We start from the raw sequence: 57,139 nt of genomic DNA, 5'->3' as shown, positions 1-57,139 counted from the left end.
AAGGCGACGGACCCAGCGAAGGCCGCGAAGATGCAGGAAGCCCAGGCCAAAATCAGCAAGGAAGCCGATCCGGAGGCGGCCAAGGCGCAGTTGATCGCGCTGGAGGAGTCGTTGCGTACCGGCAACCTGTTCGCTGACATGCAAGTCAAGATGGCCCTGCTGGCCTACTCGCAGAACCGGGAGCTGTACGAGCAGCAGAAAAAGAACTCGCTTAACGGCAAGGGCATCCTTGATCAGAACCTGACCGAACGGCGCGAGACGTCTGCTCAGCTTTGGACCGAAACCGTCCAGGCCATTAACGACGGCATGCGTGCGGTGGGTGATGCGCTGCGCCCGGCAACGGATGCGGTGGCCAAGGGTGTTCGAACGGTGGCCATGTCGTTGACCGGGCTCACGGAAAAGATGCCGGGTGTGGTCGCCGGGGTGGTGGGTGTAGGTGCGGCATTGGTCGCCCTGGGTTCAGCATTCAGCATGTTCAAGATGGGGAAGGGGCTGTTCAACGTTGCCCGGGGCTCACTGATGGGCAACCCGAATGTGATCCAACGGGTGTTCGTCACCAACGCCGGCGGACTGGGCGGTGATTACGACTTCGACGGCGGCCGGGACAAGAAGGGCGGTAAAGGCGCCAGGGGTGGCAAGGGCGCTGGCGGCGTACGCGGCCGGCTCGGCCGGGCCGGGCGTGCGTTGCGCTCTGCGATCCGGCCCGGCGTGCTGGGTCGCACGGCGCGGCTCGGTGGCGCGGCATTGAAGGGCGCCACCAGCCTGGGCGTTTCGGCATTGAAGAGCGTCGGCGGCCTGGTCAAGGGCATGTCGCCCTGGGTGAAAGGCGGCGGTGTGCTGTCGGCGCTGGGTGCCGGAATCAAGGTTGCGGACACCTACCAGAATGCCAAGACCCAGGACGAAAAAGCCGAAGGCTACGGCGGTGCTGCTGGTGGTCTGGCGGGCGCCATGCTCGGCACCAAGGCGGGGCTGGCGGCTGGGGCTGCCATTGGCTCGATTGTGCCAGGGCTCGGCACGGCCATCGGCGGGGCTGTAGGGGCCGCGGTGGGTGGCGCCCTCGGCTATTGGGGCGGTGATGCCTTGGGCGCAAAAGCCGGGAAAGCGCTGTTCGGTGGTGACGACTCGCTTAAGCGACTGCCGGACGCCGGCCCGCTGATGATGCGCGATGCCGGCAAGAACATCCCACCGGTCCTGGGCGATATCGCCAGGTCCTTCAAGACAGGCCCGGCGCCGCTGATGCTCAAGGCGCCGGAGTCCGCCAAGCCGCTGGGCCAGGTGGTGCGCTCGATGGCGGGGACAGAGTCGCCAGTCGCAACGGCGGCACTGCTCAAGGCGCCTGAGTTGGTGAAGCCGGCCCCACCGAAGGTCGATCAGCAGTTTTCCTTCGCACCCAGCCTGCAAGTTCAGGTGCAGGGGGGCGTCAAGGACCCGGCCCAGCTGGCGCGGGAGATGGAGCCGCACCTGCGGCGGATGTTCGACGAATACAGCCGCCAGGCTGCGGCTCGGCAACTGTCGGATGAACCACATGTTTAGGAGATCCCATGGCTTACATGGAACAGCTGCAATCGGGGCTCCAGTCCCTGGTTGCCGCCGGGGAGGTCGGGCGCACCAGCGCAGACGGCATGTTGACTCCGTTGAACGGGGCCATCGGCGATATCACCGGTGCGGCATCCGAGCTGGAGAATGTGCCGTTCGTGGGCCCGGAGATCGGCGCGAAGTTGCAACGGACCTTGCGCGGCATCACGGCTGCGCAATCGGTCGTGGGCCAGGTCGCCGCCGGCTACAGCCAGGCCGTGTCTGCTGCGGGGCAGATCCAGCAGCGCCTGGGCAGTTTGCAGGAGCAGACGGCCCGGGCGGGGGCTGCGATCAACCGGATCGGCGGCCAGGTCAGCCCGGCCCTGGGCAGCATCTTCCCTAGCGGTGCCCTGGGTGGTCTGGGCATGCCGGCGGCGGCCGCAGTGAAGCCGTTCCCGCACCTGCTGATCATTCACCCGCTACGCCCGGGGGCACAGCCCTACTACTTCAACCTGGACACGGCCGCCTTCGATGAACTGCGCCGGCAGACGGCGTTTCGCTGGGCGGGCCAGGAACGCCTGACCCGCAGCATTGCCCAGCAGGCGGTGGGGCAGGGGGACGACAAGATCACCCTCAAGGGCGCGGTGTTCCCTGGCTTCAAGGCCGGCCTCGGCCAGTTGCAGAAGCTGCGCAGCATTGGCCGGCGGCTCCAGCCGCTGAGCCTCACCACCGGTTACGGCGAGGTCCTGGGCACCTGGTGCTTGACCAGCCTTGAGGAAGAACAGAGCCACCTGCTGGCCGGCGGCGTGCCGCGCAAACAGGGCTTTTCATTGGAGTTCGTGAGCTATGGCGACGACATGCAGAACGTCTAGCGGGGATCTGCTCGACACGATTTGCTATCAGTTCTACGGTCACCTGAACGGGAGTGTGGAGGCGGTGCTGGATGCCAACCAAGGGCTGGGCGATGAACCCCAGCCGTTCCGGGCTGGGGTCCTGATCGTGCTGCCGGATCTGCCGGCGGCGGTCGATGCTCAGGTGCTGCTATGGGATTAGTCCGCTGCGTTAGCGCATTGCCGTGCGGCCACTTGGTAGGCGGCGTAGTTTTCGGAGTACCGTCGAGCATCCTTAAGAATCATGCCTTGCCAAGAGGATGCTGCGTCTATAGCAGCTGTGCGGCATTTTGCGTAGGGCGTAAAGAGAGCCCCGTAGCGGTCGCTTTCGTCTTGTAGCCTTTTCAGCGCAAGTGCCTGTTCGCTTGCTTGCTGGTTGTTCATGGCTCCTGTCAGCGCGAGAGTCTGGCCATGTTCTACCGTCTCATTGAGGCGCTTAAGGAATTCGCGAGCTTCCTCGGGCTTAATTTTCGCTACCTCATCTTGGGCGGCCACGTATTGCTTTCCGCGTTCAATGGACCCGGCGCTGGGTGGGGGATCGTCGCCAAGGTTCATGACTCGTAACTTGTGCTCGGCTTGTACGAAGTAGGCGGCCACCAGGCAAAGCGTTATCCCAACAATCCTTTTCATTGCTTTCTTTCTTCCTAACACGCTGGGGCTCCGAGGTCCCGGTGACTTCATTACATTGGAGGGACTATATTGCATGACGCCTGTTTTTCGAATTGTAGCGGATGGCCATGACATCACAGCGCTGATCAATGACCGCCTGGTGACCTTGCGCACGTCGGACAAGCCGGGCATGGAATCGGACGAGTTTGAATTGCGCATCGATGACCGGGCCCAGGCCGTGGCGCTGCCCAGCCGCGGCGCCACTATCGAGGTGTTCATGGGCTACAGCGGCCAGGCCCTGGCCCGGCTCGGGCGCTATACCGTGGATGAAGTGGTGGTCAGCGGTCCGCCGGACACCATTGAGATACGCGGCAAGGCCAGCGACATGCGCGGTAGCGGCAAGACCACTCGCAGCGGCAGCTGGGAGGATGTGCCGTTGCAACAGATCGTGCGTGACATTGCCGCCCGCAACGGCTGGACGCCCGTGTGCCCGGTCACAACCAAGGTGCCACGGGTCGACCAGCTCAACGAGTCCGACTTTAACTTCATCACCCGCCTGGCCAAGCAGTACGACTGCACGGCCAAGGTGGCCGACGGCAAGCTGCTGGTGCTACCGCGCCAGGAGGGCCTGAGCGCCACCGGCAAGGCCTTGGGCATTGTCACCATCACCCGCCGCGACGTGAGCCGCTACCAGTTCCGGCTTGGCGATCGCAGCACGCATAAAGCGGTGCAGACCAAGCACCAGGACAAGAAGAGCGGCAAGCTGCGGGTGGTCGACCTGGGCAACGACGACTCTCCGGACGGCCTGCCCCCGGTGCACACCGACCGCCATATCTACCCCAACAAATCCGCCGCAGAGCAGGCCGCGAAAGCCCGGCTCGCGGCATTCAACCGCAGCACCGCCGGCGTGCGCCTCGAGATGCCAGGGCGTACCGACCTGTTCGCCGAACGCATGATTTACGCCCAGGGCTTCAAGGTCGGGCTCGATGGTGAATACCTGGTCGACTCGGTCGAGCAGGTGTTTACCCAATCGGGCTGGAGTACCACCGTCGAATGCAACGGCGGCAAGAAGGGCAAGGCGAAAGCCAAGGGCAAGAAAAAGAAAGCCACCAAGCCGCTCAGGGTCGAGCAGCTTTAAACCCCCATCACCACTGGAGAAACCACGCATGACGATCACAGCGCAGCAGTTGCTGCAAATCCTCCCCAACGCCGGCGCCAAAGCCGGCGTTTTTGTTCCTGCCCTCAACGCGGCTATGAGTAAGTACGCGATCATTACCCGGCTGCGCATTGCCGCGTTCCTGGCGCAGATCGGCCACGAGTCCGGTCAGCTTCTGTACCTGCGCGAGCTGGGCAGTAATCAGTACTTGAGCAAGTACGATACCGGCAGTCTGGCCAAGCGTCTGGGCAACACACCCGAGGCGGACGGCGACGGCCAGAAGTACCGAGGCAGGGGGCTGATTCAGGTCACGGGCCGGGCGAACTATGAAGCCTGTAGCGAAGCGCTGTTCGGCGACTCGCGATTGCTCAATACCCCTGAGCTGCTGGAAAGCCCGGTCTATGCAGCGCTGTCGGCGGGCTGGTTCTGGCAGAAGGCCGGCCTGAACACTCTGGCCGACAAGGGCGACTTTCTCACCATCACCAAGCGCATCAACGGCGGCACCAACGGCATGGCGGATCGCCAAGCGCTGTATGAGCGTGCCCTTAAGGTGTTGGCGTGAAGGCCCCGGGCTGGTTGTTGCCAGCCCTAGCCCTGGTGCTGGGGCTCGCCCTGGGCGGTTGGCTGGCGTGGACGTGGCAGGCCAACGCCTACGGCAAGGCCCTGGCAGAACAGGCCGAGGCGTACAGCACCGACCGCGAGCAGGCCGCTACGGCGGTAATCAACTGGCAGGGTGAACAGCAAGACACCCGCCGTACGCTCGAGGATCGCCTGCAAGCGAATGACGAAACCCACTACAAGGAATTGCGCGATGCTCAATCGAACCAAGCTCGTTTGCGTGACCGGCTTGCTACTGCTGAGTTGCGGCTGTCAGTCCTACTCAACGCCACCGCCACGGGTGGTGGCTGTGGGGTGCCAACCACCGCCGGCGCCGGCGGCCTGGTTCATGGAGCGGCGCGAGCCGAACTTGACCCAGCGGCTGCTCAACGAATTGTCGCCATCACCGCAGACGGCGACCAAGGAATGATCGCGTTGGCCGCGTGTCAGGGCTACGTGAGGAAAATTACAACCTCCAAAGAGCGTGATGAAAATCATGGCCATGACTAGGACTTGAGTATTTCCCAAAGCTTGTGAAGGGCTTCCAGCACATTACAAGCTGCAATTATCAAGGCGATTAGTTTCATAGGTTGCTCTCGTTGGTTTTGGGGAACAGGTTAAGTGTGAGGTCTAAGATTTTTTTGTTAGCGAGGCGGAAGAGTGGCTTCTTTCGCCGGTTTAATAGCTTTTATTTGGCGCAGGAGAGCTCTTCCAAAGTTTTTGGTTTCTGTGCCTGGTATCGGTGCGTTCTATTTAGACTAATTGCGATTATTGCTCTTGGTCAAGGGGTATTAGTTTATTGGAGTTGACTAGGGTTCGCGCGGCGACATAACGACATAACGATGCAGTGCTATAGGTTGAGGTGTTGCTACTGAATAAATAATTAATTAAGTAAATGAGTAAATAACGATGTGGTGTTGCTAGTAAATGAAGTAGCTAGTGAATAAAGTAGCGAGTAAATGAAGTGGCGACTAAATGAAACGCTCAGTAGGCTTGATTAGATCTGGGCTCTGGTGCTTGACGTTTCCGACCAAGCTGCTCACTGGGAACCACTCAAATTCATTCGTATGTCGACAGAGATCCTTGGCAATCTCCTCTGCCCGGTTCATAGGTAGGTTTGGGTCTAGCCATTCGTTCGCATGCTCAGGAGAAAGGACTAAAGGCCGGCGATCATGAATATCGACCATGCCCTGGTCACTGGCTGCCGTGATGATCACGAATCCATCGCCATCATGTGGGTCAATGCCTGGGTGCACCTGGGCCAGAGCTGCAAAAAACATAGGTCGTTGGCTTTTCAGCCTGATGAAGTAGGGCTGCTTCTTCTTCGGATCGGCCTGGTCTTTCACCCACTCGAACCATCCTTCGCTGGGCACAATCGCGCGCCCACTTGGCCAAAGCTGTTTGAAGAACTTCCCTGTCGTCACCGTCTCTACTCGGGCGTTGATAGGGGCTGGCCGTTTCCCAACCGCCCAGAAGGGCGCCCATCCCCAGCGCACCGCGTCGATATGCAGCCCATCCTTTGCCCCATGCAGTATCTGTACTCGGGTCGATGGGGCTACGTTGAATCGATTGATAGGCTGCGCGTCGTAGCCGCTAAAAAGCTCGCGCTGCGGACTCAGCTCCTCGATGAAAATCGCCATTCCCTCGTACTGTACAAATCGTCCACACATCTGCACCTCCCAATGCCGATTGCATCGCTGCCACTCAGCTGGTTCCTGAACTGTAGACATCGAGGAGGGGTCTAGGATCGGCTGGCGGGATTCCGCCTGTCAGAATGTACTGAGGCGCAATTGACGGTAACCAATTGGTCCATTTAACTGTATATTCGTACAGTTTTGGAAGTCGTGCGTCATGAGTTTCACAATCGAAGGCCCCATTGCGGAGGGCGGCCTAAAGCTGCCTCTCTGCCTCTTTCATGTGCCCGCTGGGTTTCCATCACCGGCGGCAGATCACATCGAAGCCCATATTTCTCTCGATGAAGTCCTGAACATTCGTGCGCCACACGTTTACCTGGTGTCGATCACCGGGGAGAGCATGCAGGGTGCCGGTATCTTCGATGGAGATCTGGCCGTCGTAGATCGCTCAATTGAGCCGGCGCATGGCCACATCGTCGTGGCCCTCTTGAACAATGACCCAGTCTGCAAGCGGCTATCTATCAGGGGAAAGGATGTCGTCTTGCTGTCTGAGAACCCCAAGTACCCCCCGCGGTACATCCTGGAGGGGGACGAGCTGTCGATCTGGGGCGTGATCATTGGTAGCGTGCGCAGCCATGTCTAAAGCCACGCCTGTCTTCGCGTTGATCGACTGCAACAGCTTCTATGCAAGTTGCGAACGTGTCTTTCGCCCTGACCTGGCCAGGGTTCCTATCGTCGTTCTATCAAACAATGACGGGTGCGTGATCGCTCGCAGTTATGACGCGAAGCCCCACGTAAAAATGGGCGAGCCGTACTTTCAGATCAAGCACAAGCTCAAGCAGCACGGCATTGTGGCGTTTTCTTCGAACTATACCCTCTACGGTGACATGAGCGAGCGGGTGATGTCGCTGATCGAATCGATGGTGCCGGCAGTCGAGGTGTACAGCATCGATGAAGCTTTCGCAGATCTCACGGGGATCAACAACCTTGAGCAGTTCGGCCGCCAAATCCGGGCTCGGGTGTTGCGCTGCACTGGCATACCGGTTGGGGTCGGTATTGCCCGTACCAAGACCTTGGCTAAGCTGGCAAATCACACTGCAAAGCGCCTACAAGCGCACACTGGAGGCGTCGTAGACATCACCGACCCAGCTAAGCGGGATTGGGTGTTGCGAAACACTGATGTCGCCGAGGTGTGGGGTATCGGTCGGCGGATGAAGGCCCATCTGGATGGGATGGGAATCAAGTCTGCTATGGACCTGGCCAAGGCCGACCCGTGGACGTTGCGCAAAAATTTCAGTGTCGTGATCGAGAAGACGGCACGGGAACTGGCGGGCACGCCTTGCCTGGAGCTGGACGAGCCAGATCCGCCGAAACATGAGATCTGCTGTAGCCGGATGTTTGGGAAGCGGCTAACCGAGTTGGCTCCAATCAAAGAGGCGGTTGCCACATACATGATGCGAGCCTCGGAGAAATTGCGGGCTCAGAATTCACTGTGTAAGAAAATCCGCGTCAGCATTCGTACGGGCATGTTCAACCCCGAGGAAGCCAAGTATGCAAACGGTGTCCTGGTAGAGCTGCCGTATCCAACCAATGATGTCCGGCTCATGACGAAAATGGCTGTGGAAGCACTGGACCGCGTCTTCAGGCCGGGCTTCAAATACAGTAAGGCCGAGGTCTTGTTGCTGAATCTATGCCAGCCAGGCGAATACACCGACGATCTCTTTGCCGTGGCGCAACCATCGGAAACCGACAAGGTGATGAAGGTCCTGGACCAAATCAACAATCGATGGGGAAGGGGTACACTCCGGGCCGCCAGCGTCCCTACCAACCCCGATTGGGGTATGCGGCGGCAGATGATGAGCCAGAGCTACACGACGAAGCTTGATCAGCTTTGGAAAGTGTCCTGCAACTGAGGGTGCAGAGGGCCAAAAATGAGCCAATCTGTACGTTAATCAATGCTAAGCAACCCCATATCCAGCCGCGTCTAAAAAGCCCTACAGCCCTTGTTCTTCAGGGCTATAGGGCTTTTTGGCTTTAGTGCTCGAGCACAATCGGCGTATGACTAAGCATAGAAAATATTAGAGCTCCAAGTTCTATTGTCGTACCCAATCAAGAACTTTGTTAAGTGGGTCAGAAACTTCTTCGGGGAGCGCTGTGATGTGATGCGAATCCAACTTGAGCTTTTCTACTTTATAGCCGAACTCTATGGAGTTGATTGTCTCAGGATTGTATCCCTCCAATTGAGCAAGTTTACCGATGCAAGATCTAATTGCTTGTTCTCCAAGGTGGCCGTGGCAAATCCATTGTAGTTTATTTATTTCGAGGTTCGCCGTTTGTGGGAGTAGATTGTTTATCGTGTCGGAAAGAGTGCAAGAGATGCCGCGCGATAAGATTTTTTGATCAATGCATGTGCTCGCGTGGAATTTGTTTCCAGTTAGGAGGATGTTTTCGTGAGAAATCATGTCAGTTGCGCGCGCGACGATAGACAAGTTTCTGCAGGCCAGGGAGTACGCAGCAGCAAAATGTAAAATATTAATGTAGAGGTCATTGATCTTTTGTAGGTAGATTGCTGTTACATTTGAGTGGTGAGTGTGGATGATGAATTCAATAAATGAGGTGGATGTGAACCAATAGTTTTCAATTGAATGGCCCTTGGTAATAAAAGTGTTGTTAGGTGCTGTGATTGCGTTGTACTCAAAGCTTGCACTGTTGAATCCGTCCCATTCTCTGTCGACTAGGCATCGAAAATTATCGGAACTTGACCTACCAGCGATGCATTGTATTTTTTCTTTTGCGCCTATCGCTCCGAGGTTTTTATCATCTATAAGTGAGGCGTCATCGATACAATAATTAACTGGTATGTTATCGGTGTGGTTTTTTTTGAGTATGTAGTGGGATAATACTTTTTTATCACTTACTCCCTCGACCAAGATTGTTTTGTTGGATCTGAGTTTTACGGCCAAAAGGTAGGACGATATGCTGGAGTAATTACTCATGATAGTTGTTCCAAGTATGACTCGTCGTCTTCTAGAACTTGGGGTGTTGAGTTAATGGTTGGCGTAAAAATATGAACTGCGTCAGGATGATCCGCGCCCACCTCAGGAGAATGTGTGCAAGCGATGATTTGGCGGCTTGCTGCCTGCTGCTCCAGGTTCGCAAGTATGATTCGTTGCCAATCGATATGGAGTGATAGTTCTGGTTCGTCAATTAGAAAAATCCCAGTTGACGCTGTGCTCATCCGGCTAGCAGAGAAAAGCATGGTCAGGATTTGTCGTTCGCCAGAAGATAATACGGTTAATGGGTAAGTGTTGTTTTGCGACGTTCGTATGAAAGCATAGTCGCGCCATCTTTTATTGTTGTGTGCATATGCTGGTGAGATTTCCAGTTGTTTTCCATCAAGAAATTTATTAACAGCGTTTTCAAAGTTCCGAAGCTTTCTGAATGCTATTTGGTTCTCATGTTTAAGTCGTTCCAGCATGTCGGCGTACAACTTCAATACGCGCTTAGTAGCGTCGTTGTCTTCATCGCCAGCGAACTTTGCTTGGCGTACTGCATTGGCAAGTTGTTGGGCCGCTGTAGCTGAATACAGTCTTGAATCAGTTTGTGAGTCATCGAGCGCTGTTTTAACTCGCTCAAGTAATGGCTCAACTTCTCCGTCCCCTGGTGTTTCATCTTTTGAAGTGATAGAGTGGAATACGCCAATGAAAATAGAGTTCAGCATTTGGCTCTGGGCTCTAGAGGAGCTCATCTGCGCTTCGCTGTATTCTTCACTGATGCTATCTACTACTTCGGCTAGGCCTGGATACCGGATGACAGGAACGAATGGGCCGAACCAATCGCGGCATTGCAAAGTTTTGAAGGCGACCATGTTGGCGCGTTGTTCGTCACGACTTCGGATATAAGAAAAGTTCTCTTTGCTAATTTCTGAGAGTTCATTTTTTCTTATGATGTCGTAATCCCTGTTACGTGAAGTTTCGTATTGACTGGTAGATTTGACCTTTTCGAGAATGGCTCGGTATGCAGGCAAGTATACTGGTCGCCCTCCAAACGCCGTCCTAATAGTTTCTTCTTCGACTTGGCTCAGTATAGGATACATTGAATCAATCTCTGCGCCCATGAGGCTGTCGTTGAAGACTACGTAAATTGAATTCGTATTATCCTGTGCAATGTGTAAGGTGTCACCCGTAGAGCTAGTAACTGAGATGGATTCAAATTTGATGTGAGCAAATCTGGAAAAATCTAACTCTAGAATATTGGCGATAATGTGAAGGACAGTGGTTTTTCCTTTGCCATTTTTTCCATATATGACATTTAGCCCTTCATTGAATGACAGGTCTATATCTAAATAGTTATGTAGCATCCGGATAGATAGTGATTGAATTGATGGCTGCATAGTCTTCCCTGGCCTTTTTTTATAGTCAGGGTTGAATTTAGCCGCAGTGAGGGAAAAATGCTATGACCTACTCAATGAAATCGAACTGGGGCGATGATAGAGATGGGCGAAACTCTCCCGCAGGTGGGTAGGGTATATAACTACAAGGATTCGATCAGGAAGGTATCTAAAGGGGAGGGGCAGAATATTGGACCTGATGAGCCCTTGGCCCTGGTCCAGTGATTCGGTGATTGGGGGCCTCTATCAAAATTTGCCCAATCATTGCTCCATTCCAAGCTTTGCTTGATTTTTGCTATAGAAAATATTTAGTTAATTTTAACTAATTGAAAAGTAACGGATTTTTTATTTTATGTTTCCAATCCATCATCGGTGCAACGCTAAACCGCCGGGACAGCGTAGGGCTTGAGTTTACTGGGGTTGTAGCTGAATTCTGGACCATTTTGCTCTACGTGTTTCCGGTGTGTTTTGGGGCGTTTCTTGGCGTTCTGCAGTACGAGAACCCCTTCAGGGGCTGGTACGTAGCACGTCGGATATGGCGACTATCCGGGCAAGAAAACTGGCAGATGGGAAGCTGAGCTATACCGCTCGGATCCGCATCAAACGAAATGGACTGCAAGTTTACCAAGAGAGCCAGGTCTTCGCCTGTAAACAGCTTGTCCAGGCCCGGATACGCAGGCAAGCAAGCTGCACAGGCTTCGATTCAGCACTCTCGTCGTAGGACCTGTACCAGTCGTTCAGCCACCAGGGTTTCTACCGTGCCTTCGCTGGCGCCTGCTGCAAAAGCGGCGCAGCAAGCCGATGTGTTGCCATCGCCGATTCGATAAACCGCGATCACGCTGCCTGGTCCGCAGCCTGTGTGCCCGCCAAGCAAGAAACCGCCCTCGATTGAGCCCTGCATAAGACCCAGGCCATAGCCGGCCTCGATCCATGGTCGCCCTGGAATCGGGCCGCCCAATGTTCGAACTGTCTGCATTTCCTGAAGCAGGTTCGCTGAGAACAGCTGCCCGCAGAGCAAGCGATCCAACAATAGCGCCGCTTGCGAAATCGGCCCGATCAGCAGGCCGTGATAGACCCAGGCGGGGTCATAGTTCGACGTGTTTCCTGCTGCCGTTGCCTGTAGGTCCGCTGCTGTTTTAGCGAAACGGACATTCGTCACTCCCAGGGGCGCCAGTACGCGTTGAGTCACCGCATCGCCCAGTTCAAGGTCGGTCACCCGCTCAATCAGCCTGCCCACCAACAGATAGCCAAGGTTCGAGTATCGCCAATGGGTGCCCGGAGCGTATCGGAGTCGAGCCCCGTCAAGGCGTTGCAGCATTTCCGCCGCTGGCCAAGCTGGTTCATTGTTGGCCACGGCGGCGTGATACTCCGCCAGCTCGCCATAGTCGGCCAGACCTGCTTCATGTCGCAGTAGCTGGCGTAATGTGAAGGCTCGCTCGGGAACAGGGGCGTCCAGCTGCAACAGCCCGTCACGCACCAACGACAGGGCGGTCGCCGCCAGGGCTGTCTTGGTGAAGCTCCACCAGGGGGCGATCAGCTCCGGGCCATCAGGCGTTGCTGGCTTACCATTTGCTATGAGCGAGCTGAACATGGATTTCCTTGGTGTTGAGCGGTTCGACAAAATACCCCATGCACGTTCATTCCCCGAAGACCCGCGATCCAGACAGGCGCTGGCAACGGACAAGCGATCAAGCCCATCCTCGATATACGCTAACGGCAATTGGCTAGCATGGACGCGGCGTTGTGGCTGAGCCAAAGTTCCGAGGTTTTCCCCCTACGCCACATGCACATGGAGTGAATGTCATGCCTTCGATCAAGCTCGCCAGCCTCGCCATCGCCGTCCTGGCTCTTACGGCCTGCGCCGTGCCTGGCAAAACCAGCAACCAGGACAATGAGGTCAAGCTCGCCGCGCAACGGTTGATTGGCCAACCGGCCAAGAAAGCCTTCGAGTTGTTCGGCAAACCCGACCAGGGCATGGGGCCTTCATCCTACGGCAGTGGTGGTTTCTATGCCTGGAACCGGGTGCAGACCCACTTGGGGCCCGACAAGGTGTTCGTACAGACCGGTACCGAGTATGTCGGCCAGCGCGAGACCTTGGTTGGTGTCGGCGGCCAGGGTGTCAGCGGTGTGATGCCGGTGAGCAGCGAGGCCGTCTATCGCAAGACGGGGTACTACGAGAACCAGACCGTGCTGGACTACTTCTGCAGCATCACCCTGTATACCGACAGCAAGAACATCATCACCGACGCCAGTGTGATCGATTGCCAGGATCGCAAGCTCTAGTTCCGATACGCATCGCCCAGAAGTATCAGCCCTGGGCACGTGCTCCGAGCCCAGTCAGCCAGCTTTGCAGAGAGCGCCGTATCGCCAGTCCATTCGCGCCTGGCAGCTCCGGTGCCTGGGCGCGTTTCGCCTTGCCTTGCCTGCGCAAGGGCTTGGGCGAGCGTTACAAGCGCTGGTAGGTCTTCCCCCATCTACAATCGATACCAGCCTTCACCATGCCTGGTCACGACGGTGCCTTGGCCAGGACCAGCCTCGCTCACTGCAGATCGCCGGGTGCGCCAGTTCGAAGCGTTTCGTCCATGAATTGGCTTCTCGAAACAGCAGGGTATCGTCCAGTGGTTCGCGAAAGGCCAGTGCCTGCTCCATGAGCCAGGGAATATCCGCTGTATTTTCGCAGAGGAATACTCCCGAAACATCCCGGCGGCTGGTCATTTCTCCGAATGCACTGCTGACCACCGGCAAACCCAGCGCCCGGTACTCGTAATACTTGATCGGATCGACGAAGCGAGTGAGATCGTTGCGCTTGAAGGGGATCAGCCCGACAGCGAATTCGGTCATGGCTTGCAGCGCATCGGCGTGGGACAGCGCCGGCAAAAGACGGATGTTGGTCGCCAGGGAGGTTGGCGCAGCGCCATATCGAGGGCCGATCAAACGTACTTCGGCATCAGGAAAGGCCAGCGCCAGAGCCTGCACGAAATCCCAGTCGAACCATTTGGCCAGGGTTCCGACATAACCGAATACGGGCGCAGCCACAGCGCTACCGGAGCGACGCAGCCCCAGGGCTGGCAAGCGTTCGGTGGCGCAGGCATTGAGCAGCAATTGCGTGTGGACCCTTTGTCCTTGCCAATAGCGCTGCAAAGCCGAGCAGGAAGCCAGGGTGATGTCCACGGCCCGGGCGGTTTCATGTTGGTGGCGGCGCATGGTACGGCGCGACCAGCCGCGGTAGAAGGCCGGTACGTTATCCATGACATCGTAGAAGCTGCTGTCGAAAACCGGCTCGCGCAACAACTGCAGGGCCAGCCTGGAGGGCTTGCCTATACCCAGCAGCGTGGTGCCCTGGGCGAAATCTCGCACCTGGCGCACCAGATCGCGCCAGAGCAGGCTGTTCAACCAACCCGATCCGGGCAGCGGCTCTATCGGCAGGGCCCGCGGACTGGCCAGTGTCAGCCAGGCGGGCTGCGGCTCATGCGGCCCTTGGGGCGGGCGTTGGCCGAACAGGTCGCTGATTCCCGGCAGGCGTGTGGGATAAGGTTCGATCCATAGCACCTGGGCCTGGGTCGCCGCGTGAAATTGGCGGACCAGTTCATGGGGACGCTGGGCAAAACTGTGCCAACTGACGGGCGAAAGGTAGACCAGCCTCATGATTTCTCCCGGGACACATGGGGTAGCCAGGAGCGTTCCCACTTGGCTTCGTAAAGCGCCTTGTTGCGATTGAACAGTTGCTGGCGTTGGCCTTCGGGCATCCGATCGAACGACGCGGACAGGTGGTGGTGGATGAACACGTCCTCGGCGAAAGCACAAGACAACCCGATCTGCTCCACCCGCCGGCAATAATCGTCATCTTCGAAGAATCCCAGTCCGAAGGCCTCGTCCAGCGGGCCAACGCGCAGGTAGGTCGAGCGCGACAGCATCACGGCGAAGAAACCCAGGGTAGCGCAGGGCACCAATTGGCCGATGTGGCGCCAGGTGTATTGTCGAGCACGAGCAGGCATGTGCCCGAGGGTCCGGTAGCCGATGTCGATCCTGGCCTCGTTGCCGATGTTGTTGGTCACCGGCCCGACCAGGCCAACCCCGGGATTGCGTTGCAGGTGCCGGCGCAGGCTCTGGGCCCAGCCGCAGGTGACCTGGGTATCGTTATTGAGCAGTGCCAGGTACTCGCCCCGGGCTTTGGCCAGGCCCAGGTTGTTGGCGGCGGCGAAGCCCAGGTTTCTGGTATTGAGGATCAGCTGGTGCCCGCCGCTGGCGGCCCACTGTCGCAGGAACTCGACGCTGCCATCGCTGGAGGCATTGTCGACGACGATGAGCTCCAGTTCCCGGCCCGAAGGATCGGCGTCCAGGCTGGCCAGGCAGTCACGGGTGAAGGCGAGGTTATTGCACGTCACCACGATCACGCTGATCAACGGTTGTGGCGGGGACCTCTCGGCCAGGGCCAGCAGCGCTCGTACTCTGTGGTTCCAGGTCTGTTGCCGGGCGAAGTCCTGGCGTTGCCGAGCCGCCTCGGCCGGTTCGGGCTCGTCCAGGGCTTGGGCGATGGCGGTGATGAAGGACTGCGCATCCCCGGCGATTCTCACCAAAGGGGTAAATTCATGCAGTTCGGGCAGGTCCACCGCGACTACCGGCTTGCCTGCGCTCAGGTACTCATAGACCTTCACCGGGTTGGTGGCCAGGGTCAGCGCCTGGATCCGAAATGGCAGGATGCACACGTCGAACGCATGCAGATAGGCGGACAGTTGTGCATAGGGGATTTCGCCGGCCAGCCTGACATTGGCGTGGCTGCGCAGTCGTGAGCCGACCTTTGCCGTGTCTGCGCCGATCAACAGCACCGTGCAATCGGCGAAGGCCTGGGCGATGGTCGATACCAGTTGCACGTCGAACCACTCGGCCAGCGCCCCGTAATAACCGATCACCTTGCGGCCGCTTGGGTCCCGGTGGCAGTGACGGGGAGCCTTGGAGAAATACTCGAAGTCGGCAGCGTTGCGTAGCAGGGCCTGTGGGCTATCGGCAAGGGTCGGACACTGTTGCTTCCAGTGTTGCGCGAGCCACGCCGAGGCGAACAGGGTCAGCTGCGCTTCGTCCAGCAGTTGCCGCTCCAGTGGCAGTAATCCAAGGGCGTTGTTGCCGAAGCCCTGATGATGGTCCATGCAGTCATAGACCAGGCGATTGTTGGGCAGCAGCCTGGCTACCGGAAACCAGAACGGGTGCTGGACCAGCGAAACCACCCTTGGTGCGTCCACCCAGCCGAGGAACTCACCCAGGCTGCGGCACAGCTGCCGGATCGTCCCGGCATCGGGCGGGGCCTGGTAGATCACCGGCGCCTTGCAGGCGAACAGCCGTACCTCGAACAGCCGGCCCTGGCGATCCAGGGAGCGTACGCTGAAGCCATCACGCAGGTCGTCTTCCAGGCTGGCTGCGATATAGAACACCCGCCGCCCTGCAAGGCTCAGGCCATGTGCCAACTGTTGTGGGCGTTGATAACGCAAATCCCAGTCGATGGCGCCCCACACCAGATAGTCGGGCAATTGCGTCGGTGCTGCCGGTACCACGCCTGGCGCCGGGACGAACGGCCGGTTTGCCTGCTGGTAGCGGCGCAGCGCGCGCCAGGCTGGCAGCCAGGCGCTACGGTACAAGCGTCGAACCAGGGCCTTGGCCGGCGTCGGTAGCGGCAAGCGCTGGTAGGCACTGCGCAGGTGCTTGAGCAGCTCGGCTGTGGGTTGGCTCATTACCAGGCTCTCGTCACGGACGATCTCAACGGCTGGTGTCCCAGGGTTTCGGAGTCGCGGCGGCGATCACGAAATCGCTGTGCAGCGTGCCCGATTCGATCAAGCCGTCCTCGATGTCGAAGAGCATTTGCAGGATCCGCATTGCCTGCGGATCGTCATCCCGGAAGTTACCGGCAATGCCATGCAGCAAGAATTGCAGCAGGGTGCCGCCACAAGGGTTGAAGGCACGGATATCGAAATGCTCCTGGACCACCCGCAGGATGTCCTGGGAACGCACGGCTTCCGAAGGGTCGACCTTCACCACCTCCAGTGGATCGGGCAGTGGCACCTGGTTTTGCACCTGGCCATAGGAACCCTGGACGAAGGAATACCGCATCGAGGGCGGAATCAGGGCGAAGGCATGGCTGATGGCCGCGCACTGGGTTTCGTCGAAGGCGAAGTGATTGGCGCCGACGTACTCGTTGAGAAACAGCCAGCCGTCGGGCTTCAGCGCCTGGCGAACATTGGCGCAGACGCTTTCCAGTTCACGGATGTGGTGCATCGAGCCGTTGAACCAGACCGCGTCGTAATGGGCGCTGGGTAGCTCCGTACGCTCGACATCGAGCAACTGGTAGTCGATGCTCCCGGCGCCCAGGAATGCCGCTTGGGCCCTGGCGGTGTCCAGGGCCGCGGGCGCGATGTCCAAGGCGTCGCAGTGCTGGAATGCCTTGAGGTTGTACAGGTCGCGCTCCAGGTCCCCGGTACCGCAGCCGACACTGAGCATGCGGGCCACGGGCAGGCGGTCGCCGAAAAAGGTGTCCAGGCAGTAGGACACCCAATAATCATGGCCGCTGCCTGCGGTAGCCTTCTGCTGGTGGCGTCGCTGGATGGCCGGCACCGCACGCCAGTAGACGTCTGCGGAAAACGGGTCCGAGCCAGCCTGGTTCCGGGACCAGTGTTCAGCGGTCCGGGCCTTGCGCCGCTGCTCTTCGGTTTCGTTGTCCACAGCGGTGGAGGAGGGCGCGACCGGTCCACTGAGTTTGTTGATGATGTTCTTCAGCACGCTTGGCCTCTTGTTCTGATTGGAGCCGATTGATGGGTTCAGTCGGTGATCCTTGATTTCGGAGCGTCCGCTTCCATTTCCCGGTGTCGTGGGCTGTGAGGCTTCCAGGTGCCCCACTTGCTTTCGAAATAGGCCTGGTTCCTGTCCCACAAGCGCTGGTACTCGCCGGTCGGGATCAGGGCCTTGAACGAGGCCTGGCCGTAGTGATGGATGAAGGCGTCCTCGGCGCATACGGTGCGCCAACCCGCTGTCTGTACCCGGCGGCTGTAGTCATCGTCCTCGAACATGCCGATGCCGAAGGTCTCGTCGAGCCAGCCCACCTGCTCCAGCACCTCGCGGCGCAATGCCACGCAGAACATGGCGAGCATCGGGATATCGAAGCAACGCCCGTGATACTGGCTTGCGCGGCGGTCGGCGAAATCTTCCAGGCCATCGAGTCGCTGGTAGTCGATCCGGACCTTGGCTTCGTTGCCCACCGCATTGGTGGTGGGCCCCACCAGGCCGATCCCGGGGTCGGCCAGGTGGCGCAGCAGGGGCGTCAGCCAACCCCTGGGGACTACGGTGTCGTTGTTGAGCAGTACCAGGTAATCGCCTTGGGCGCGCCGCAGTCCTTGGTTGTTGGCGGCAGCGAAGCCGAGATTGCGCGGGTTGAGCACGATGTTCACCCGCGGCTCGGTACGGGCCAGGTAGCGCAGATAGTTACGGGTGTCATCACTGGAGGCGTTGTCGACGATGATCAGTTCGAGGTTGGGATAGGCGCTGTTATCCAGCAGGCTGTCGACACAGCCTCGGGTCAGCTGGACATTGTTGTAGGTGACGACCACCACCGAGACCTTCGGATACAGGGCCACCAGCGCGTCGCGGGTGCCCTCGAAGCGGTGCCGCCAGTCGTTGGCCCTGGCCAGTTCGATGCGTCGCTCCCAGCGCTGGGGGTCGGTTTCCTCCAGGGCCTTTTCGATCTGGGTCACGAAGCCTGGAGCTCCTTCGGCGAAGTACAGGTAGGGCGCGTAGAGCTGCATTTCCAGGAGCGGCACAGAGACTACCGGCTTGCCGGCGCTGATGAATTCGTAGAATTTCACCGGATCCACGGCATGGGTCACGTTGTACAGGCGGAACGGAATGATGCAGACGTCGAACCGATACAGGTACTGCGGCATCTGGGTGTAGGGCTGGCGCCCAGTCAGGTGTACGTTGGGCAGTCGCTCGAGGCCGGCGAGGTCGTTGACGAATACATCGCCGACCAGCACCAGGTTCCATTTTGGCCGTTGCCGGGCGATGGCCGCGATCAGTTCCAGGTCGACCCATTCGGCCAGTGCGCCATAGAAACCAATCACCGGCCCTGGCAGATCGGCGAGCAAGGCATTGGGCGTGCAATGGCGGGCGAAGAATTCGAAGTCCACGCCGTTGCGCACTAGCACGCACCGGTGGCAGCGGCTGGCCCATTTGTCATACAGCACCGAAGCGGTGACGGTGACCAGGTCGGCTTGTTCCACCAGCACTTGTTCCTCGGCCAGCAACGGGGCGCCGATGTTCGGGAAATCTTGCCATTCGTCCATGCAGTCGTACTGCACCAGCCAGCCTCGCTCCTGACGCAGGTGCAAGGCCAGGCGAGTCCAGTAGGGCAGGTGGACCACCGACACGGCAGTCTTGATTCGGAAGTCGGCGACCAGGTCCTGCAAGGCCTCGAGGTTGCTGCGCAGGTTGCCCGAGGTGATGCAGGTGGCGTAGGGATCCTGGGATGAGTGCCCGCGCAGGTGCACCTCGTAGACTCTCGGAGCCACTTCCCGTACCTGATATGGCTGTCCCGGCGTGGGGGCCAGGACGATATAGAACACCCGGTAGCCATGGGCGGCGAACTGCGTCATCAACTGCTGGGGGCGCTGGAACCTGGCTGACCAGTCGATATTGGCAAAGCACAGCAGGTCGAATGGCCCCTGGCTGTCCGGCGTCGTCGGTTGCGCGTCAACAGGGGGTGGCAAGGGTTCGAGCGCAGGCCTGGTTGGCAGCAACCGTGGGGCTGGCGCGATGGGGAGCGGATATTCGCTGCCACTGCCGACGGCCCCGTGACGCAGCAGTTGCAGGAGCATCCGCAGTGGGCGGGTCAGGCGCCAGGAGCGCGAGCGCCGCATATGCTCGATATGTGCCAGGGCGGCATCGCGCTCGACGATCGCCTGGACATGTTCTTGTGCTGGCACTGGCGACGATCCTGGCTTATTCATGCTGGCTCACATAGGTGTGCAGGGGCGTCTGGTCATCCGCTGGCCACATGGAGCTCTGCGACCCGGGTCGGTAGAAGGTCACGGTCATGCTGCGTCGCGAGGTCCGGCAACTGTCCACCACCGGCGAGACCGCATGCCATGAGCTTTGGCCCCTTACCAGGAGCGCCGAGCTGCCCACCAGTGGCGGGATTACCGCGACGACGTCTTGCGGGTCCGCCGAGCGCAGAATGTTCAGGCAACCGCCATCCTCGACGTTCCACGTATCGTTGAAGTAGAGAATGTGGGTCACCAGCTTGTCGTCCAGGTCCAGGTGTGGACCCAGGCAAGCCTGGGGGCCGTAATGGAAGACGTTGACCTCCATCGGCGCCGTACGCAGGTCCATGTCGGCCAGCATCGACAAGGCCAGGCGATAGGCTGGCCGGGTCAGTTCGGTGGCCAGTTGCAACCAGCTCGGACTCAGGCCCTGGGCGTGGACTATACGTCCGGTACCCAGCTCCACCAGTTGTCTTGCCTGGTATTCGTAGTCCTTTTCCCCGCCATAGCCGTATACCCGCTTGAACGCATCGTGGGGGTAGCTGGCCGCCAGCGTGGCGGCATCATCGGCCGAGTACAGGCCATCGATCCGGCCCCAGCGAAAGGGCTGCTGGTGCAACGGTTGGTGGGCGAGCATCTTCAGGTCCAGCAGCATGTTCTTCCTCCTTGAATCCATGTCATGTGCGACGCAGTGTTGCGGTGCCACGCAAGGAGCCGGGGCCACGGCCAGTCCCATTCGACGTGGGACTGGTCCGTGGCGGGCCATTGTCATTCCTGAAACTGTTGCAACTGTCGCATTTGCCGGCGCAGCTCATCGAGTTCGGCGCGCTGGCGCAGGCACTCCTCACGCCAGTCCTGTTGTTGACCTTCCAGCAGGTTGGGCAGGTCTTGCCAGAGCCGGTTCATCCATTGGCGGGTAGGACGGCGACCTTGACGGATCAGCTCGGCGACCCTGTCCCAGTGTTCGCGCAGCTGCTCCCTGGCCGCTTCCAGGCGAGGGCAGGGGGACCGGCGTCGCAGGCGTTCGAGGAACCACTCCAGGGCGATGGGCTCGCCGTTCGGCAGCGGGTAGATGCCTTGGTAGTCGAGCAGGGCGGTGTACTTGCCCGTGTGCAGATTGGCCGAACAGAAGATGGGGACACCGAAAGCCAGGGCGCTGATCGCCAGGTGATAGCTGTGGCCGATCACGCCTTCGGCATGTCCGAGAATTTCCGCCAGCAACAGTGGCTCTGGCCAGTAGGGCAGGGTCACCGCTCGCGGCAGGTCGTCGCCAAGGATCGATTCATGGTCGCCCAGCACCGGACCTATGGGCAGCAGCAAGAGTTGCCACTGCTCCAGGTCGGTGCCTTGGGTTTTCCACAATTGCAGGAAGTTCTCCAGGCCGGCGATCGTGTGCACCACCAGGTATCGACGGCCCAGGCCTGCCTGTTTGCACAATTGGCGGTACTCGGCCGAGGGCTGTTGCAGGTCGACGAGATTGGCCAGGCCGAAGGCGGTATCCGGCAGCACCTCGACCTGCGCCTGTTCGCTAAGTGCCGACAAGGCTTCCCGGGACAGGGCGTCGCGTACCCGTACATGGGGACTGAGCTCAAGGGACAGTTGGAGCAGCGGTCGGGCCCAGGACGGGATCTCGTTGCAATGCATGCCCGGGGCATTCCAGATCAGCGGCACATCGTGTTGCAGGGCCAGCAGGGCAGGGGACAGCCAGTAGCCGGTGGGGTGGTGGATCTGCGGGGTTGGCGGGTAGTAGCCGACGGCCACCAACTTGTCGAAGCGAACGATGAAGCCGCCGCCGATCAACACCCCATCCAGGGAGTCCACCACCTCGGGCAGCTCGCTTACTGAAGTCACGTCGTAGGGCCACTGCGGGGTGCGGCGTTGGTGATAAGAGAAGGGACGCAGTTGCACTGCCCCCAGGCGCGACTGCAGTTCGCGCTCGGCGATGATGGGGAACAGCAGGTCGCCGTAGTTGGCAACATCGAAGGTGCCGAGGATCGCTACCCGCCAAGGTTTATCCGCTGGGCGGGGGGCTGCTCCGGCGATATTCGGCTGCTCCGGCTCGACCGTTCGGATATCCAGGTCGACGAGGCCGAGAAAATGCTTGTCCCCCGGCAAGATATCGAAGGCCAGGGGCGCGACCTGTTTTTCGATCAGTTGGGACGTCTCCTCGGTTTCCCCATTCATCAGCTTGAGGGTGACGTGATAGCGCCCGGGCGCCAGGTTGGCGGCAAATTTCAAGCGTGTGCTGGTGCTGCACCAGCCTTGCTGCGGGGCCTGGCATGCCAAGGCCACATTGGCTCCTGCGACCACCAGCAGCCGTGCCTCCTGCACAGTCAGGCTGAGATTGGGACGTGCGACCTGGTCGCTGACCAGGGCCTGGACCTCGATCTCCACCGGGTCGCCATGGACAAAGCTGCAGTATGAGGTCCCCGTGGCACTGAACAGCGCCGAAGCGATCTGGCCTTCGTGGGTACCGAAGGCGATGCCCTGGTCTTGGGCGAGTGCAGGTTTGCTGGTGATCTGAATCGCACCATCACTGGCCCAGCGTCGCTGCTCGTCGCGCATATCCAGCAAATAGAGTTCGGCCATTTCCTCAGGTGCACCACTGGCCCGGACTTCGCCGTTGCGCAGGTACAGGACCCGGTTGCAGAAGCGCTTGACCATGCTCATGTCGTGGGACACGAACAACAGCGTGGTGCCCTGGTGGGTCAGGCGTTCGAGACGTTCCAGGCACTTGAACTGGAACGAGGCATCGCCGACGGCCAGCGCCTCGTCGACGATCAGGATGTCCGGTTCGACGCACACCGAGACGGCGAACGCCAGGCGCACCAGCATGCCGCTGGAATAGGTCTTGGTAGGTTGGTCGATGAACTCGCCAATGTTGGCGAAGGCCCCTATCTCTTCGAAGCGCGCTTCTGTTTCCTCGCGAGTGAGGCCCAACACCGCAGCGTTGAGATAGACATTCTCGCGGCCAGTGAACTCCGGGTTGAACCCCGACCCCAGCTCCAGCAGGGCGGCGATTCGTCCGTGGCGGGTCACGCTGCCAGAGGACGAGGCGGTGGTTCCGCAGATCAATTGCAGCAGGGTCGATTTACCGCTGCCGTTGCGGCCGATGATGCCCAGGCTCTCACCTTTGCGCACCTCCAGCGAGACATCCTTGACCGCCCAGAACGAGCGACAACGCTGCCTGCCGTTGGGTAACAGTATCTGCAGCAGGCGATCCCTGGGATGGTCGTAGATCTGGTAGCACTTACCCAGGCCCTGGGTCCTGATCGCCAGGTCAGTGCGCATGGGCGCATACCCCCAAATCGGATATGGCGCGATGGTCGATCAGGAGCCATAGCCGCTGCTGGCTCATGGGCCGGAAACTGAAACGCTCGAGTGTGATGCCCCTGGTCAACTTCCACTCCTTGGCGGTCAACTATTCCAGCATCGCGATTTGCCCGATCAGGCGGTGCGGGGAAATGGGTCGATGTGTTGGGTTCGGTACAGTTATTTTTGGAATTGTTTATAGACCAGAATTTCCCACATCGAAGGTGGGGAAATGATTCTTTCTGATAAAGGGAATGCTAGTAAAGAGCCATCAGCAAAAATCTCCAGACTGTGGCTGTTTGGCTGGTCGGTCAGTTTGTGTCCGATTGGTTTTGGAGGACTGCATTGGATGGGGGACGTTGTGTGATACTGCGCCACCCCAGCGACCATCGGCCAAGACGCATGTCGGAAATACTGCCATGGCGTTCTATGCTTCAGGCATTGCCCGGTGCTGCCGATAACCCTCGATGTGCCGGTCCGCTCGCCTCCCAGCCGGTTGTCGCGTGTCTGGCACCGAGGCTGTGCGCAATGTCGGTGTCCGGGCCGGCCAAGACAACAACAAAGGGATTTGCGTCGCAAATCACGCCTTTTCCCGTCAGGACGACCCATTGCCTGTCCCCATATACGATGTAAATGCCCCAGGTGGCACCTTGAAACGCCTGCCCTTGCTCAAGGCGGCGGTAGGTTTCATCTCCATGGTTTTCCTCTGCCTGTGCGGCTTGCTGTACTTGCAGCTGGAGCAGTCGTGGCGCCATGACCTGGCCCAGGCCGAGGTCAACTCCACCAACCTGACCCAGGCCATGGCCCAGCAGGCTGAAGACACCTTCATGGAGGCCGACCTGGTGCTGATGAGCCTCTGCGAATGGATCGAGGCGCTGGGCGAGGGGGCGGAGCAACGTCAGCAGTTGCAGAAGATCTTCGCCCGGCGGGTGCTGGCCCTGAGTCAGCTCAGCGGGGTATTCCTCTATGACCGGCAGGGCCAGTGGGTAGTCAGCTCTTTCAACGATTCACCCCATGGCAAGGACGTGGCCGATCGTGACTACTTCCGTTTCCACCAGCAGAACGCTTCGTTGCAGGCCCATATCAGCCCGGCGATCCGCAGTCGTGCCAATGGCGAATGGATCATCCCGATTTCCCGCCGCATCAACGACGAGGCTGGGAACTTCCAGGGCGTGTTGATGGCCGGCATCAAGCTGACCTACTTCGACCAGTTCTTCAAAAGCTTCAATATCGACGAGCAGGGGGCGATGTTCCTCGCGCTCTCCGATGGCACCCTGATCGCCCGGCGGCCATTCGAGGCTCGCCAGGTCGGGGCTTCGCTGTCCCGGGGCGAGATCTTTTCCAAATACCTGCCCGAAGCCCCGGCAGGCAATGCCATGATCACCTCGATCGTCGATGGAGTGCCGCGCCTGTATGGCTATCGCCAGTTGCAGGCGTACCCGTTGGTGGTGGCCGCCGCCAATTCCAAGGATTCGATTCTCAAGGGCTGGTATGCCTCGGCCTACCAGTCGACGGCCATCGTCGCCCTGGTGTTGCTGGGAGTCGGGTTGTTCGGCTGGGTCTTCGTCAACCAGGTGCGCAACAACGAACGGATCGAGGCCGACTTGCGCGAGGCACAAGAGGCGCTGGAGGTGATCGCCACCCATGACAGCCTGACCGGCCTGGCCAACAGGCGTTTGTTCGAGCGGGCCCTGGTGATCGAGTTCGGCCGAGGGGCCCGGCAGAGTAGTCCGCTGGCCCTGATCATGGTCGATATCGATTACTTCAAGCGCTACAACGACACCTACGGCCACGTTGCCGGCGACCACTGCCTGACGCAGGTGGCCCAGGCGCTGCAAGCCTGCTGCCAGCGCCAGGCCGACCTCGCGGTGCGCTACGGTGGCGAGGAGTTCGCGGTGTTGCTGCCCGACACCGATATCCACGGCGCGGTGGCCATGGCCGAGCAGATCCGCCAGAGCGTCATGGCGCACAACATTCCCCATAGCGGTTCGGCGGCCGGTTGCGTGACGGTCAGCCTGGGTTGCTATGCCTTCGTGCCCAGCGGCCGCGACAGTACCGAGGTGTTCATCGAGCGGGCGGATGCGGCGCTTTATCAGGCCAAGGCCACGGGGCGCAACCGGGTCTCGGCGTTGTCCGCCCAGCCACTGCAGCGTTCCGATCGCTGAGCCTTACCAGGCCTTGCAGAACACCTGGTTGCCATAGCTATTGCCGCCGAACTCATAGCTCGTGACACCCACCGCGTCATAGCCCTGGGCCAGGTAGAAGGCCAGGGCCGGCTGGTTGCCCTCCCAGGCACAGAGCCACAGGCAGCTGGCGCCACGTCCCCGGGCGAGGTTTTCCGCCTGGCGCAGCAGGGCCTGGCCGATGCCTTGGCGCTGGGCATGGCGCTGGACGTACAAGCGCACCAGTTCCATGCCGTCGGCCAGTTGTTCCAGGGGCGGGCGGGTGCCGCTGGCGGCGAGCTCGGCGAACCCCTGCAGGTGCCCCTCGCGTTCGGCCAGCAGCAGGATTCGCCGGGGATCGGCCAGGCGTTGGCGGAACTGCTCCGGCGCGTAGACGTTCAGGGCCTCCTCGGCCAGGTCGGCACGCATGCCATCCAGGGCGTAGGTATCGAAGAAGACCTGGGTGGCCAGGCCGCCGAGGCACAGGGCGTCCTCGTGGCGAGCATGGCGAAAGGTGAGGGTGGTGGGCATGACTGCATCCTTGTAGTTGATTGCCGGTAGTCAGTGGGTGGCGGATCGCTCGAGCAACTGCTCCAGGTGCTGGCGTACCGCCGGCCATTCGTCGTCAATGATGCTGAAGCGCACGGAGTTGCGCTTGCGGCCATCGGGCATGATGCGTTCGTGGCGCACTATGCCCTCCTGCTGTGCGCCCAGGCGCAGGATCGCCGCGCGGGACTTGTGGTTGATCTCGTCGGTGGTGAACTGCACCCGCACGCAGGCCATGTCCTCGAAGGCATGGCGCAGCATCAGGTACTTGGCTTCGGTATTGACGAAGCTGCGCTGCCAGCGGCTGGCGATCCAGGTACTGCCGATTTCCAGCTTGCGGTTGTGCCGGTCGATCTTCCAGAACCGTGTGCAGCCGATGACCTGGCCGGTGGCGCGCAGCAGGGTGGCGAAGGGCTGCACGCTGCCGGCGGCGCGGCCCTCCAGGGCGCTGGCCAGATAGTGGCCGACCGTGCTGGGTGAGGGCACCACGGTAAAGGGCAGGTTCCACAGTTCGCCGTCCCGGGCCGCTTCGACCAGGGCGTCGGCGTCGCTCTCTTGCAGGGGGCGCAGGATGATCCGCGGGCCTTCCAGTGGGTGCATGGCGGGGGATTCTCCAGGTCTGGGCTGGGCGGTCGGCTATTACAAGACCCCGGACACGGCTTGGCAAGGGCCAATCCGGGACCAATGCGATAAAAAATATCAGCCGAATCGATTGTCGATCCGTGTCTGTTCTGGCTTATACATAAACCCGACATGCAGGGGCTGGCGTTGCTCGAGTGGATCGGCACGCGGATTGCCGGAGCCCTGCGCGACACTCATATCAAGGACCCGTGCATGAGCCAGCCGCACCTGATGAACTTCGACCTCTACCTGCACCGTCTCGGCTACGACCGAGCGCCAGCGCCCACCCTGGAAACCCTGCAGGAGCTGCAGCTGCGCCATGTCTGCCGGTTCACTTTCGAGAGTCTCTCGACCTTGCTGCATGCACCGGTACCCATCGACCTGGCGGCGGTGGAGCGCAAGATCTTGCAGGACGGGCGCGGCGGCTACTGCTATGAGCTCAATCAGCTCTTCCTGGTGCTGCTGCAGCACTTGGGCTACGAGGTCCGGGGCATCACCGGACGGGTAGTGATGGGGGGACCGGAAGATGCGCTCACGCCTCGCAGTCATCGCCTGACGCTGCTGCAACTCGATGGCCGGCGCTATATCGTCGATGTGGGTTTCGGCGGCATGGTGCCGACCGCGCCCTTGCTGCTCGATACCGAGCAGGAGCAGGCCACGCCCCATGAGCCCTATCGCATCATCCGGCGTGACGCCAGCTACATCCTGCGGGCCAAGGTCGCTGATGAATGGCGCGCGATGTACGTGTTCGACCTTCAGGTGCAGGGCGAAGTGGATTACGAAATGGGCAATTGGTACGTCTCCACTCATCCGGCCTCGCCGTTTCTCGGCCAACTGATGGTGGCGCGGATCGGCCCGGGAGTACGCCATACCCTGCACAACCAGAGCTACGCCCTGCATCGCATGGGCCAGCCCAGCGAGCGCCGCCAGATCACCGAGGTCGAGGAACTGAAGAGTCTGCTGCAGGGGGAGTTCGCCTTGCGCCTGCCGGACCATCCAGATCTGCCGCAGGTGCTGGAGCGACTGCTGCAAGCCGAAGTCGTACCCGCATGACGCAGGGCTGAGCAGCACCTGGCGTCGCGCTGTGATGTGCCGCGACTGTGTACAGAATCCAGATGCCGTTGCCTCAGGGGTTGGTCGATCGCGCCCAAGGGCTGATTCGTTTGTCGGATCGGCCCTTTTTTATTGAGCCGCCAGATGAGGCTGGCCAGTCCATGACTTTGCTTGCCCAGGGTTTCGGTGGCCCTGATGCGAGGGCTCTGCAACGGCTTTTTCCCGGTGTGGCCGGGGCATCGACAGGATCGCGAGCAGCAGCCTGGGCGATGGTTTTGCGAGCCGAAGACGCCGGAAAGTTGGCGGATAAACTGTATACAATTCTATGGACAGTTCTCTTTGATGTTGCATACAGTGTGCGCATAACAAAAACAGGGAACCCCAAACCATGACTACCCCTCAGGTTTCACAGCAGCGGCCCGAAGACGAAAACTTGGGTGTTGGCGCGAATATGGCCTACGGCCTGCAACACGTGCTGACCATGTATGGCGGCATCGTCGCGGTGCCGCTGATCATCGGCCAGGCTGCCGGCCTGGCGCCGGCGGAAATCGGCCTGCTGGTCGCCGCCTCGTTGTTCGCCGGGGGGCTGGCCACGTTGCTGCAGACCCTGGGGGTACCGTTCTTCGGCTGCCGCCTGCCGTTGGTGCAGGGGGTGTCCTTCGCGGGTGTGTCGACCATGGTGGCGATCGTGACCAGTGGCGGCGAGGGTGGTTTCCAGTCGGTGCTCGGCGCGGTGATCGCCGCGTCCCTGATCGGGCTGCTGATCACCCCGGTGTTTTCCCGCATCACCAAGTTCTTCCCGCCCCTGGTCACCGGTATCGTCATCACCACCATCGGCCTGACGCTGATGCCCGTGGCGGCGCGTTGGGCCATGGGCGGCAATAGCCGTTCGGCGGATTTTGGCAGCATGTCGAACATCGGCCTGGCTGCCGTCACCCTGGTCCTGGTGCTGCTGCTGAGCAAGGTCGGCAGTGCGGCGATCTCTCGACTCTCGATTCTCCTGGCGATGGTCATCGGCACCGTGGTCGCGGTGTTCCTGGGCATGGCTGACTTTTCCGGAGTGACCCAGGGGCCGATGTTCGGCTTGCCCACGCCGTTCCATTTCGGCATGCCGACCTTCCATCTCGCGGCGATCCTGTCGATGTGCATCGTGGTCATGGTGACCCTGGTGGAAACCTCGGCGGATATCCTCGCGGTAGGGGAGATCATCCATACCAAGGTCGACTCCAAGCGCCTGGGCAATGGCCTGCGGGCCGACATGCTGTCAAGCATGATCGCGCCGATCTTCGGCTCCTTCACCCAGAGCGCCTTCGCCCAGAACGTCGGGCTGGTAGCGGTCACCGGGATCAAGAGTCGCTTCGTGGTGGCCACTGGTGGCCTGTTCCTGGTGATCCTCGGCCTGTTGCCGTTCATGGGGCGGGTCATCGCCGCCGTACCGACCTCGGTGCTTGGCGGGGCCGGCATCGTGCTGTTCGGCACCGTGGCCGCCAGCGGTATCCGAACCTTGTCCAAGGTCGACTACCGCAACAATATGAACCTGATCATCGTCGCTACCTCCATCGGTTTCGGCATGATCCCCATTGCCGCACCGAGCTTCTATGATCATTTCCCCAGCTGGTTCGCAACGATATTCCACTCGGGCATCAGTTCCTCGGCGATCATGGCGATCCTGCTGAACCTGGCGTTCAACCATTTCACCACTGGCAACTCGGACCAGCAGTCGGTGTTCGTCGCCGGTACCGAGCGCAGCCTGCGTTTCCAGGACATCGCCGGCCTGCGGGAGGGGGACTATTTCAGCGGGGGCAAGCTGCATGATGCCGAGGGCAAGGAAGTACCGCTGCTGGCCGATGGTCCGGCGGTCGCGGCAGAAGGCGAAGCGACGCCACCCAGCCATGTTCGTGGCAGCGTCGAAACCACCCATTGAGTGGCTCCGTGGTTACTGACGACCGGCGCCCAGGCGCCGGTTTTTGCTTATTCCAGGTTCTCCAGGGGCGCCAGGGCCTGGAGGACCTCGGGGTCGTCCTTGTATTGCTGGCGCAGTGTCGCCAGTTGGCGATCCACGCCGGTGCAGCTCTCCTTCACCGCCTTTTCAAGCTCGGCCCGGCGCTCGGCGTCATAAGGCTCTTCGCCGGCGAAGTGCTGGCATTCCTCGTGGCGCTGGATCAGGGCGCTGGCGTCGGCCGGCAGTTGGGCGCCGCCGTAGTGCCCTCCCAGTTTCAGGCGCTGCTCCTCGACCCAGCCGCTGTAGTCCTCCCCATCCTTGGCGATGTACATGACCTGGGCCCAACCGTCCTCGGTGGCGGCGTACACCGTCAGGCCATCGCCGGGAATCACGAACAGCTTCTTGTCCATGCAGGCCGCGTGCGGGGCGCTGTGAAAATGCAGGCGCCCGGTGCCGATCACCTTGGCCTCCAGGGGCGGGCGATAGTCGCCGGCTTCCCGGGAGGCTTTTTCGCCCAGGGCGGCGCAGTCCACCGCAGGTTCGGCCAGGGCTGGCAGGGATAAAGGCAACAGCAGGCCGCACAGCGGCAGGAGGCGCAGGGTTCGGTCCATCGCAAAGGTGTCCATGGGCGGGGAGGGAGGGGTGATGGTAATGACAAAGACGCGACCTGTGAATGATCACTGGCCGCGCCCCGCAGATGCTTATTGTGCGACCTTGAACTGGCCCTGGCGCACCAGGGACAGGGCGAACAGCACCACGATGGCGGCGGCTGCCGATAGGGTCAGGGGCAGGCCGTAGCTGCCGCCGCTCATGGCCGCGCCGCTGAGCAGCGGTCCGAGCAGGCTGCCGATGCCCCAGAGCAGGCCGGCGCTGGCGTTGGCGGTGACCAGGTCCGGGCCGCTGAAGGACTGCCCGATCAGGACGATCGCCAGGGTGTAGATGCCGCCCGCCGCGGCCCCGAGGATCACCAGGCTCGGCCAGAGCAGGCCGGGGGTTTGCATCAACACCGGCAGGCCCAGGCCGATCAGCAGCGAGATGATGCCGCATCCCAGGTAGATACCGGGGCGTCCGAGCTTGTCCGAGATCCAGCCCAGGGGGAATTGGAACGCCGTGTCGCCCAGGAGAATGACGGTCACCATCAGGGCGGCGAGCTGGATGCTGTAGCCATGGTCGGCGGCATAGACCGGGAATAGCGAGAGCACCATGCTGTCGAAGAAGGCGAAGAACAGGATGCCCACGCACAGTGCCGGGGCGACGCGGATGAAGCCCAGTACCGAGAAGGTCCGGCTTTCGGCGTGGGGGCTCGGGGCATCTTCCCGGGGCAGGGTCAGCCAGACCACGGCGATGGCCAGCGCATAACCGATGGTGACGATGCCCAGTACGGCCGGCCCTTCGGTGCCCAGTACCGACACCAGGCCCGGTCCCAGCAGCTGGAAAAAGGTGAAGCAGGTGGTATAGACCGCCACCAGGCGCCCACGGCTGCTGTCTTCGGCCATTTCATTGACCCAGGTTTCCCCGAGGATGATGATCAGCCCGGCGCCCAGGCCCATGCCGATACGCGCCAGGCCCAGGCTGTAGAGATCAAGGCCCGGCAACTCCAGGGCGGCCACGCTCAGGGCGCAGAGGCTGAAGCACAGCAGGTAGATCTGGCGGCGGGTCAGGCGTTGGCACAGGACGTTGACCAGGAAGGCCGAGAGCATCATGCCGGCGGCGGGCAGGGCCGACATGAGGCCGATCTGGTTGTTGGAGGCGCCGGCCTGGTACAGGCGCAGGGCCAGGATCGGCACGCTGGAGCCGATGCTCAGGCCGACGATGGAGATGCCCAGTATCAGGGCGGCTAACAAGGCTTTGTTCATTGCTCAAGACCTGCACCCGGATTTCCAGGTGCCTAGATGAAGTAAAGAGGCGCAGTCATGCGTCGTGACGCCGGCGGCGGTGCAAACGATTGCCGGACGAACCCTGGTGGCGCGCGCAGGCCTTGGGGCAAGCAAGTTGTTTTCAGGTCGCTTGCGCCAGGTTCGGATCGCGGGGGTTACGGGTGCCGGGGCGGTCGCGGTCAGCGCAGGCCTTGGGGCGGAGAGAAGGTAAAGGCGAACAGCACGCTGCGACGCCGACGATTGATCGCGCAGTCATGCTGGGCAACGGCCAGGCTGGCCGAAGGGGAGATCGAGGAAGAACTGCACGCTAACTGTGCTGGCACGGACATCATTGTCTGACTGGTTGGAAAAAGAGGCGCACAGCCTACGTCAGGCCCTTGCGCCAAAGCAACCAGGCATGTGCATGGGGTTTTCAGGGATATATGAATAGCTTGGCCGCATGCCTGGCTGGCATGCGCAGGAGATATATAAGGGGGTATTGCTTGAGCCGATTTGCCGGGGGAGCAGGGCGCTCTTCGGGGATTGCGTGGCAAATCAGTCTTGGAAGATGGCTCCACGACCTGGACTCGAACCAGGGACCCAGTGATTAACAGTCACTTGCTCTACCAACTGAGCTATCGCGGAATGCGCCGTATCTTACTGATTCAAAAAGGGAAGTCAAGCGCTTGAAGAAAAAAGGCGAATTTTTCTTCCGGTATGCAGACGCTGCCCTCAGCCACCGAAGGTCAAGGTGCCAAGCATCAGCCTGGCCATCAGCGCATTGGCCGCCAGTTGCACCAGCCACAACGCCAGGCCCCCGAGGAATACGCCCAGGGCAATCTGCAGCACCAGGCTTTTTTCGCGTTTCTGCGAGCGGGGCAGGTAATGTTCAGGGTCGTCGCGTTCGGCCCGCAGGTCATCGTTTTTCATTGGCGGTTCTCGCTTTGCAAGACACGGTTTGAGTCTAGAGGGCGTGGGGGAGAATGCCGGGCGCCCATGAAAAAGGGGAAGCCGTGGCTTCCCCTCTTGTTCACAGGCTACCGGCAGTGGCTCAGATCACCTGGAGGATGGCCTTGGTCACCGCGCCGATATTGCTCTGGTTCAGCGCGGCAACGCAGATGCGGCCGGTGTCCAGGGCATAGATGCCGAACTCGTTGCGCAGCCGGCCCACTTGCTCGGCGCTCAGGCCGGAGTAGGAGAACATGCCGCGTTGGCGGCCAACGAAGCTGAAGTCGTGCTGTGGGGCGCCCTTGGCCAGCAGGTCGACCATCTGGGTGCGCATGCCGCGAATCCGCAGGCGCATTTCCGCCAGTTCCTGCTCCCACTGGGCACGCAGTTCCGGGTTGTTGAGCACCGCGGCGACGATGGTGGCGCCATGGGTCGGCGGGTTGGAGTAGTTGGTGCGGATCACGCGCTTGACCTGGGACAGCACGCGGGCGCTTTCTTCCTTCGAGCTGCTGATGATGGACAGCGCGCCGACACGCTCGCCGTACAGCGAGAACGACTTGGAGAAAGAGCTGGAAACGAAGAAGGTCAGGCCCGAGTCGGCGAACAGGCGGACAGCGGCGGCATCTTCGTCGATGCCATCGCCGAAGCCCTGGTAGGCCATGTCCAGGAACGGCACCAGGTTCTTGGCCTTGACCACTTCCAGGACGTTCTTCCAGTCCTCGGGGCTCAGGTCGACGCCGGTCGGGTTGTGGCAGCAGGCGTGCAGGACCACGATCGACTGCTCTGGCAGGGCGTTCAGGTCTTCCAGCAGGCCGGTACGGTTCACATCATGGGTGGCCGCGTCGTAGTAGCGGTAGTTTTGCACCGCAAAACCCGCGGTCTCGAACAGCGCGCGATGGTTCTCCCAGCTCGGGTCGCTGATGGCGACCACGGCATTGGGCAGCAGTTGCTTGAGGAAGTCGGCACCGATCTTCAGGGCGCCAGTGCCGCCGACGGCCTGGGTGGTGACTACGCGGCCAGCGGCCAGCAGTGGCGAGTCGGCACCGAACAGCAGCTTCTGTACCGCCTGGTCGTAGGCGGCGATGCCGTCGATCGGCAGGTAGCCACGGGAGGCATGCTGGGCTGCGCGGATCGTCTCGGCTTCGACAACGGCGCGCAGGAGTGGAATGCGTCCCTCCTCATTGCAGTACACGCCCACCCCAAGGTTGACCTTGTCGGTACGGGTGTCGGCGTTGAATGCTTCGTTGAGGCCCAGGATTGGATCGCGTGGTGCCATTTCGACAGCGGAGAACAGGCTCATTTTACGGCGGCTCTGAATGGAGTGTGGAGGGACGTGTCGCGCTCCAGCCGAATGCACTAGAGCGGTGCACAAACGGGGAGCTAGTATAGAGGCCATCATCGCGGCGGGCGACAGGCTATTAGCCTTTTGCGACAAGTTTTTCGGGTTATTTTCTGACCGTTAGTCTTATTGCAACATTCGGCGTGTTAGCGGGTGTAGGACCTTTACCTTGAAAGCTGTGGGATTTGGCTCCACATTCTGAATATTCCCGTTTTCTTTCCTCGACGACCTGGGTCGTACGTGGTCTTTTCCATTGCTGTCCGGTCGCGCCGCGCAGGATGATTCCAGAGGTAGGTTATGTCTGAGTTCCAGCTCGTTACCCGTTTCCAGCCTGCCGGCGACCAGCCGGAGGCCATCCGCCTGATGGTCGAAGGCATCGAGGCCGGCCTGGCGCACCAGACCCTGCTCGGCGTGACCGGTTCAGGCAAGACCTTCAGCATCGCCAACGTCATCCAGCAAGTGCAGCGGCCGACCCTGGTACTGGCCCCGAACAAGACCCTGGCGGCGCAGTTGTACGGCGAGTTCAAGGCGTTTTTCCCGAACAACGCAGTGGAGTACTTCGTTTCCTACTACGACTACTACCAGCCCGAAGCCTATGTGCCGTCCTCCGATACCTTCATCGAGAAGGACGCCTCGATCAACGACCATATCGAACAGATGCGCCTGTCGGCGACCAAGGCGCTGCTGGAGCGCAAGGACGCGATCATCGTCACCACGGTGTCCTGCATCTATGGCCTGGGCAGCCCCGAAACCTACCTGAAGATGGTCTTGCACGTGGATCGCGGCGACAAGCTCGACCAGCGTGCCTTGCTGCGGCGCCTGGCGGACCTGCAATACACCCGCAACGACATGGACTTCGCCCGCGCGACCTTCCGGGTCCGCGGCGACGTGATCGATATCTACCCGGCGGAATCCGACCTGGAAGCGATCCGCATCGAGTTGTTCGACGACGAAGTGGAAAGCATCAGTGCCTTCGACCCGTTGACCGGCGAGGTGATCCGCAAGCTGCCGCGCTTCACCTTCTATCCCAAGAGCCACTACGTGACCCCGCGCGAGACCCTGCTGGAGGCCGTCGATGGAATCAAGGAGGAGCTGCAGGAGCGCCTGGAGTACCTGCGTTCCAACAACAAGCTGGTGGAAGCCCAGCGCCTGGAGCAGCGCACTCGCTTCGACCTGGAGATGATCCTCGAGCTGGGCTACTGCAATGGTATCGAAAACTACTCGCGCTACCTGTCTGGGCGTCCGGCCGGGGCGCCGCCGCCGACCCTGTATGACTACCTGCCGCCCGATGCCCTGTTGGTGATCGACGAGTCCCATGTCAGCGTGCCCCAGGTCGGCGCGATGTATAAGGGTGACCGTTCGCGCAAGGAAACCCTGGTGGAATATGGCTTCCGCCTGCCTTCGGCGCTGGATAACCGGCCGATGCGTTTCGACGAATGGGAAGGCGTCAGCCCGCAGACCATCTTCGTCTCCGCCACTCCCGGCAACTACGAGGCCGAGCACGCCGGCCGGGTGGTGGAGCAGGTGGTACGCCCCACCGGCCTGGTGGACCCCCTGGTGGAGGTGCGTCCAGCGTTGACCCAGGTCGACGACCTGCTGTCGGAAATCACCAAGCGCGTGGCCCTGGAGGAGCGGGTGCTGGTGACCACCCTGACCAAGCGCATGGCCGAGGATCTCACCGACTACCTGGCTGACCACGGCGTCCGTGTGCGCTACCTGCACTCGGACATCGATACCGTGGAGCGGGTGGAGATCATTCGCGACCTGCGCCTGGGTACTTTCGACGTGCTGGTGGGGATCAACCTGCTGCGCGAGGGCCTGGACATGCCGGAGGTGTCGCTGGTGGCGATTCTCGATGCCGACAAAGAAGGCTTCCTGCGCTCCGAGCGCTCGCTGATCCAGACCATCGGCCGCGCTGCGCGTAACCTCAATGGCAAGGCGATCCTCTACGCCGACAACATCACCGGCTCCATGCAGCGCGCCATCGGCGAGACCGAGCGCCGGCGCGACAAGCAACTGGCTTTCAACCAGGCCAATGGCATCACCCCAAAGGGGGTGGTCAAGGACATCACCGACATCATGGAAGGTGCCACCGTGCCCGGTTCGCGCAGCAAGAAGCGCAAGGGCATGGCCAAGGCCGCGGAGGAGAGCGCTCGCTACGAAAACGAGCTGCGTTCGCCGAGCGAGATCACCAAGCGCATCCGCCAGCTCGAGGAAAAGATGTACCAGTTGGCCCGGGACCTGGAGTTCGAGGCGGCAGCCCAGCTGCGGGACGAGATCAGCAAGCTGCGTGAGCGCCTGCTCAACGTCTGAGCGGTGTGCGCCCCCATGGCAGCGGCCATGGGGCGCAATCGCCCGTAACCGTGACCTGGGCTTAAATGCCCTCCTTACTGGAGCGCGCCTGGTATCGCCTGTTACCATTCGCCCCTTGTTTGTTCCTTAGCTTTTATATTCTTTCCGAGACATGCCATGACCACCGTCCGTACGCGCATCGCGCCATCGCCTACCGGGGATCCCCACGTAGGTACTGCTTATATCGCTTTGTTCAACTATTGCTTTGCCAAGCAGCACGGCGGTGAGTTCATCCTGCGTATCGAAGACACCGACCAACTGCGTTCCACACGTGAGTCCGAACAGCAGATTTTCGATGCCTTGCGCTGGCTGGGGATCAACTGGAGCGAAGGCCCGGATGTCGGCGGTCCCCATGGCCCGTATCGCCAGAGCGAACGTGGCGATATCTACCAGAAGTACGTCCAGCAACTGGTGGACATGGGGCACGCGTTCCCCTGCTTCTGTACCGCCGAGGAACTGGACCAGATGCGTGCCGAGCAGATGGCCCGTGGCGAAACCCCGCGCTACGACGGGCGCGCATTGTTGCTGTCCAAGGAAGAAGTGGCCCAGCGCCTGGCGGCCGGTGAACCCCATGTGATCCGCATGAAGGTGCCCAGCGAAGGCGTCTGCGTGGTACCGGACCTGCTGCGTGGCGATGTCGAGATCCCGTGGGATCGCATGGACATGCAGGTCCTGATGAAGACCGATGGCTTGCCGACCTACTTCCTGGCCAACGTGGTCGACGACCACCTGATGGGCATCACCCATGTGCTGCGTGGCGAAGAGTGGCTGCCATCGGCACCGAAATTGATCCTGCTTTACGAGTACTTCGGCTGGGAGCAACCACAGTTGTGCTACATGCCGCTGCTGCGTAACCCGGACAAGAGCAAGCTGTCCAAGCGCAAGAACCCGACTTCGGTGACCTTCTACGAGCGCATGGGCTTCATGCCCGAGGCCATGCTCAACTACCTGGGGCGCATGGGGTGGTCGATGCCGGACGAGCGCGAGAAGTTCTCGTTGCAGGAAATGGTCGACAACTTCGACCTGTCGCGGGTCTCCCTGGGCGGGCCGATTTTCGATATCGAGAAGCTGTCCTGGCTCAACGGCCAGTGGCTGCGTGACCTGCCGGTGGAGGAGTTCGCCACTCGCGTGCAGAAGTGGGCGTTCAACAGCGACTACATGATGAAGATCGCTCCCCATGTCCAGGGTCGGGTCGAGACCTTCAGCCAGATCGCGCCGCTGGCCGGGTTCTTCTTTGCTGGTGGAGTCACTCCGGATGCCAAGCTGTTCGAATCCAAGAAGCTGTCGGGCGATCAGGTGCGCCAGCTGATGCAGCTGATCCTGTGGAAGCTCGAAAGCCTGCGCCAGTGGGAAAAGGACAGCATCACCGCGACTATCCAGGCCGTGGTCGAATCCCTGGAGCTGAAGCTGCGCGATGCCATGCCGCTGATGTTCGCCGCCATCACCGGCCAGGCCAGTTCGGTGTCGGTGCTCGATGCCATGGAAATCCTTGGTCCGGACCTGACTCGCTTCCGTCTGCGCCAGGCTATCGACCTGCTCGGTGGCGTGTCGAAGAAAGAGAACAAGGAGTGGGAAAAACTGCTGGGCGCCATCGCCTGAGACGGCGTGGTGCCGCAGCAGTGCTGCCAGGAGCGGCGAGCTTTTCGACTACGCTTGAATCTCTGGCGTCAGGCGAATTGGTTGCCGCGACCGGCAATTCTCCAGGCTTGGGTCGACTCTTTTGCGGGAGTCGGCACAAGTCGGGAAGGGTGCAAAAGCCCGGTTTTTCAGGGCGGGCCGGTAAGTGTTTGTTATCCCGGTAATTTTTTTTGCAAAAAGCTGAAAAAAAATTGACAGCCTTGCGAACGCCCCTTAAGATTCGCCCCGTCCTCACCGACGAGGGGCTATAGCTCAGCTGGGAGAGCGCTTGCATGGCATGCAAGAGGTCGACGGTTCGATCCCGTCTAGCTCCACCAAATTTACAGTTCAAGGTCTGGCCACACCGGCCTTGAATCGATCGGCACTCAGCACCGATCAGTTGTATAGAAGGTTTGCGTCCCCTTCGTCTAGTGGCCTAGGACACCGCCCTTTCACGGCGGTAACAGGGGTTCGAGTCCCCTAGGGGACGCCAGTTTTACACAAGCGATGTTGCAAGATGTCGCTGCGCCGCGAGGCGAAAAATCCGGGGCTATAGCTCAGCTGGGAGAGCGCTTGCATGGCATGCAAGAGGTCGACGGTTCGATCCCGTCTAGCTCCACCAATTTACAGTTCAAGGTCTGGCCACACCGGCCTTGAAACGATCGGTACTCAGCGCCGGTCAGTTGTATAGAAGGTTCGTGTCCCCTTCGTCTAGTGGCCTAGGACACCGCCCTTTCACGGCGGTAACAGGGGTTCGAGTCCCCTAGGGGACGCCAGGTTTGCCCGCTTTGCGGGATTTCAAGGGTCATTCGATTATTGAATGACCCTTTTGTTTTTCTGGCGCCCGGCAATTTTTCTCTCTTCTTTTCCCAGCTTGCTCCTCTGACCGACGGTCACGCTCGCGACTTGCGGAAAATTATTATGGGAATAATATTTTTTCGTGATATTCGGAGGCAACGATGAACGATAAAAAAGCTCAGACCCGGGAGCGCATTCTCCAGGCCGCCAGTTCCGCGTTGATCCAGCGTGGTCCGGCCGAGCCGAGCGTGGGTGAGGTGATGGGGGCGGCCGGACTCACGGTCGGTGGTTTCTACGCGCACTTCGAGAGCAAGGACGCGCTGATGCTGGAGGCTTTCACCCAGTTGCTCGCGCACCGGCGTGGCCTGCTCGATGAAATGGACAGCAACCTGAGCGGTGTGGAGCGCCGGGCGTTGACCGCCGCCTTCTACCTGTCGCGCAAGCATCGCGACTCCACCGAGCTGGCCTGCCCGATCCCCGCCTCGGTAGGGGAGTTGGGACGTCTGCCGGAGAGCTTCCGCAAGGCCCTGAACGAACACATGGAGTTGATGGTGGCGCAACTGGCCGAGACTCCCGAGGACACGGACAAGGCCCTGGCGGACATGGCCTTGATGATCGGTGGCCTGTCCTTGGCTCGCGCCCTGGGACCGGGGGAGTTGTCCGATCGCCTGCTGCGCGCTGCCAAGTCCGCCGTGCTCTGACCCGGAACCGTGGCGAGTCCTGTCGCCACATGGTCATTCACATCGCGAATGATCATCCAATCAAGGTTCGATACGCCCCGCGAGCCCCGGTTCGCCAAGCCCTCGAGATAGCAAAGCCTCGAGCCAGAGCGAGCCGGTCCCGGGAGGGATGCGCCAATCGGGCTGGCCATCCGTTACACTGCGTCGGTCAAAAAACTGACCGGGAGTCGGGCATGAGTTGGGATCTGGCAACGCCGTTCGTCATCGATCTGCAGGTGGCGGCCGAAGATATCGATGGCTTGGGGCACGCCAACAATGCGGTCTACGTTACCTGGCTGGAGCGTTGTGCCTGGCGTCATTCCCAACGCCTGGGGCTGGACCTGGCTGAATATCGCCGCCTGGACCGGGCCATGGCCGTGGTGCGGCATGAAATCGACTACCTGGCCGCCGCCTACGAGGGCGACGAGCTGCAATTGGCCACCTGGATCGTCGATTGGGACCAGCGCTTGAAGATGACCCGGCGTTTCCAGCTGGTGCGCCCGAGCGATGGCGCGACCCTGCTGCGGGCCCAGACCACCTTCGTCTGCATCGAGCTGTCCAGCGGCAAGCCCAAACGCATGCCCGCCGAGTTCCTCGACGGCTATGGGCCGGCCCTGCAATCCTGCTGAATCTTTAGTCGTTGCGTGGAATGCTGGCCCCGTTCGCCGGCAGTTGCTAACGGCAAGGTACTGCCAGCGTTTGAAACCCAGTAAACTGGCGCCCGTTTTTCGCCCGTTTTCGTCGAGTGTGTTTCATGCAAATTGCCCTGGCGCCCATGGAGGGGTTGGTCGACAACATCCTGCGCGATGTACTGACCCGTGTTGGCGGGATCGACTGGTGTGTCACCGAGTTCATCCGTGTCAACGACCGTCTGTTGACGCCTGCCTATTTCCACAAGCTTGCCCCCGAATTGCTGCAAGGCGCGCAGACTGCGGCCGGGGTGCCGCTGCGCGTGCAACTGCTAGGTTCCGATCCTGTGTGCCTGGCCGAGAACGCCGCGCTGGCCTGCGAGCTGGGGAGCGAAGTCATCGACCTGAACTTCGGTTGCCCGGCCAAGACCGTCAACAAGTCCCGTGGCGGCGCGGTGCTGCTCAAGGAGCCCGAGCTACTCAACCAGATCGTCGAGCATGTACGACGTGCGGTTCCGGCGCATATCCCGGTCACGGCCAAGATGCGCCTGGGTTTCGATAGCCCGGATGGTGCCCTGGTATGCGCCACCGCGTTGGCCGAAGGTGGCGCCGAGCATATCGTGGTGCATGCGCGGACCAAGGTTGACGGCTACAAGCCTCCGGCCCATTGGGAGTGGATTCCTCGGGTCCAGGAAGTGGTCAAGGTGCCGGTGTTCGCCAACGGTGATATCTGGAGCGTCGAGGACTGGCGGCGCTGCCGGGAAATCAGCGGGGTCGAGGACATCATGCTGGGGCGTGGGCTGGTTTCGCGTCCGGACCTGGCTCGGCAGATCGCCGCGGCTCGGGCTGGCGAAGAAGTGGTGCAGATGTCCTGGGCCGAGTTGCTGCCGCTGATCCATGACTTCTGGGCCCAGGTGGTTACGCAATTGACCCCGCGCTCGGCTCCGGGTCGGTTGAAGCAGTGGTTGGCGATGTTGACTCGCAACTACCCCGAGGCGGTCGAGTTGTTCACCGCGCTGCGGCGCGAAACCGAGCTGGACCAGGTCGGCAGGTTGCTGGGTATGCCGTGCAGCGAGGCGGCCTGAAGAAATTTCCATGGCCGCTCTTGAAATGCCTCCGGCGGTCCTTATCTCTTGGGTACGCGATGCCGAATTCGGGTCGCGTAGATAACCACTCGCTGAATATCAGGAGATTTACCCATGAGTACTGCATTTTCCCTGGCCCCATTGTTCCGTTCCTCTGTCGGCTTCGACCGTTTCAACGACCTGTTCGAATCGGCACTGCGCAACGAACCGGGCAGCAGCTACCCACCCTACAACGTTGAAAAGCATGCCGATGACCAGTACCGCATCGTCATCGCCGCCGCCGGTTTCCAGGAACAAGACCTGGAGCTGCAGGTGGAAAAAGGCGTGTTGACCGTGAGTGGTGGCAAGCGCGATGCCAACGAAGGCGTCACCTACCTGCACCAGGGCATCGCCCAGCGGGCTTTCAAGCTGTCTTTCCGCCTGGCCGACCATATCGAGGTCAAGGCCGCGGCCCTGAACCACGGCCTGCTGAACATCGACCTGCTGCGGGTCGTGCCGGAAGAAGCCAAGCCCAAGCGCATCGCGATCAATGGCATTCAGCAAGCGGCCCTGCAACACTAAGACCGCAAGCAAAAAGGGCGCCCGAGTGGCGCCCTTTTTCGTGGCTGTCATTCCAGCAGTTTCTTGAATTCGCCTAGCGGCAGCGGTCGGCTGTGCAGGTAGCCCTGGTACAGGTGGCACTCCAGGCCCCGCAGGAACTCCAGCTGCTGCAGGGTCTCGACGCCTTCGGCGATCACCTTCAATTCCAGGCTGCGGGCCATGGCCACGATGGCCCGGATGATCTCCGCGTCGTTGGGGTCGTGGGTGGCATCGCGGACGAAGGACTGGTCGATCTTCAACGTGTCCACCGGCAGGCGCTTGAGATAGGTCAGGGATGAATAGCCCGTGCCGAAATCATCCATGGCGAAGCTGACGCCGAGCTTCTTCAGGCGGCGCATCTTGCTGATGGTGTCTTCCAGGTTCTGGATCACGATGCCTTCGGTGATCTCCAGCTTCAGCAGCGAGGAAGGCAGGGCGTAGGCCGCCAGGCTGTGCTCGATCCGTTCGACGAAATCGTTCTGGCGGAACTGCCGGGGACTGATATTCACGCACAGGCTGAACTGGTGCGGGTCCACCAGGCCTCCTTCGATCAACTGGCTGAAAGCCAGGCAGGATTCATCGATGATCCAGGTGCCCACCTCGAGGATCAGTCCGCTGTCTTCGAGCACCTTGATGAACTCGGTCGGCGACTGCGCTCCCAGTTCCGGGTGCTGCCAGCGCACCAGCGCCTCGGCGCCGACGATGCGATTGTCGCGGGCGTCCACCTGGGGCTGGAAGTGCACGCTGAATTCGCCCCGGGACAGGGCCAGGCGCAGGTCGGTTTCCATGCGCAAGCGCTCGCTGGCGGCCTTCTGCATGGTGTTGTGGTACATCTGCGTGGTGTTGCGCCCCGAGTCCTTGGCGCGATACAGGGCGATATCGGCACGCTTGAGCAGGTCCGTGGGGGTCGAGCCGTGATCGGGAATCAGCGCCACGCCGATACTGGGCGTGACCTGCAGGCGCTGGCCGTCGAGGAACATCGGCTCCGACAGCAGTTCGCGCAAGGTGCCCGCCAGTTGCCGGACCTGTTCGCTGACGTCGTTGCGCGAGCCTTCCAGGCCGCTGAGCAGGACCACGAACTCGTCGCCGCCCAGGCGCGCCACCGTGTCCTCCATGCGTACGCTGGCTTCCAGCCGTGCGGTGATGATCTTCAGGACCGTGTCGCCCACCGGATGCCCCAGGGAATCGTTGATGTGCTTGAAGTGATCCAGATCGAGGAACAGCAGGGCGCCGCGCAGGTTGTGCCGCTTGAGCAGGGCGATCTGCTGGCTCAGGCGGTCCATCAACAGGGCGCGGTTGGGCAGGTTGGTCAGAGGGTCGTGGTAGGCCAGGTGGCGGATCTGCGCCTGGGCGTTCTTCAGCAAGCTGACGTCCCGGGCGGTCAGCAGCAGGCAAGGGGTCTCATTGAGGGTGATGGGCTCCACCGAAACCTCGAGGGTGAAGATTTCCCCGCGCTTGTTGCGCCCGAGCATCTCCATATGGTGCACCCGACCCTTGAGCTTGAGTTCGGCCAGCAACGTGGCCAGCTGGGCCTCCTCGGCCCAGATCCCGACTTCGTACAAGGTATGGCCCATCACTTCGTCGGTGCGGTAGCCGGTCAGGCGGCAGAAGCCGTCGTTGACCTCCAGGTAGCGTCCGGTATCGCGCTCGGTGATGGTGATGGCGTCGGGGCTTGAGTGGAAGGCCTTGGCGAACTTCTCCTCGCTGGCCTTGAGCGCCGCTTCCGAGCGTTGTTGCTGGGTGATGTCGCGCAGAGTGGTGACGATACACGGTTGTTTGTCGACGATGATCTGGCGGCTGGAGATGATGCAGGTCAAAGGCTGGCCATCCTTGTGGTTGACCACCACCGCGACATTGTTCAGCGCTTGTTCGCGGATTACCTGCTCGATTCGCCGCAAGCGCGGCGCGGGGTCTTCCCAGAGGCCGATCTGCTCGGCGCTGCGGTTGATCACGTCGTCCAGGGTCCAGCCGAAGGTCTGGGTGAAGCTGGAGTTGATCTCGATGAACTGGCCGGTTTCCAGCAGGGTGACGCAGATCGGATCCGGGCTGACCTGGAACAGGCTGGCGAATTTCTCCTCGGAGGTGATCAGGCGCTGCTCGCGCTCCACCTGTTCGGTGATGTCCAGCAGGGTTCCGGCCATGCGCAGCGGGTTGCCTTGCTCGTCGCGATACAGGCGGGCACGGCTCTCCAGGTAGCGCGAGCTGCCATCGGCCAGTTGCACGCGATAGGTCAGCTGGTAGTTGCCCGCCGGGCCTTCGCGCAGGCTGCGATAGGCGTCGCGCATGGAGTTGCGCTCCTCGGTGGGCACACCCTCGAAGAAGGCATCGAAGGACTCGTTAAACGGCGCTGGCTCCAGGCCATGCAACTGCGCAGCTCGGGCCGAGCCATAGAGCATGCCGCTGGGGATATGCCAGTCCCAGGTGCCCAGTTGCGCCGAGTCCAGGGCCAGGTCCAGGCGCTCCTGGCTATCCTTGAGGGCCTGTTCGGCGCGTTTGCGCTCGCTGGTATCGAGGAAGGTGCTGAGCAGGAAGGCCTTGCCCTCCAGTTCGACCTTCTGTGCGCTGAGGATGCCATCGTGGATCTGTCCGTTGCTGGCACGCAATTGCACTTCGAGGCTGGCGGCCTGGCCTTTCTTCTGTACGGCCTTGATCAGCTGGGCGCGCTGTTCGGGGTTGACCCACAAGCCGATTTCCAGGGTGGTGCGGCCGATCACATGCTCGGCGGGCCAGCCGAACTGGCTTTCGAAGTACTGGTTGGCTTCGCTGATCAGGCCGTCTTCGAGGCGGGTCAGCAGCACCATGTTGGGGCAGAGGTGGAAGAGGGTGGCAAAACGCTTTTCCGAGCTGCTCAGGGCTTCTTCGCGCTGGCGCTGGTGGGTGATTTCGCGGATCACCCCGATCATCCGGGGCTTGCCGTGCTTGTCAGGCAGCACGCTGCCGTTGATTTCCAGCCAGTGCAGGCTGCCATCGGGCCAGCGGATGCGATGGTGCATGGCCTGTTCCAGGGGCGCGCCGGCCAGCACCGAGTGGAAGGCGCGTACGGTTCGGGCCCGGTCCTCGATGGGCAGCAGGTCGAGATATTCGAGGTTTTCCGGCAGGGGTTGGCGCGGATCGAAGCCGAACAGCGCCTGGGTGCCCCGGGACCAGCTGATTTGCCCGCTTTCGATATCCCAATACCAGGCACCCAGCCTCGCGCCGTTGAGCGCGGCGAGCAGTTGTGGCGCACTTTCCCAGCTCTGTTCCGACTCCCTGGGGTCGACGGCGTGGATGCGCGGCATGGGCGGAATACGGTCAGCGGGTTTGGGCATGGTGATCAGGCCTTGTGCTGAGTAGTTCGTTTGGCGCGAGGGCTCATGGCGGGAGGCGACAGGGCACGGGCAAAACCCGGAATACTTATGCCGGGTTCCCTGGCCAATCGACCTGTGCGTCCAATAAGGCCATGAAAGCCCGCGCAGCATTCGACAGCGTCCGTTCGGTATGCAGGATATAGCCTAGCTGGCGGTGTAGTTGTATGCCCGGTAAAGGGATGCGCGCCACTTGTTCGTCGAGCATTGTGCGCGGCAGCACACTCCAGGCCAGGCCGATGGAGACCATCATCTTTATGGTTTCCAGATAGTTAGTGCTCATGGCGATGTTCGGCGTCAGGCCCTGGGCCTCGAACAATCGCTGCACGATGTGGTGGGTAAAGGTGTTGCCACCGGGAAAAACCGCCGGATGCAGGGCGATATCCGCCAGGCTGACCTGGCCGTTGCTGACCAGCGGGTGTTCCGGGGCGGCGACGAAGTCCAGTGGGTCGTCCCAGACCGCGGTGGCCTTGACCAGGCCGTGTGGCTCGGGAGCCAGGGTGATGACGGCCAGTTCGGCGCGGCCGTGGAGGATTTCCTCATAGGCCACCTCCGAATCGAGGAACTGGATGTCCAGGGCCACTTGTGGGTAGCGCCGGGTATAGGCTCGCAGCAGGGGCGGCAGGCGATGCAGGCCGATGTGATGGCTGGTGGCCAGTGTCAGGCGCCCGCTGACTTCGCCCGTGAGGTTAGTCAGGGCCCGGCGAGTGTCGTCCAGCACGTTGATGATCTGATAGGCCCGGGGCAACAGGGCCCGGCCAGCCTCTGTAAGACCGACTTCACGGCCCAGGCGATCGAACAGTCGCACATTGAGCTGCTGTTCCAGCGCCGCGATGCGCTTGCTGATGGCCGGTTGGGTCAGGTGCAGGCGCTCGCCCGCTCCAGAGAAGCTGCCAGTTTCGGCGATGGCGATGAAGGCATTGAGATTGGCCTGGTCCATCTTGCATTCCTATTGGTTATCCAAATCATGAAAAATATGAATTTGAGTTATTTAATCTAACGCCATAGCATCAGCCTCACAAGCCAAGTGGTTATTGATCGATGCTCGATCAGGGCCCAGGGCATAGAAACAAGCTGATGAGGAAAGGTCCGATGGCTGGCAAGACGCTCTACGACAAGCTCTGGGAAATGCACGAGGTGAAGCGCCGTGACGATGGTTCGTCGCTCATCTACATCGATCGTCACATTCTTCACGAGGTGACCTCGCCGCAGGCCTTCGAAGGCTTGCGCCTGGCTGCACGCCAGCCGTGGCGCATCGATGCCAACATCGCCACCCCGGACCACAACGTGCCGACTACCCAGGCCGAGCGCAAAGGTGGCCTCGACGCCATCGCCGACGAAGTGTCGCGCATCCAGGTCAAGACCCTGGATGAGAACTGCGACGACTTCGGCATCCTCGAATTCAAGATGAACGACATCCGCCAAGGGATCGTCCACGTGGTCGGTCCGGAGCAGGGGGCCACCTTGCCGGGCATGACCGTGGTCTGTGGCGACTCGCACACCTCGACCCACGGCGCCTTCGGCGCGTTGGCCCACGGTATTGGCACTTCCGAGGTGGAGCATGTGCTCGCCACCCAGTGCCTGGTGGCCAAGAAGATGAAGAACATGCAGGTGCGCGTCGAGGGCCGGTTGCCCTTCGGCGTGACCGCCAAGGACATCGTCCTCGCGGTGATCGGCAGGATCGGTACCGCGGGCGGCAACGGCCACGCCCTGGAGTTCGCCGGCAGCGCCATTCGCGATCTGTCCATGGAAGGCCGCATGACCATTTGCAACATGTCCATCGAGGCGGGCGCCCGCGTCGGCATGGTGGCCTGCGATGAAAAGACCATCGACTACGTGAAGGGGCGCCCGTTCTCGCCGCAAGGCAGCGACTGGGACAAGGCCGTGGAGGCTTGGAGCGACCTGGTATCCGATGCCGACGCGCATTTCGACACCGTCATCGAGCTGCGTGCCGAGGACATCAAGCCGCAGGTCAGTTGGGGTACTTCCCCGGAGATGGTGCTCGCGGTGGACCAGAACGTACCGGATCCGGCTGTCGAGGCCGATGCGGTCAAGCGCGACTCCATTGTCCGGGCGTTGAAGTACATGGGCTTGAACGCCAACCAGGCGATCACCGATATCCAGCTGGACCGCGTATTCATCGGCTCCTGCACCAACTCGCGCATCGAAGACTTGCGCGCCGCCGCGGCCGTGGCCAAGGGGCGCAAGGTTGCCTCCACCGTGAAGCAGGCGCTGGTGGTACCGGGTTCGGGCCTGGTGAAGGCCCAGGCCGAGCAGGAAGGCCTGGACAAGATCTTCCTCGAGGCCGGCTTCGAGTGGCGTGAGCCGGGCTGCTCCATGTGCCTGGCGATGAACCCGGACCGCCTGGAGAGTGGCGAGCATTGCGCGTCTACCTCCAACCGCAACTTCGAAGGCCGCCAGGGCGCCGGCGGACGTACCCACCTGGTGAGCCCGGCCATGGCCGCGGCTGCCGCGGTGACCGGTCGTTTCATCGATGTACGTGAATTGATGCAGGCCTGAGGAGACCAGAGATGAAAGCATTCACCCAGCACACAGGCCTCGTCGCACCGCTCGACCGTGCCAACGTCGACACCGACCAGATCATTCCCAAGCAATTCCTCAAGTCGATCAAGCGTACCGGCTTCGGTCCGAACCTGTTCGATGAGTGGCGCTACCTCGATGTGGGCCAGCCCAACCAGGACAATTCCAAGCGTCCGGTGAACCAGGACTTCGTGCTCAACTTCCCGCGCTACCAGGGCGCCAGCGTGCTGCTGGCCCGTGAGAACTTCGGCTGCGGCTCTTCCCGCGAGCATGCGCCGTGGGCGCTGGACGAGTACGGTTTCCGCACCGTGATCGCGCCGAGCTTCGCCGACATCTTCTTCAACAACAGCTTCAAGAACGGCTTGTTGCCGATCATCCTCAAGGATGAAGAAGTCGACGAACTGTTCCAGCAGAGCGAAGCCACCGAGGGTTACCAGCTGACCGTCGATCTCGCCGCGCAGACCGTGACCCGCCCGGACGGCAAGCAGTACAGCTTCGAGGTGGACGCGTTCCGCAAGCACTGCCTGCTCAATGGCCTGGACGACATCGGCCTGACCCTGCAGGACGCCGACGCCATCCGCAGTTTCGAGGTCGGCTATAAGCAGCGTCAGCCCTGGTTGTTCCGCGACGCCTGAGTGCCCTTGGTCCGGCCCTTGCCGTTTGTTGCAGGGCCGGCCAGTGAGCGCCGTTCTCTACGCCCCAAGGAGCCAAGCATGACCAGCAATGCCCATACCCAGGTGGTACAGCAGCAATTCGGCGGACAAGCCGTGGCCTACCTCAACAGCGCGGTGCATGCCCAGGGTGCCGAATTCGCGTTGCTACAGGCCGAGGTAGCGGGCAAGAACGAGGCCCGGGTGCTGGATCTTGGGTGCGGTGCCGGGCATGTCAGTTTCCATGTCGCGCCGCTGGTCAGGGAGGTGGTGGCCTACGACCTTTCCCAGCAGATGCTGGACGTGGTGGCAGCGGCGGCCCGGGAGCGTAGCCTGGAGAACATCCGTACGGTAGCCGGTGCGGCAGAGCGCTTGCCGTTCGCCGATGGCGAGTTCGACTTCGTCTTCAGTCGCTATTCGGCCCACCACTGGAGCGACCTGGGCCTGGCCCTGCGCGAGGTGCGCCGAGTCCTGAAGCCTGGCGGCGTGGCGGCGTTCATCGATGTCCTGTCACCGGGCAGTCCATTGCTGGATACCTACCTGCAGAGCGTCGAAGTGCTGCGCGACACCAGCCATGTCCGCGACTATTCGGCCGGGGAATGGCTGCACCAGATCAACGAGGCCGGTTTGCAGGCCCGCAGCAGCGCCCGGCAGCGCCTGCGCCTGGAATACGCCTCCTGGGTCGAGCGCATGCGCACCCCGGAGCCGCTGAGGGTGGCTATTCGCCAGTTGCAGCAGGCGATGGGCAATGAAGTGCGCGAATATTTTCAGATTGAGGCCGATGGTTCGTTCAGTACAGATGTACTGGTACTGTGGGCCGAACGATAGAATTTTTCCGGGTGCGCCCAAGGGCGTGCCGACAGAACGAACGAGGAATGCATGAGCAAGCAGATTCTGATTCTCCCTGGTGACGGTATTGGCCCGGAAATCATGGCCGAAGCGGTCAAGGTCCTGGAATTGGCCAATGACAACTACGGCCTGGGTTTCGAGCTGAGCCACGATGTGATCGGCGGCGCGGCCATCGACAAGCATGGCGTGCCCCTGGCCGACGAGACCCTGGACCGGGCCCGTGCCGCCGATGCGGTGCTGCTGGGTGCGGTGGGCGGTCCGAAGTGGGACAAGATCGAGCGCGACATCCGTCCGGAGCGCGGGCTGTTGAAGATTCGCGCGCAACTGGGGCTGTTCGGCAACCTGCGGCCGGCGATCCTCTATCCGCAACTGGCCGATGCCTCGAGCCTGAAACCGGAAATCGTCTCCGGCCTGGACATCCTCATCGTCCGCGAACTGACCGGCGGTATCTACTTCGGTGCTCCTCGCGGCACCCGCGAGCTGGAGAACGGCGAGCGCCAGTCCTATGACACCTTGCCCTACAGCGAGAGCGAGATCCGCCGGATCGCCCGGGTCGGCTTCGACATGGCGCGGGTGCGCGGCAAGAAGCTCTGCTCGGTGGACAAGGCCAACGTCCTGGCTTCCAGCCAGCTGTGGCGTGAAGTGGTCGAGCAGGTGGCCAAGGACTATCCGGACGTCGAACTCAGCCACATGTACGTCGACAACGCGGCCATGCAGCTGGTGCGCGCGCCCAAGCAGTTCGACGTGATCGTCACCGACAACATGTTTGGCGATATCCTCTCCGACGAGGCCTCGATGCTCACCGGTTCCATCGGCATGCTGCCTTCGGCGTCCCTGGACGCCAACAACAAGGGCATGTACGAGCCTTGCCACGGTTCGGCGCCGGATATCGCCGGGCAGGGCATCGCCAACCCGCTGGCGACCATCCTCTCGGTGTCGATGATGCTGCGCTACAGCTTCAACCTGACCGCAGCGGCGGACGCCATCGAGCAAGCCGTCAGCCGAGTGCTGGACCAGGGCTTGCGTACCGGTGACATCTGGTCGGCCGGTTGCACCCGGGTCGGTACGCAGGAAATGGGCGATGCAGTAGTCGCGGCGCTGCGGAATCTGTAATCTTTCGGGCCCACTGCACTGACAGTGGCCCACTTTTGTATAGGTGTAGTTGCGATGAAACGTGTAGGTCTGATCGGTTGGCGCGGTATGGTCGGTTCCGTGCTCATGCAGCGGATGCTTGAAGAGCAGGACTTCGATCTTATTGAACCGGTGTTTTTCACCACTTCCAATGTCGGTGGCCAGGGTCCGTCGGTAGGCAAGGATATTGCCCCGCTCAAGGACGCCTACAGCATTGAAGAGCTGAAAACCCTCGACGTGATCCTGACCTGCCAGGGTGGCGACTACACCAGCGAAGTCTTCCCCAAGCTGCGCGAAGCCGGCTGGCAGGGTTACTGGATCGACGCTGCTTCCAGCCTGCGCATGCAGGACGACGCAGTGATCATCCTCGATCCGGTGAACCGCAAGGTCATTGACCAGCAACTGGATGCCGGGACCAAGAACTACGTCGGCGGCAACTGCACCGTCAGCCTGATGCTGATGGGCCTGGGTGGCCTGTTCGAAGCCGGCCTGGTGGAGTGGATGAGCGCCATGACCTACCAGGCGGCCTCCGGCGCCGGCGCGCAGAACATGCGTGAGCTGATCAAGCAGATGGGCGCCACCCATGCCGCGGTCGCCGATGACCTGGCCAACCCGGCCAGCGCCATCCTCGATATCGACCGCAAGGTGGCCGAGGCCATGCGCAGCGATGCCTATCCAACCGAGAACTTCGGCGTACCGCTGGCCGGCAGCCTGATTCCGTGGATCGACAAGGAGCTGCCCAACGGCCAGAGCCGCGAAGAGTGGAAGGCCCAGGCCGAGACCAACAAGATCCTCGGTCGCTTCAAGAACCCGATTCCGGTGGACGGTATCTGCGTACGTATCGGCGCCATGCGCTGCCACAGCCAGGCGCTGACCATCAAGCTCAACAAGGACGTGCCGATCGCCGATATCGAAGGGCTGATCAGCCAGCACAACCCCTGGGTCAAGCTGGTGCCGAACCAGCGTGAGATCAGCATGCAGGAGCTGAGCCCGACCAAGGTCACCGGTACCCTGAACATTCCGGTGGGCCGTCTGCGCAAGCTGAACATGGGCTCGCAGTTCCTCGGCGCCTTCACTGTGGGTGACCAACTGCTGTGGGGCGCGGCCGAGCCGCTGCGCCGCATGCTGCGGATCCTGCTGGAGCGCTGATTCTTCTGCATCGCCGCGAAAAACCCGCGTTCCCTCAAAGGGCGCGGGTTTTTTCATGGGCCGCAAGTTGTGGTCGCTCCGGCGAATTGCCTCGTCCCCGCGTGCCGGGTAAAGTGCCGCTCCCCCCGTTTTGCCTGAGGTAGCACCATGACTCCGTCCTTTGATATTGCCGTGATCGGTGCCACCGGTACCGTCGGCGAAACCCTGGTGCAGATTCTCGAAGAGCGTGATTTTCCGGTCGGCAACCTCTACTTGCTGGCCAGCAGCGAGTCGGCAGGACATTCGGTGCCGTTTCGCGGCAAGAACCTGCGTGTACGCGAGGTCGACGAGTTCGACTTCGGCAAGGCCCAGCTGGCGTTCTTCGCCGCAGGTCCGGCCGTGACCCTGAGTTTTGCGCCGCGGGCGACGGCGGCCAATTGCGCGGTGATCGATCTTTCCGGGGCCTTGCCCTCGGCGCAGGCCCCCAGCGTGGTGCCCGAAGTCAATGCCAAGGTGCTGGCCGGCCTGGGTAAGCCGGTGCAACTGAGCAGTCCCAGTGCCTCGGCCACGGCGCTGGCGGTCGCGCTGGCGCCATTGCAGGATCTGCTGGACATCCAGCAGGTGGGCCTGAGCGCCAGCCTGGCGGTTTCCAGCCTGGGCCGCGAGGCGGTCAGCGAACTGGCCCGGCAGACCGCCGAACTGTTGAATGCGCGTCCCCTGGAGTCGCGTTTCTTCGACCGGCAGATGGCCTTCAACCTGCTGGCCCAGGTCGGCACGCCGGATGCCCAGGGCCATACCCTGCTGGAAAAACGCCTGGTCAGGGAACTGCGCGAGGTGCTGGGGCTACCTTTGCTGAAGATTTCTGTCACATGCATTCAAGCGCCGGTGTTTTTTGGCGATAGCTATAGCGTGACTCTGCAGTCGGCTGCCGATATCGACCTTGCGGCGGTGAATGCCGCGCTGGAAGCGGCGCCTGGCCTGGAGCTGGTGGACGCTGGCGACTACCCGACGGCCGTTGGTGACGCCGTGGGCCAGGATGTGGTCTACGTTGGGCGAGTTCGCAGCGGGGTCGACGATCCGGCGGAGCTCAACCTGTGGCTGACTTCGGACAACGTCCGCAAAGGTGCGGCGTTGAACGCGGTGCAGCTGGCTGAATTGTTGATAAAAGACCTGCTGTAAAAGATACTTGGCAACAATTTGCAGAATGAATCTAGCTGGGCGCTATGCTTGGCAAGTTGCTGGAGGTGAGTGGCCGTCAGGTGCTCCCGGGGCATGCAGGAATTAATCGCGCGTCGTGGCCATCCTGGCCCCGCGCAATGCCTTATGGCAGCCGCTACAAAACCTTCTCGCTAGCCGAGGAAAGTTCAAACAAAGGATGAGGCTATGGTTCAAGTTCGCAAACTGGTGTTAGCAATAGCGGCCGCCTCGGCGCTGTCCTCCGGTATGGCGCAGGCGCTTGGGCTTGGGGAGCTGACCCTGAAGTCGAGTCTGAACCAGCCTCTGGTAGCAGAAATCGAATTGCTCGATGTAAAGGACCTCACTGCCGCCGAAGTGGTGCCAAGCCTGGCCCCGGCAGATGAGTTCGCCAAGGCCGGCGTCGATCGGCAGGCCTTTCTCAACGACCTGAGCTTTACCCCTGTTCTCAATCCCGGCGGCAAGAGTGTGCTGCGGGTAACGTCCAGCCGCCCGCTGTCCGAGCCGATGGTCAAGTTCCTGGTGCAGGTGATGTGGCCCAACGGTCGCCTGTTGCGCGACTACAGCGTCCTGCTGGACCCTTCCAAGTTCTCTCCCGAGGCCGCGCAAGCTGCCCAGGGCGCACCGGTTTCCGATCCTGCGGTGAATGCTCCGGTCACCTCGGCCAGCAAGATCAGCAAGCCCGAGCAATACACCACCTCGGCCCGTGACACCCTCTGGGAAATCGCGGCCAGGAACCGTAATGGTGCGTCGATCCAGCAGACCATGCTGGCGATCCAGGCGCTGAACCCGGATGCCTTCATCGACGGCAATATCAACCGCTTGAAAACCGGCAAGGTGTTGCGCCTGCCGGATGTGGTCCAGAGCACCGCGTTGCCGCAGCCCAAGGCGATCGCCGAGGTGGCTGCGCAAAATGCTGCCTGGCGCCAGGGTCGGCGTGGCGGAGCTCGTACTCAGCAACAAGTGGACGCGACCCGCCGTGCGGGTGCCGACAAGACGCCCAAGCAGGCCAATACCCGGGACAACCTGAGCCTGGTCTCCGCCGAGAGTGGCAAGACCCGCGGCAAGGGCGCCGCAGGCGACAGCAAGGCGCTGAGCAACAAGCTGGCGGTCACCCAGGAAAGCCTGGATTCGACTCGGCGCGACAATGCCGAGTTGAAAGATCGCATGGCTGATCTGCAGAGCCAGCTGGACAAGCTGCAGCGCTTGATCGAGTTGAAGAACAACCAGTTGGCCAAGTTGCAGGCCGAGGGCGCGGCTCCGGCGGCGCCTGCAGCGCAGCCGGCGCCAGCCATGCCGGCGGAACTGGTGAGCAAGCCTGAGGCTCCGGCCTCGGTGGCTCCGGTGGCGCCAGCCAGCGAGCCCGCAGCTGCGCCTGAGGCGCAGGCAGCCAAGGCCGACGAAGACAAGTACGGCGATCTGTTGACCAATCCGATCCTCTTGGGCCTTATCGCCGGTAGCGTGGTGGCGGCCCTGTTGCTGTTGCTGCTGTTGCTGGCGCGTCGCCGCAAGGCCCAGCAGGAGGCGGAGAAGCACCTGCGCATGGCCCGGGCATTGTCCGAGGAGAACAATTTTTCCGAAGAGATGGATCTGCCGGAAAGCAGCTTCGAAGGTCTTGAGGTGCCGCCGCCGAGCGTCAAGCTGGCTCCAGCTCCAGCTCCAGCTCCAGCTCCAGCTCCAGCTCCAGCTCCGGTGGCGGAGCCGATCGTGGCGCCAGCCGCGCCGCAGGAACGGGCGACCGATGTCCTGGGCCAGGCGCAGAACCATATCGACGGCGGCCGCCTGAACCAGGCAGCGGCGATTCTCGAAGAAGCGGTCAAGATGGAGCCGCAGCGCAGTGAGCTGCGCCTGAAGCTGATGGAAGTCTATGCCCGCCAGGGCGATCGCAGTGCCTTCGTCGCCGAAGAGCGCCAGCTGGTGGCCAATGGCGATAACCATGCGCAGGTCGAGCAGCTCAAGAGCCGTTATCCGGCCATGGTCGCAGTGGCGGCCGCGGCAGGCCTGGCTACCGCAGCCGCAGCGGCGGAACTGGATGCCGAGTACGTCAAGGAATTGCTCCAGGATGAGCCACCGGCAGTTGAGCCAAAAGCCCCGGTGGAAGGCCTGGATGAAGATTTCGACCTGAGCCTGGATGACCTGGAGGCCGCTTCGCCGGCAGCGGTGGTGGCACCGGAGCCCACGCCCGAGCCTGAAGTCGAGCTGGAGGATTTTCCGCTCGACGACGACCTGAGCTTCGGTTCGGTGCTCGAGCAGCAGATCGCACCCGAGGAGAACCTGGACGACCTGGGAGATTTCGATCTCGACCTGGGCACGGATCTGCCTGCGGCCACCCAGAGCGATGACGATTTCCTGCTGAGCCTGGAGGACGATCTCAAGGATCTTCCGGCTGGCGAAGTGCCTACAGTGACCGAGTCGGCCCTGGATGACCTTGACCTGTCGGCGGACTTCGACTTGTCCCTGGCAGATGAGATGACCGCGGACGAACCCAAGGATGCCTTCAGTTCCGAGCTGGACGACGTCAATGCCGAGCTCGAGCGACTTGCCCAGACTCTCGATCAGCCGGAAGCGGGGAGCCCGACCTTCACTGCCGAGGATGCCGCGGCGGCACCTGAGGACACTGAGTTCGACTTCCTCGCCGGTAGCGATGAAGTGGCGACCAAGCTCGATCTGGCCCAGGCCTACATCGACATGGGCGACAACGACGGAGCCCGGGATATTCTGGGTGAAGTGCTGAGCGAAGGTAACGAAGGGCAGAAGAGCGAGGCGCAGGAAATGCTCGCACGGCTGGCTTGATTCGACCTGAAGCTTGAGTGCAACGGCAGCCCATGAGGCTGCCGTTTTTGTTGGTGCTGCGCGGGACTCAGGCCAGCAAGTCCTCGTAGAACGCGCCGAAAGGACGGGTAGGGTGGGCGATCTGGATTTCCAGGATCCACAGGCCGACCTGCGGGCAGGCGGCGAAATCCCCCAGGTCGCCGGCACGGTAGATGGCGTGGGGGAAGTCGCTGACGCGATGCCCCTTGATGTCCAGGTTCAGCAGCCAGCCCTTGGCATGGGCCTGTTCCTCGGCATATCGATACAGTTCGGGGCCGGCCACCCGGTGGGTTTTCCAGTGCTCGTACACCAGGTCGAACAGGCTTTTGGCGGCAGCGGCGCAGGCATGCATTTCGGCGTCGTCACCGACGACGAAGGTCGCTCCACAGTCGCCCTCATGGCGATCCCAGACCACTCCCAGGTCAATGAAGAACAGATCGTTTTCTCCCAGCCGCGGGTCGCCCTCGGAGCGTTGCTTGAAGGTCTTGAGGGTATTGCTGCCAAAGCGGATCAGCAGCGGATGCCAGATCCGCTCCATACCCAGTTCCCGCAATACCTCGAGGCCCATTTCCCTGGCTGCGGACTCCAGCATGCCCGGCTCGATCCGGCGGGCCATTTCGGCCACGGCCTCCCAGGTCATGCGCTTGGCGTGGAGCATGCCTTCGAGGCTGTAGGCCAGGCCGACGGCCTCTTTGTTGACTGCGTTCATTCATCAGGTCCCGATCAGGTTTTTGTTATCAGTCGCTATATAGCTTGATATATAACGCTTGGTCGATGATCGCTGCAATCTGCAACTAAACCCCCGTGGCGCATGGCGTCCGCTTGCTCTGGCCTTATAATGGGCGCCTTTGCGCATATCAGCAGGCTGTAAGTTCTTGGCAAATATAGATAACGCGGCCGCCGAAATGGCGGCCGCAGGCTTTTCCCGGATCGCCCTGGGCGTCGAATACAAAGGCTCGCGCTATCACGGCTGGCAGCGCCAGTCGTCCGGCGTCCCCAGTGTCCAGGAGACCCTGGAGAAGGCCCTGTCCAGGGTCGCGGACTCCCCGATAACCCTGACTTGCGCCGGGCGTACCGATGCCGGGGTGCATGCCAGCGGCCAAGTGGTGCACTTCGACACCCAGGTCGTGCGTCCGATGAAGGCCTGGGTCATGGGGGCCAATATCAACTTGCCCCATGACATCAGCGTCAGCTGGGCCCGGGAGATGCCGGCGCATTTCCATGCACGTTTCAAGGCGATCGCCCGGCGCTATCGCTACGTCATCTACAACGACCAGATCCGCCCGGCCCACCTCAACGAAGAAATCACCTGGAATCATCGGCCACTGGACACCGAGCGGATGGCCGAGGCTGCTGCCTACCTGGTGGGCACTCACGACTTCAGTGCTTTCCGGGCCGGGCAATGCCAGGCGAAGTCGCCGGTCAAGGAGATCCATCACCTGCAGGTCATCCGCTGCGGCAAGATGATCGTCCTGGATATTCGCGCCAGCGCGTTCCTGCATCACATGGTGCGCAATATCGCTGGGGTATTGATGACCATTGGGGCCGGCGAACGCCCGGTGGAGTGGGCCAGGGAGGTCCTGGAAAGCCGGGTGCGCCGAGCTGGCGGCGTTACCGCCCATCCTTTCGGGCTGTATCTGGTACAGGTCGAATACCGGGATGAGTTCCAGTTGCCCGAGCGCTACATCGGGCCGCATTTCCTCACCGGATTCCCGGAATTTGGCGGCTGACGCCCGGAAAAGCATTTGCTACCATCCGGAACTTTCCGGATTTACCCCAGGGGTTCACACGATATGTCGGCCGTTCGCAGCAAGATTTGTGGGATTACCCGCATAGAAGATGCGCTGGCGGCGGTGGAGGCGGGGGCCGATGCCATTGGCCTGGTGTTCTACGCCAAGAGCCCGCGGGCGGTGAATGTGCAGCAGGCGCGGGCAATCATCGCCGCCCTGCCGCCGTTCGTGACCACGGTCGGGTTGTTCGTCAATGCCAGCCGCTGCGAGCTGGGGGAAATCCTCGACGCCGTGCCGCTGGACCTCTTGCAGTTCCATGGCGATGAATCGGCTGCTGCCTGCGAGGGCTACCATCGCCCCTATATCAAGGCGCTACGGGTCAAGGCGGGTGATGA

The 57,139-nt window shown here is 61.4% G+C and carries 46 protein-coding genes, 5 tRNA genes and 2 pseudogenes (2 of these 53 only partly in view); 31 read left to right on the top strand and 22 right to left on the bottom strand.

The window, feature by feature from the left end; all coding sequences use genetic code 11:
- The 3 genes in view from CAG11_RS29045 to CAG11_RS29035 are tightly spaced (at most 8 nt apart) and all read left to right on the top strand, a layout consistent with a single transcriptional unit that may run on beyond the window.
- A protein-coding gene (locus tag CAG11_RS29045; RefSeq protein WP_085599551.1) for a phage tail tape measure protein crosses the window boundary here: on the top strand, positions 1-1,533 show its 3' portion. 1,080 nt of this gene lie to the left of the window's left edge; 1,533 of the gene's 2,613 nt are visible here — the last part of the coding sequence; its start codon lies off the left edge, out of view; the stop codon is at positions 1,531-1,533.
- Between the two features lie 8 nt (positions 1,534-1,541).
- Positions 1,542-2,387: a phage tail protein gene (locus CAG11_RS29040; protein WP_085599549.1), complete on the top strand. Its 846-nt coding sequence runs from the start codon at positions 1,542-1,544 to the stop codon at positions 2,385-2,387.
- Positions 2,362-2,568 (top strand): tail protein X, encoded by a 207-nt coding sequence (locus CAG11_RS29035; RefSeq protein WP_085599547.1) that lies wholly within the window; start codon positions 2,362-2,364, stop codon positions 2,566-2,568. Before CAG11_RS29040 ends, CAG11_RS29035 begins: the two co-directional genes overlap by 26 nt.
- Here the strand turns inward: CAG11_RS29035 and CAG11_RS29030 are convergent.
- Positions 2,565-3,035 carry a hypothetical protein gene (locus CAG11_RS29030; protein ID WP_085599545.1) on the bottom strand — a complete coding sequence of 157 codons (471 nt, stop codon included), beginning with the start codon at positions 3,033-3,035 and terminating at the stop codon, positions 2,565-2,567. The genes CAG11_RS29035 and CAG11_RS29030 overlap by 4 nt on opposite strands.
- A 73-nt stretch (positions 3,036-3,108) precedes the next feature.
- On the opposite strand from CAG11_RS29030, the gene CAG11_RS29025 reads away from it, so the two are divergent.
- From CAG11_RS29025 to CAG11_RS29015, 3 genes are read left to right on the top strand one after another with little or no spacing between them, the layout of a single operon-like run.
- Positions 3,109-4,152, top strand: a complete 1,044-nt coding sequence (locus tag CAG11_RS29025; RefSeq protein WP_085599543.1) for a phage late control D family protein — start codon at positions 3,109-3,111, stop codon at positions 4,150-4,152.
- 28 nt (positions 4,153-4,180) lie between these two features.
- Complete coding sequence (locus tag CAG11_RS29020; protein WP_085599541.1) at positions 4,181-4,732, top strand: glycoside hydrolase family 19 protein; 552 nt, start codon at positions 4,181-4,183, stop codon at positions 4,730-4,732.
- Complete coding sequence (locus CAG11_RS29015; protein ID WP_085599539.1) at positions 4,729-5,277, top strand: lysis system i-spanin subunit Rz; 549 nt, start codon at positions 4,729-4,731, stop codon at positions 5,275-5,277. Before CAG11_RS29020 ends, CAG11_RS29015 begins: the two co-directional genes overlap by 4 nt.
- 461 nt (positions 5,278-5,738) lie before the next feature.
- On the opposite strand, the gene CAG11_RS29010 is transcribed toward CAG11_RS29015, so the two are convergent.
- Positions 5,739-6,437 carry an SOS response-associated peptidase family protein gene (locus tag CAG11_RS29010; RefSeq protein ID WP_085599537.1) on the bottom strand — a complete coding sequence of 233 codons (699 nt, stop codon included), beginning with the start codon at positions 6,435-6,437 and terminating at the stop codon, positions 5,739-5,741.
- A 181-nt stretch (positions 6,438-6,618) separates the two neighbouring features.
- Between CAG11_RS29010 and CAG11_RS29005 the strand changes: the two genes are divergently transcribed.
- Both CAG11_RS29005 and umuC read left to right on the top strand, forming a co-directional pair.
- A complete protein-coding gene (locus CAG11_RS29005; RefSeq protein ID WP_077934292.1) occupies positions 6,619-7,044 on the top strand; it encodes a LexA family transcriptional regulator in 426 nt (141 codons plus the stop codon).
- Complete coding sequence (gene umuC / locus CAG11_RS29000; RefSeq protein ID WP_085599567.1) at positions 7,037-8,314, top strand: translesion error-prone DNA polymerase V subunit UmuC; 1,278 nt, start codon at positions 7,037-7,039, stop codon at positions 8,312-8,314. Before CAG11_RS29005 ends, umuC begins: the two co-directional genes overlap by 8 nt.
- 180 nt (positions 8,315-8,494) lie before the next feature.
- On the opposite strand, the gene CAG11_RS33435 is transcribed toward umuC, so the two are convergent.
- From CAG11_RS33435 to CAG11_RS28985, 3 genes are all read right to left on the bottom strand, one after another.
- A complete protein-coding gene (locus tag CAG11_RS33435; RefSeq protein ID WP_143494803.1) occupies positions 8,495-9,397 on the bottom strand; it encodes a DUF4435 domain-containing protein in 903 nt (300 codons plus the stop codon).
- On the bottom strand, positions 9,394-10,794 hold the full coding sequence (locus CAG11_RS28995; protein WP_085599535.1) for an AAA family ATPase: 1,401 nt from the start codon (positions 10,792-10,794) through the stop codon (positions 9,394-9,396). The genes CAG11_RS33435 and CAG11_RS28995 overlap by 4 nt, the downstream gene beginning before the upstream one ends.
- 700 nt (positions 10,795-11,494) lie before the next feature.
- Positions 11,495-12,382, bottom strand: coding sequence for a serine hydrolase (locus CAG11_RS28985; RefSeq protein WP_085599533.1), 888 nt, complete (start codon positions 12,380-12,382; stop codon positions 11,495-11,497).
- Between the two features lie 212 nt (positions 12,383-12,594).
- On the opposite strand from CAG11_RS28985, the gene CAG11_RS28980 reads away from it, so the two are divergent.
- Positions 12,595-13,074, top strand: coding sequence for a hypothetical protein (locus tag CAG11_RS28980; RefSeq protein ID WP_085599531.1), 480 nt, complete (start codon positions 12,595-12,597; stop codon positions 13,072-13,074).
- Positions 13,075-13,284: 210 nt separating this feature from the next.
- Here CAG11_RS28980 and CAG11_RS28975 read toward each other — a convergent pair whose 3' ends face one another.
- The 7 genes and pseudogenes from CAG11_RS28975 to CAG11_RS34235 form a co-directional block, all read right to left on the bottom strand.
- Complete coding sequence (locus tag CAG11_RS28975; protein WP_085599529.1) at positions 13,285-14,436, bottom strand: hypothetical protein; 1,152 nt, start codon at positions 14,434-14,436, stop codon at positions 13,285-13,287.
- Positions 14,433-16,514 carry a glycosyltransferase gene (locus CAG11_RS28970; RefSeq protein WP_085599526.1) on the bottom strand — a complete coding sequence of 694 codons (2,082 nt, stop codon included), beginning with the start codon at positions 16,512-16,514 and terminating at the stop codon, positions 14,433-14,435. Before CAG11_RS28970 ends, CAG11_RS28975 begins: the two co-directional genes overlap by 4 nt.
- Positions 16,515-16,539: 25 nt before the next feature.
- On the bottom strand, positions 16,540-17,556 hold the full coding sequence (locus CAG11_RS28965) for a bifunctional 2-polyprenyl-6-hydroxyphenol methylase/3-demethylubiquinol 3-O-methyltransferase UbiG (protein ID WP_256578758.1): 1,017 nt from the start codon (positions 17,554-17,556) through the stop codon (positions 16,540-16,542).
- A 38-nt stretch (positions 17,557-17,594) separates the two neighbouring features.
- Positions 17,595-19,751, bottom strand: a complete 2,157-nt coding sequence (locus CAG11_RS28960; protein WP_256578757.1) for a glycosyltransferase — start codon at positions 19,749-19,751, stop codon at positions 17,595-17,597.
- 16 nt (positions 19,752-19,767) lie between these two features.
- The gene (locus CAG11_RS28955; RefSeq protein WP_085599563.1) at positions 19,768-20,460 is read right to left on the bottom strand and encodes a 2OG-Fe(II) oxygenase family protein; all 693 of its coding nucleotides are present in this window, start codon (positions 20,458-20,460) and stop codon (positions 19,768-19,770) included.
- 116 nt (positions 20,461-20,576) lie between these two features.
- Positions 20,577-21,767 (bottom strand): annotated as a pseudogene (locus CAG11_RS34240) (polysaccharide pyruvyl transferase family protein); the annotation flags it as partial.
- 78 nt (positions 21,768-21,845) lie between these two features.
- A pseudogene (locus CAG11_RS34235) lies at positions 21,846-23,099 on the bottom strand (ABC transporter ATP-binding protein); the annotation flags it as partial.
- 629 nt (positions 23,100-23,728) lie between these two features.
- On the opposite strand from CAG11_RS34235, the gene CAG11_RS28945 reads away from it, so the two are divergent.
- Positions 23,729-25,285, top strand: coding sequence for a diguanylate cyclase (locus tag CAG11_RS28945; protein WP_085599520.1), 1,557 nt, complete (start codon positions 23,729-23,731; stop codon positions 25,283-25,285).
- 3 nt (positions 25,286-25,288) lie between these two features.
- Here CAG11_RS28945 and CAG11_RS28940 read toward each other — a convergent pair whose 3' ends face one another.
- Together CAG11_RS28940 and CAG11_RS28935 are read right to left on the bottom strand one after the other, a co-directional pair.
- Positions 25,289-25,813, bottom strand: coding sequence for a GNAT family N-acetyltransferase (locus CAG11_RS28940; RefSeq protein WP_085599518.1), 525 nt, complete (start codon positions 25,811-25,813; stop codon positions 25,289-25,291).
- A gap of 30 nt (positions 25,814-25,843) precedes the next feature.
- The gene (locus CAG11_RS28935) at positions 25,844-26,428 is read right to left on the bottom strand and encodes a GNAT family N-acetyltransferase (protein WP_085599516.1); all 585 of its coding nucleotides are present in this window, start codon (positions 26,426-26,428) and stop codon (positions 25,844-25,846) included.
- A gap of 234 nt (positions 26,429-26,662) precedes the next feature.
- Between CAG11_RS28935 and CAG11_RS28930 the strand changes: the two genes are divergently transcribed.
- Together CAG11_RS28930 and CAG11_RS28925 are read left to right on the top strand one after the other, a co-directional pair.
- Entirely contained in the window at positions 26,663-27,502 is an 840-nt protein-coding gene (locus CAG11_RS28930; RefSeq protein WP_085599561.1) for an arylamine N-acetyltransferase, read from the top strand.
- 388 nt (positions 27,503-27,890) lie between these two features.
- Positions 27,891-29,426, top strand: coding sequence for a nucleobase:cation symporter-2 family protein (locus CAG11_RS28925; protein WP_085599514.1), 1,536 nt, complete (start codon positions 27,891-27,893; stop codon positions 29,424-29,426).
- 47 nt (positions 29,427-29,473) lie between these two features.
- Here the strand turns inward: CAG11_RS28925 and CAG11_RS28920 are convergent, their stop codons facing one another.
- From CAG11_RS28920 to CAG11_RS28900, 5 genes are all read right to left on the bottom strand, one after another.
- Positions 29,474-30,055, bottom strand: a complete 582-nt coding sequence (locus CAG11_RS28920) for a hypothetical protein (protein WP_022643420.1) — start codon at positions 30,053-30,055, stop codon at positions 29,474-29,476.
- A 90-nt stretch (positions 30,056-30,145) separates the two neighbouring features.
- Positions 30,146-31,300 (bottom strand): MFS transporter, encoded by a 1,155-nt coding sequence (locus CAG11_RS28915; RefSeq protein WP_085599512.1) that lies wholly within the window; start codon positions 31,298-31,300, stop codon positions 30,146-30,148.
- A 569-nt stretch (positions 31,301-31,869) separates the two neighbouring features.
- Positions 31,870-31,945, bottom strand: a tRNA-Asn gene (locus CAG11_RS28910).
- 87 nt (positions 31,946-32,032) lie between these two features.
- Positions 32,033-32,230, bottom strand: a complete 198-nt coding sequence (locus CAG11_RS28905) for a hypothetical protein (RefSeq protein ID WP_053138707.1) — start codon at positions 32,228-32,230, stop codon at positions 32,033-32,035.
- Between the two features lie 121 nt (positions 32,231-32,351).
- Complete coding sequence (locus tag CAG11_RS28900) at positions 32,352-33,548, bottom strand: amino acid aminotransferase (RefSeq protein ID WP_022643423.1); 1,197 nt, start codon at positions 33,546-33,548, stop codon at positions 32,352-32,354.
- A gap of 336 nt (positions 33,549-33,884) precedes the next feature.
- Between CAG11_RS28900 and uvrB the strand changes: the two genes are divergently transcribed.
- The 10 genes from uvrB (at position 33,885) to CAG11_RS28850 (ending at position 41,348) form a co-directional block, all read left to right on the top strand.
- Positions 33,885-35,900, top strand: a complete 2,016-nt coding sequence (gene uvrB / locus CAG11_RS28895; RefSeq protein ID WP_085599510.1) for an excinuclease ABC subunit UvrB — start codon at positions 33,885-33,887, stop codon at positions 35,898-35,900.
- Positions 35,901-36,056: 156 nt separating this feature from the next.
- Entirely contained in the window at positions 36,057-37,538 is a 1,482-nt protein-coding gene (gene gltX, locus CAG11_RS28890) for a glutamate--tRNA ligase (RefSeq protein ID WP_085599509.1), read from the top strand.
- Positions 37,539-37,818: 280 nt separating this feature from the next.
- A tRNA-Ala gene (locus tag CAG11_RS28885) sits at positions 37,819-37,894 on the top strand.
- 79 nt (positions 37,895-37,973) lie between these two features.
- Positions 37,974-38,049: transfer RNA gene (locus tag CAG11_RS28880), tRNA-Glu, on the top strand.
- Between the two features lie 53 nt (positions 38,050-38,102).
- A tRNA-Ala gene (locus CAG11_RS28875) sits at positions 38,103-38,178 on the top strand.
- A 78-nt stretch (positions 38,179-38,256) separates the two neighbouring features.
- Positions 38,257-38,332: transfer RNA gene (locus CAG11_RS28870), tRNA-Glu, on the top strand.
- A 183-nt stretch (positions 38,333-38,515) separates the two neighbouring features.
- On the top strand, positions 38,516-39,055 hold the full coding sequence (locus tag CAG11_RS28865; protein WP_022643430.1) for a TetR/AcrR family transcriptional regulator: 540 nt from the start codon (positions 38,516-38,518) through the stop codon (positions 39,053-39,055).
- A gap of 212 nt (positions 39,056-39,267) precedes the next feature.
- Positions 39,268-39,702, top strand: coding sequence for a thioesterase family protein (locus CAG11_RS28860; protein ID WP_022643431.1), 435 nt, complete (start codon positions 39,268-39,270; stop codon positions 39,700-39,702).
- 125 nt (positions 39,703-39,827) lie between these two features.
- A complete protein-coding gene (locus tag CAG11_RS28855; protein ID WP_022643432.1) occupies positions 39,828-40,787 on the top strand; it encodes a tRNA-dihydrouridine synthase in 960 nt (319 codons plus the stop codon).
- A gap of 114 nt (positions 40,788-40,901) precedes the next feature.
- A complete protein-coding gene (locus tag CAG11_RS28850) occupies positions 40,902-41,348 on the top strand; it encodes an Hsp20 family protein (protein ID WP_085599507.1) in 447 nt (148 codons plus the stop codon).
- A gap of 47 nt (positions 41,349-41,395) precedes the next feature.
- Here the strand turns inward: CAG11_RS28850 and CAG11_RS28845 are convergent, their stop codons facing one another.
- A complete protein-coding gene (locus CAG11_RS28845; RefSeq protein ID WP_085599505.1) occupies positions 41,396-44,674 on the bottom strand; it encodes an EAL domain-containing protein in 3,279 nt (1,092 codons plus the stop codon).
- Positions 44,675-44,759: 85 nt separating this feature from the next.
- Positions 44,760-45,650, bottom strand: a complete 891-nt coding sequence (locus CAG11_RS28840) for a LysR family transcriptional regulator (protein ID WP_085599503.1) — start codon at positions 45,648-45,650, stop codon at positions 44,760-44,762.
- Between the two features lie 152 nt (positions 45,651-45,802).
- On the opposite strand from CAG11_RS28840, the gene leuC reads away from it, so the two are divergent.
- From leuC to CAG11_RS28805, 7 genes are all read left to right on the top strand, one after another.
- Positions 45,803-47,230 (top strand): 3-isopropylmalate dehydratase large subunit, encoded by a 1,428-nt coding sequence (leuC, locus tag CAG11_RS28835; protein WP_085599501.1) that lies wholly within the window; start codon positions 45,803-45,805, stop codon positions 47,228-47,230.
- An 11-nt stretch (positions 47,231-47,241) separates the two neighbouring features.
- The gene (leuD, locus tag CAG11_RS28830; protein WP_022643438.1) at positions 47,242-47,886 is read left to right on the top strand and encodes a 3-isopropylmalate dehydratase small subunit; all 645 of its coding nucleotides are present in this window, start codon (positions 47,242-47,244) and stop codon (positions 47,884-47,886) included.
- A gap of 78 nt (positions 47,887-47,964) precedes the next feature.
- On the top strand, positions 47,965-48,729 hold the full coding sequence (locus CAG11_RS28825) for a class I SAM-dependent methyltransferase (protein ID WP_085599499.1): 765 nt from the start codon (positions 47,965-47,967) through the stop codon (positions 48,727-48,729).
- 51 nt (positions 48,730-48,780) lie between these two features.
- Positions 48,781-49,863, top strand: a complete 1,083-nt coding sequence (gene leuB, locus CAG11_RS28820; protein ID WP_085599497.1) for a 3-isopropylmalate dehydrogenase — start codon at positions 48,781-48,783, stop codon at positions 49,861-49,863.
- A 54-nt stretch (positions 49,864-49,917) separates the two neighbouring features.
- Positions 49,918-51,030: an aspartate-semialdehyde dehydrogenase gene (gene asd / locus CAG11_RS28815; RefSeq protein ID WP_053138885.1), complete on the top strand. Its 1,113-nt coding sequence runs from the start codon at positions 49,918-49,920 to the stop codon at positions 51,028-51,030.
- Positions 51,031-51,177: 147 nt separating this feature from the next.
- A complete protein-coding gene (locus tag CAG11_RS28810; RefSeq protein WP_085599495.1) occupies positions 51,178-52,188 on the top strand; it encodes an aspartate-semialdehyde dehydrogenase in 1,011 nt (336 codons plus the stop codon).
- 204 nt (positions 52,189-52,392) lie between these two features.
- Complete coding sequence (locus CAG11_RS28805; RefSeq protein ID WP_085599493.1) at positions 52,393-54,996, top strand: FimV/HubP family polar landmark protein; 2,604 nt, start codon at positions 52,393-52,395, stop codon at positions 54,994-54,996.
- Positions 54,997-55,063: 67 nt separating this feature from the next.
- On the opposite strand, the gene CAG11_RS28800 is transcribed toward CAG11_RS28805, so the two are convergent.
- The gene (locus CAG11_RS28800; RefSeq protein ID WP_085599491.1) at positions 55,064-55,723 is read right to left on the bottom strand and encodes a M24 family metallopeptidase; all 660 of its coding nucleotides are present in this window, start codon (positions 55,721-55,723) and stop codon (positions 55,064-55,066) included.
- A gap of 196 nt (positions 55,724-55,919) precedes the next feature.
- Between CAG11_RS28800 and truA the strand changes: the two genes are divergently transcribed.
- Together truA and CAG11_RS28790 are read left to right on the top strand one after the other, a co-directional pair.
- A complete protein-coding gene (gene truA / locus CAG11_RS28795) occupies positions 55,920-56,744 on the top strand; it encodes a tRNA pseudouridine(38-40) synthase TruA (RefSeq protein WP_022643444.1) in 825 nt (274 codons plus the stop codon).
- A gap of 63 nt (positions 56,745-56,807) precedes the next feature.
- Positions 56,808-57,139 carry the 5' portion of a phosphoribosylanthranilate isomerase gene (locus CAG11_RS28790; protein ID WP_085599489.1) on the top strand. Its footprint extends 301 nt past the window's final position, so only the first 332 of its 633 coding nucleotides appear in the window; the start codon lies at positions 56,808-56,810; its stop codon lies beyond the right edge, outside the window.

Source organism: Pseudomonas sp. B6(2017) (assembly GCF_002112765.1).
GTDB classification, from domain to species: domain Bacteria; phylum Pseudomonadota; class Gammaproteobacteria; order Pseudomonadales; family Pseudomonadaceae; genus Aquipseudomonas; species Aquipseudomonas piscis.
Note: the sequence above shows the minus strand (reverse complement) of the source record. Positions and strands in the feature narration are given on the sequence as shown.

What these genes read in the sequence shown, in the direction of transcription:
- CAG11_RS29040 (WP_085599549.1), top strand. Translation starts at nt 1,542, where the DNA reads ATGGCTTACATGGAACAGCTGCAATCGGGGCTCCAGTCCCTGGTTGCC.
- CAG11_RS29035 (WP_085599547.1), top strand. Translation starts at nt 2,362, where the DNA reads ATGGCGACGACATGCAGAACGTCTAGCGGGGATCTGCTCGACACGATT.
- CAG11_RS29030 (WP_085599545.1), bottom strand. Translation starts at nt 3,035, where the DNA reads ATGAAAAGGATTGTTGGGATAACGCTTTGCCTGGTGGCCGCCTACTTC.
- CAG11_RS29025 (WP_085599543.1), top strand. Translation starts at nt 3,109, where the DNA reads ATGACGCCTGTTTTTCGAATTGTAGCGGATGGCCATGACATCACAGCG.
- CAG11_RS29020 (WP_085599541.1), top strand. Translation starts at nt 4,181, where the DNA reads ATGACGATCACAGCGCAGCAGTTGCTGCAAATCCTCCCCAACGCCGGC.
- CAG11_RS29010 (WP_085599537.1), bottom strand. Translation starts at nt 6,437, where the DNA reads ATGTGTGGACGATTTGTACAGTACGAGGGAATGGCGATTTTCATCGAG.
- CAG11_RS29005 (WP_077934292.1), top strand. Translation starts at nt 6,619, where the DNA reads ATGAGTTTCACAATCGAAGGCCCCATTGCGGAGGGCGGCCTAAAGCTG.
- umuC (WP_085599567.1), top strand. Translation starts at nt 7,037, where the DNA reads ATGTCTAAAGCCACGCCTGTCTTCGCGTTGATCGACTGCAACAGCTTC.
- CAG11_RS33435 (WP_143494803.1), bottom strand. Translation starts at nt 9,397, where the DNA reads ATGAGTAATTACTCCAGCATATCGTCCTACCTTTTGGCCGTAAAACTC.
- CAG11_RS28995 (WP_085599535.1), bottom strand. Translation starts at nt 10,794, where the DNA reads ATGCAGCCATCAATTCAATCACTATCTATCCGGATGCTACATAACTAT.
- CAG11_RS28985 (WP_085599533.1), bottom strand. Translation starts at nt 12,382, where the DNA reads ATGTTCAGCTCGCTCATAGCAAATGGTAAGCCAGCAACGCCTGATGGC.
- CAG11_RS28980 (WP_085599531.1), top strand. Translation starts at nt 12,595, where the DNA reads ATGCCTTCGATCAAGCTCGCCAGCCTCGCCATCGCCGTCCTGGCTCTT.
- CAG11_RS28975 (WP_085599529.1), bottom strand. Translation starts at nt 14,436, where the DNA reads ATGAGGCTGGTCTACCTTTCGCCCGTCAGTTGGCACAGTTTTGCCCAG.
- CAG11_RS28970 (WP_085599526.1), bottom strand. Translation starts at nt 16,514, where the DNA reads ATGAGCCAACCCACAGCCGAGCTGCTCAAGCACCTGCGCAGTGCCTAC.
- CAG11_RS28940 (WP_085599518.1), bottom strand. Translation starts at nt 25,813, where the DNA reads ATGCCCACCACCCTCACCTTTCGCCATGCTCGCCACGAGGACGCCCTG.
- CAG11_RS28935 (WP_085599516.1), bottom strand. Translation starts at nt 26,428, where the DNA reads ATGCACCCACTGGAAGGCCCGCGGATCATCCTGCGCCCCCTGCAAGAG.
- CAG11_RS28930 (WP_085599561.1), top strand. Translation starts at nt 26,663, where the DNA reads ATGAGCCAGCCGCACCTGATGAACTTCGACCTCTACCTGCACCGTCTC.
- CAG11_RS28925 (WP_085599514.1), top strand. Translation starts at nt 27,891, where the DNA reads ATGACTACCCCTCAGGTTTCACAGCAGCGGCCCGAAGACGAAAACTTG.
- CAG11_RS28920 (WP_022643420.1), bottom strand. Translation starts at nt 30,055, where the DNA reads ATGGACCGAACCCTGCGCCTCCTGCCGCTGTGCGGCCTGCTGTTGCCT.
- CAG11_RS28915 (WP_085599512.1), bottom strand. Translation starts at nt 31,300, where the DNA reads ATGAACAAAGCCTTGTTAGCCGCCCTGATACTGGGCATCTCCATCGTC.
- CAG11_RS28905 (WP_053138707.1), bottom strand. Translation starts at nt 32,230, where the DNA reads ATGAAAAACGATGACCTGCGGGCCGAACGCGACGACCCTGAACATTAC.
- CAG11_RS28900 (WP_022643423.1), bottom strand. Translation starts at nt 33,548, where the DNA reads ATGAGCCTGTTCTCCGCTGTCGAAATGGCACCACGCGATCCAATCCTG.
- uvrB (WP_085599510.1), top strand. Translation starts at nt 33,885, where the DNA reads ATGTCTGAGTTCCAGCTCGTTACCCGTTTCCAGCCTGCCGGCGACCAG.
- gltX (WP_085599509.1), top strand. Translation starts at nt 36,057, where the DNA reads ATGACCACCGTCCGTACGCGCATCGCGCCATCGCCTACCGGGGATCCC.
- CAG11_RS28865 (WP_022643430.1), top strand. Translation starts at nt 38,516, where the DNA reads ATGAACGATAAAAAAGCTCAGACCCGGGAGCGCATTCTCCAGGCCGCC.
- CAG11_RS28860 (WP_022643431.1), top strand. Translation starts at nt 39,268, where the DNA reads ATGAGTTGGGATCTGGCAACGCCGTTCGTCATCGATCTGCAGGTGGCG.
- CAG11_RS28855 (WP_022643432.1), top strand. Translation starts at nt 39,828, where the DNA reads ATGCAAATTGCCCTGGCGCCCATGGAGGGGTTGGTCGACAACATCCTG.
- CAG11_RS28850 (WP_085599507.1), top strand. Translation starts at nt 40,902, where the DNA reads ATGAGTACTGCATTTTCCCTGGCCCCATTGTTCCGTTCCTCTGTCGGC.
- CAG11_RS28845 (WP_085599505.1), bottom strand. Translation starts at nt 44,674, where the DNA reads ATGCCCAAACCCGCTGACCGTATTCCGCCCATGCCGCGCATCCACGCC.
- CAG11_RS28840 (WP_085599503.1), bottom strand. Translation starts at nt 45,650, where the DNA reads ATGGACCAGGCCAATCTCAATGCCTTCATCGCCATCGCCGAAACTGGC.
- leuC (WP_085599501.1), top strand. Translation starts at nt 45,803, where the DNA reads ATGGCTGGCAAGACGCTCTACGACAAGCTCTGGGAAATGCACGAGGTG.
- leuD (WP_022643438.1), top strand. Translation starts at nt 47,242, where the DNA reads ATGAAAGCATTCACCCAGCACACAGGCCTCGTCGCACCGCTCGACCGT.
- CAG11_RS28825 (WP_085599499.1), top strand. Translation starts at nt 47,965, where the DNA reads ATGACCAGCAATGCCCATACCCAGGTGGTACAGCAGCAATTCGGCGGA.
- leuB (WP_085599497.1), top strand. Translation starts at nt 48,781, where the DNA reads ATGAGCAAGCAGATTCTGATTCTCCCTGGTGACGGTATTGGCCCGGAA.
- asd (WP_053138885.1), top strand. Translation starts at nt 49,918, where the DNA reads ATGAAACGTGTAGGTCTGATCGGTTGGCGCGGTATGGTCGGTTCCGTG.
- CAG11_RS28810 (WP_085599495.1), top strand. Translation starts at nt 51,178, where the DNA reads ATGACTCCGTCCTTTGATATTGCCGTGATCGGTGCCACCGGTACCGTC.
- CAG11_RS28805 (WP_085599493.1), top strand. Translation starts at nt 52,393, where the DNA reads ATGGTTCAAGTTCGCAAACTGGTGTTAGCAATAGCGGCCGCCTCGGCG.
- CAG11_RS28800 (WP_085599491.1), bottom strand. Translation starts at nt 55,723, where the DNA reads ATGAACGCAGTCAACAAAGAGGCCGTCGGCCTGGCCTACAGCCTCGAA.
- truA (WP_022643444.1), top strand. Translation starts at nt 55,920, where the DNA reads ATGGCGGCCGCAGGCTTTTCCCGGATCGCCCTGGGCGTCGAATACAAA.